52 protein-coding genes are annotated in these 56312 nt (G+C 65.8%); 21 read left to right on the top strand and 31 right to left on the bottom strand.

Annotated features, from left to right (window positions below; all coding sequences use genetic code 11):
• Positions 1–162: 162 nt before the first annotated feature.
• Positions 163–1737 carry a methionine--tRNA ligase gene (gene metG / locus A1351_RS02130; RefSeq protein WP_256388638.1) on the top strand — a complete coding sequence of 525 codons (1575 nt, stop codon included), beginning with the start codon at positions 163–165 and terminating at the stop codon, positions 1735–1737.
• 13 nt (positions 1738–1750) lie between these two features.
• The gene (locus A1351_RS02135; RefSeq protein WP_024879953.1) at positions 1751–2263 is read left to right on the top strand and encodes a hypothetical protein; all 513 of its coding nucleotides are present in this window, start codon (positions 1751–1753) and stop codon (positions 2261–2263) included.
• Between the two features lie 7 nt (positions 2264–2270).
• Here A1351_RS02135 and A1351_RS02140 read toward each other — a convergent pair whose 3' ends face one another.
• Positions 2271–2600 (bottom strand): CU044_2847 family protein, encoded by a 330-nt coding sequence (locus A1351_RS02140; protein WP_024879954.1) that lies wholly within the window; start codon positions 2598–2600, stop codon positions 2271–2273.
• Positions 2601–2616: 16 nt separating this feature from the next.
• Between A1351_RS02140 and A1351_RS02145 the strand changes: the two genes are divergently transcribed.
• From A1351_RS02145 to mazG, 6 genes are all read left to right on the top strand, one after another.
• Positions 2617–3882, top strand: a complete 1266-nt coding sequence (locus A1351_RS02145; protein WP_064032030.1) for a serine protease — start codon at positions 2617–2619, stop codon at positions 3880–3882.
• Between the two features lie 12 nt (positions 3883–3894).
• Positions 3895–4281: a pentapeptide repeat-containing protein gene (locus tag A1351_RS25080; protein ID WP_064032031.1), complete on the top strand. Its 387-nt coding sequence runs from the start codon at positions 3895–3897 to the stop codon at positions 4279–4281.
• Between the two features lie 164 nt (positions 4282–4445).
• Positions 4446–5246, top strand: coding sequence for a TatD family hydrolase (locus tag A1351_RS02155; protein WP_024879957.1), 801 nt, complete (start codon positions 4446–4448; stop codon positions 5244–5246).
• The gene (locus tag A1351_RS02160) at positions 5243–6040 is read left to right on the top strand and encodes an MBL fold metallo-hydrolase (protein ID WP_024879958.1); all 798 of its coding nucleotides are present in this window, start codon (positions 5243–5245) and stop codon (positions 6038–6040) included. Before A1351_RS02155 ends, A1351_RS02160 begins: the two co-directional genes overlap by 4 nt.
• A gap of 590 nt (positions 6041–6630) precedes the next feature.
• Positions 6631–7305 carry a cold-shock protein gene (locus tag A1351_RS02165; protein WP_024879959.1) on the top strand — a complete coding sequence of 225 codons (675 nt, stop codon included), beginning with the start codon at positions 6631–6633 and terminating at the stop codon, positions 7303–7305.
• A gap of 303 nt (positions 7306–7608) precedes the next feature.
• Positions 7609–8427, top strand: coding sequence for a nucleoside triphosphate pyrophosphohydrolase (mazG, locus tag A1351_RS02170; RefSeq protein WP_024879960.1), 819 nt, complete (start codon positions 7609–7611; stop codon positions 8425–8427).
• Positions 8428–8475: 48 nt separating this feature from the next.
• Here mazG and A1351_RS02175 read toward each other — a convergent pair whose 3' ends face one another.
• From A1351_RS02175 to dusB, 11 genes are all read right to left on the bottom strand, one after another.
• The gene (locus A1351_RS02175; RefSeq protein ID WP_024879961.1) at positions 8476–9129 is read right to left on the bottom strand and encodes a glutathione S-transferase family protein; all 654 of its coding nucleotides are present in this window, start codon (positions 9127–9129) and stop codon (positions 8476–8478) included.
• Positions 9130–9139: 10 nt separating this feature from the next.
• A complete protein-coding gene (locus A1351_RS02180) occupies positions 9140–9466 on the bottom strand; it encodes a multidrug efflux SMR transporter (RefSeq protein WP_018265373.1) in 327 nt (108 codons plus the stop codon).
• Between the two features lie 53 nt (positions 9467–9519).
• Positions 9520–10869, bottom strand: a complete 1350-nt coding sequence (gene hflX / locus A1351_RS02185) for a GTPase HflX (RefSeq protein ID WP_051465405.1) — start codon at positions 10867–10869, stop codon at positions 9520–9522.
• Positions 10870–11027: 158 nt separating this feature from the next.
• Positions 11028–11300: an RNA chaperone Hfq gene (gene hfq / locus A1351_RS02190; RefSeq protein WP_024879963.1), complete on the bottom strand. Its 273-nt coding sequence runs from the start codon at positions 11298–11300 to the stop codon at positions 11028–11030.
• Between the two features lie 262 nt (positions 11301–11562).
• A complete protein-coding gene (locus A1351_RS02195; RefSeq protein WP_024879964.1) occupies positions 11563–12927 on the bottom strand; it encodes a sigma-54 dependent transcriptional regulator in 1365 nt (454 codons plus the stop codon).
• Between the two features lie 12 nt (positions 12928–12939).
• Positions 12940–15207 (bottom strand): PAS domain-containing sensor histidine kinase, encoded by a 2268-nt coding sequence (locus A1351_RS02200; RefSeq protein WP_083967026.1) that lies wholly within the window; start codon positions 15205–15207, stop codon positions 12940–12942.
• Between the two features lie 240 nt (positions 15208–15447).
• Positions 15448–15759, bottom strand: coding sequence for a hypothetical protein (locus A1351_RS24320; RefSeq protein ID WP_157096049.1), 312 nt, complete (start codon positions 15757–15759; stop codon positions 15448–15450).
• A 101-nt stretch (positions 15760–15860) separates the two neighbouring features.
• On the bottom strand, positions 15861–16085 hold the full coding sequence (locus A1351_RS02205) for a hypothetical protein (protein ID WP_064032033.1): 225 nt from the start codon (positions 16083–16085) through the stop codon (positions 15861–15863).
• Between the two features lie 24 nt (positions 16086–16109).
• Positions 16110–17588, bottom strand: a complete 1479-nt coding sequence (gene ntrC, locus A1351_RS02210) for a nitrogen regulation protein NR(I) (RefSeq protein WP_064032034.1) — start codon at positions 17586–17588, stop codon at positions 16110–16112.
• Positions 17589–17613: 25 nt separating this feature from the next.
• Entirely contained in the window at positions 17614–18852 is a 1239-nt protein-coding gene (locus tag A1351_RS02215) for a nitrogen regulation protein NR(II) (protein ID WP_198162198.1), read from the bottom strand.
• A gap of 61 nt (positions 18853–18913) precedes the next feature.
• On the bottom strand, positions 18914–19918 hold the full coding sequence (gene dusB / locus A1351_RS02220; RefSeq protein ID WP_083967028.1) for a tRNA dihydrouridine synthase DusB: 1005 nt from the start codon (positions 19916–19918) through the stop codon (positions 18914–18916).
• A gap of 147 nt (positions 19919–20065) precedes the next feature.
• On the opposite strand from dusB, the gene A1351_RS02225 reads away from it, so the two are divergent.
• Both A1351_RS02225 and A1351_RS02230 read left to right on the top strand, forming a co-directional pair.
• Entirely contained in the window at positions 20066–21277 is a 1212-nt protein-coding gene (locus tag A1351_RS02225; protein WP_064032036.1) for a bifunctional 2-C-methyl-D-erythritol 4-phosphate cytidylyltransferase/2-C-methyl-D-erythritol 2,4-cyclodiphosphate synthase, read from the top strand.
• A 130-nt stretch (positions 21278–21407) separates the two neighbouring features.
• Positions 21408–23213 carry a methyl-accepting chemotaxis protein gene (locus tag A1351_RS02230; protein WP_064032037.1) on the top strand — a complete coding sequence of 602 codons (1806 nt, stop codon included), beginning with the start codon at positions 21408–21410 and terminating at the stop codon, positions 23211–23213.
• A gap of 101 nt (positions 23214–23314) precedes the next feature.
• Here A1351_RS02230 and katG read toward each other — a convergent pair whose 3' ends face one another.
• Positions 23315–25492, bottom strand: a complete 2178-nt coding sequence (gene katG / locus A1351_RS02235) for a catalase/peroxidase HPI (RefSeq protein WP_064032038.1) — start codon at positions 25490–25492, stop codon at positions 23315–23317.
• Positions 25493–25682: 190 nt separating this feature from the next.
• On the opposite strand from katG, the gene A1351_RS02240 reads away from it, so the two are divergent.
• Both A1351_RS02240 and A1351_RS02245 read left to right on the top strand, forming a co-directional pair.
• On the top strand, positions 25683–26594 hold the full coding sequence (locus A1351_RS02240) for a hydrogen peroxide-inducible genes activator (RefSeq protein ID WP_064032039.1): 912 nt from the start codon (positions 25683–25685) through the stop codon (positions 26592–26594).
• Positions 26595–26670: 76 nt separating this feature from the next.
• Positions 26671–27171, top strand: a complete 501-nt coding sequence (locus A1351_RS02245; RefSeq protein ID WP_064032040.1) for a CinA family protein — start codon at positions 26671–26673, stop codon at positions 27169–27171.
• Here A1351_RS02245 and A1351_RS02250 read toward each other — a convergent pair.
• Entirely contained in the window at positions 27156–27626 is a 471-nt protein-coding gene (locus A1351_RS02250; RefSeq protein WP_024879976.1) for a type II toxin-antitoxin system RatA family toxin, read from the bottom strand. The genes A1351_RS02245 and A1351_RS02250 overlap by 16 nt on opposite strands.
• 115 nt (positions 27627–27741) lie before the next feature.
• Here A1351_RS02250 and A1351_RS02255 point away from each other — a divergent pair, with 115 nt between their 5' ends.
• On the top strand, positions 27742–28146 hold the full coding sequence (locus A1351_RS02255; RefSeq protein WP_024879977.1) for a DUF488 domain-containing protein: 405 nt from the start codon (positions 27742–27744) through the stop codon (positions 28144–28146).
• Here A1351_RS02255 and lipA read toward each other — a convergent pair.
• The 4 genes from lipA to A1351_RS02275 all read right to left on the bottom strand — a co-directional run bounded on the left by lipA (position 28073) and on the right by A1351_RS02275 (position 33586).
• On the bottom strand, positions 28073–29047 hold the full coding sequence (gene lipA, locus A1351_RS02260) for a lipoyl synthase (RefSeq protein ID WP_064032041.1): 975 nt from the start codon (positions 29045–29047) through the stop codon (positions 28073–28075). The genes A1351_RS02255 and lipA overlap by 74 nt on opposite strands.
• 7 nt (positions 29048–29054) lie before the next feature.
• Entirely contained in the window at positions 29055–29363 is a 309-nt protein-coding gene (locus A1351_RS02265; RefSeq protein WP_157096050.1) for a GlsB/YeaQ/YmgE family stress response membrane protein, read from the bottom strand.
• Between the two features lie 201 nt (positions 29364–29564).
• Positions 29565–33032, bottom strand: a complete 3468-nt coding sequence (gene dnaE / locus A1351_RS02270; RefSeq protein ID WP_064032042.1) for a DNA polymerase III subunit alpha — start codon at positions 33030–33032, stop codon at positions 29565–29567.
• Positions 33033–33244: 212 nt separating this feature from the next.
• On the bottom strand, positions 33245–33586 hold the full coding sequence (locus A1351_RS02275; protein WP_024879981.1) for a phasin family protein: 342 nt from the start codon (positions 33584–33586) through the stop codon (positions 33245–33247).
• Between the two features lie 266 nt (positions 33587–33852).
• On the opposite strand from A1351_RS02275, the gene A1351_RS02280 reads away from it, so the two are divergent.
• Positions 33853–35535, top strand: coding sequence for an SPOR domain-containing protein (locus A1351_RS02280; protein ID WP_064032043.1), 1683 nt, complete (start codon positions 33853–33855; stop codon positions 35533–35535).
• Positions 35536–35591: 56 nt separating this feature from the next.
• Here the strand turns inward: A1351_RS02280 and A1351_RS02285 are convergent, their stop codons facing one another.
• Together A1351_RS02285 and A1351_RS02290 are read right to left on the bottom strand one after the other, a co-directional pair.
• Positions 35592–36317: a DnaJ domain-containing protein gene (locus tag A1351_RS02285; RefSeq protein ID WP_024879983.1), complete on the bottom strand. Its 726-nt coding sequence runs from the start codon at positions 36315–36317 to the stop codon at positions 35592–35594.
• A gap of 12 nt (positions 36318–36329) precedes the next feature.
• Complete coding sequence (locus A1351_RS02290; protein ID WP_036290878.1) at positions 36330–37034, bottom strand: hypothetical protein; 705 nt, start codon at positions 37032–37034, stop codon at positions 36330–36332.
• Positions 37035–37213: 179 nt separating this feature from the next.
• On the opposite strand from A1351_RS02290, the gene A1351_RS02295 reads away from it, so the two are divergent.
• Positions 37214–37768 carry a DUF2478 domain-containing protein gene (locus A1351_RS02295; protein WP_064032044.1) on the top strand — a complete coding sequence of 185 codons (555 nt, stop codon included), beginning with the start codon at positions 37214–37216 and terminating at the stop codon, positions 37766–37768.
• On the opposite strand, the gene A1351_RS02300 is transcribed toward A1351_RS02295, so the two are convergent.
• Together A1351_RS02300 and A1351_RS02305 are read right to left on the bottom strand one after the other, a co-directional pair.
• Positions 37747–38697 (bottom strand): DUF817 domain-containing protein, encoded by a 951-nt coding sequence (locus A1351_RS02300; protein WP_024879986.1) that lies wholly within the window; start codon positions 38695–38697, stop codon positions 37747–37749. The two genes, A1351_RS02295 and A1351_RS02300, sit on opposite strands and share 22 nt — an antisense overlap.
• A gap of 8 nt (positions 38698–38705) precedes the next feature.
• Entirely contained in the window at positions 38706–39764 is a 1059-nt protein-coding gene (locus A1351_RS02305; protein ID WP_245291557.1) for an amino acid ABC transporter substrate-binding protein, read from the bottom strand.
• Positions 39765–39861: 97 nt separating this feature from the next.
• Between A1351_RS02305 and metC the strand changes: the two genes are divergently transcribed.
• Positions 39862–41046, top strand: coding sequence for a cystathionine beta-lyase (metC, locus tag A1351_RS02310; protein WP_024879988.1), 1185 nt, complete (start codon positions 39862–39864; stop codon positions 41044–41046).
• A gap of 109 nt (positions 41047–41155) precedes the next feature.
• On the top strand, positions 41156–41410 hold the full coding sequence (locus A1351_RS02315) for a hypothetical protein (RefSeq protein ID WP_024879989.1): 255 nt from the start codon (positions 41156–41158) through the stop codon (positions 41408–41410).
• A 117-nt stretch (positions 41411–41527) separates the two neighbouring features.
• On the opposite strand, the gene A1351_RS02320 is transcribed toward A1351_RS02315, so the two are convergent.
• The 7 genes from A1351_RS02320 to A1351_RS02350 form a co-directional block, all read right to left on the bottom strand.
• Positions 41528–43624, bottom strand: coding sequence for a hypothetical protein (locus A1351_RS02320; RefSeq protein ID WP_064032045.1), 2097 nt, complete (start codon positions 43622–43624; stop codon positions 41528–41530).
• Positions 43621–46401: a DUF4159 domain-containing protein gene (locus A1351_RS02325; RefSeq protein ID WP_083967030.1), complete on the bottom strand. Its 2781-nt coding sequence runs from the start codon at positions 46399–46401 to the stop codon at positions 43621–43623. Before A1351_RS02325 ends, A1351_RS02320 begins: the two co-directional genes overlap by 4 nt.
• Complete coding sequence (locus A1351_RS02330; protein ID WP_024879992.1) at positions 46401–47330, bottom strand: DUF58 domain-containing protein; 930 nt, start codon at positions 47328–47330, stop codon at positions 46401–46403. The genes A1351_RS02325 and A1351_RS02330 overlap by 1 nt, the downstream gene beginning before the upstream one ends.
• A gap of 1 nt (position 47331) precedes the next feature.
• Positions 47332–48324, bottom strand: coding sequence for a MoxR family ATPase (locus A1351_RS02335; RefSeq protein ID WP_024879993.1), 993 nt, complete (start codon positions 48322–48324; stop codon positions 47332–47334).
• Between the two features lie 168 nt (positions 48325–48492).
• Positions 48493–49011: a TadE/TadG family type IV pilus assembly protein gene (locus A1351_RS02340; protein WP_024879994.1), complete on the bottom strand. Its 519-nt coding sequence runs from the start codon at positions 49009–49011 to the stop codon at positions 48493–48495.
• Positions 49004–49444 carry a TadE/TadG family type IV pilus assembly protein gene (locus A1351_RS02345; protein WP_134188067.1) on the bottom strand — a complete coding sequence of 147 codons (441 nt, stop codon included), beginning with the start codon at positions 49442–49444 and terminating at the stop codon, positions 49004–49006. The genes A1351_RS02340 and A1351_RS02345 overlap by 8 nt, the downstream gene beginning before the upstream one ends.
• A 68-nt stretch (positions 49445–49512) precedes the next feature.
• Complete coding sequence (locus A1351_RS02350; RefSeq protein ID WP_064032046.1) at positions 49513–51225, bottom strand: TadE/TadG family type IV pilus assembly protein; 1713 nt, start codon at positions 51223–51225, stop codon at positions 49513–49515.
• Positions 51226–51610: 385 nt separating this feature from the next.
• Between A1351_RS02350 and A1351_RS02355 the strand changes: the two genes are divergently transcribed.
• Positions 51611–51871, top strand: a complete 261-nt coding sequence (locus tag A1351_RS02355) for a DUF6111 family protein (RefSeq protein ID WP_024879997.1) — start codon at positions 51611–51613, stop codon at positions 51869–51871.
• A gap of 1 nt (position 51872) precedes the next feature.
• Entirely contained in the window at positions 51873–53117 is a 1245-nt protein-coding gene (locus tag A1351_RS02360) for a CCA tRNA nucleotidyltransferase (protein ID WP_024879998.1), read from the top strand.
• Here A1351_RS02360 and A1351_RS02365 read toward each other — a convergent pair.
• On the bottom strand, positions 53112–53402 hold the full coding sequence (locus A1351_RS02365; RefSeq protein ID WP_024879999.1) for a hypothetical protein: 291 nt from the start codon (positions 53400–53402) through the stop codon (positions 53112–53114). The genes A1351_RS02360 and A1351_RS02365 overlap by 6 nt on opposite strands.
• 186 nt (positions 53403–53588) lie before the next feature.
• Between A1351_RS02365 and A1351_RS02370 the strand changes: the two genes are divergently transcribed.
• Together A1351_RS02370 and A1351_RS02375 are read left to right on the top strand one after the other, a co-directional pair.
• On the top strand, positions 53589–53843 hold the full coding sequence (locus A1351_RS02370) for a hypothetical protein (protein WP_024880000.1): 255 nt from the start codon (positions 53589–53591) through the stop codon (positions 53841–53843).
• Positions 53844–53905: 62 nt separating this feature from the next.
• Complete coding sequence (locus A1351_RS02375) at positions 53906–55603, top strand: cation:proton antiporter (protein WP_024880001.1); 1698 nt, start codon at positions 53906–53908, stop codon at positions 55601–55603.
• On the opposite strand, the gene A1351_RS02380 is transcribed toward A1351_RS02375, so the two are convergent.
• Positions 55604–56263, bottom strand: a complete 660-nt coding sequence (locus A1351_RS02380; RefSeq protein ID WP_024880002.1) for a M15 family metallopeptidase — start codon at positions 56261–56263, stop codon at positions 55604–55606. It lies immediately after the preceding gene.
• Between the last annotated feature and the right edge of the window lie 49 nt (positions 56264–56312).

The raw sequence follows: 56312 nt of genomic DNA on the forward strand, positions 1-56312 counted from the left end.
GAAGGTCGGACGTTCAGCCATGGGCCAAGGGTCTAGCGCGCTTTGCCGCGGCGGGGAAGCGGAAGGCGCGCGGCGCTCGCGCGAATGATCTAGCCAGGAATTTTGCTGCGCCGCACGCCTTCCGCTTCCCCGCCGCGGCAAAGCGCGCTAGACCCTTGGCCCATGGCTGAACGTCCGACCTTCATGATCACCACCGCCATTCCCTATGCGAATGGCGCCCCGCATATCGGTCATGCGTATGAACGCATCGCGACCGACGCTTTCGCGCGCTTCAAGCGGCTCGACGGCTTCGACGTGCTATTCGTGACCGGAATGGACGAGCACGGCCAGAAGATGCAACGCACCGCCGAGCGCGAGGGGCTGACCCCGCAGCAGCTCGCCGATCGCACCGCCGGCCAGTTCCAGACCATGGGCGAGACGCTGAACGCGCTCGCCGACGATGTCGTGCGCACGACGCAGCCGCGCCACGCGGAGGCGGCGCTCGAGATTTGGAAGCGCATGGAGGCGGCGGGCGATATCTATCTCGCCAAATATTCCGGCTGGTACTCGGTGCGCGACGAGGCCTATTACGACGAAGGCGAGATCACCGAGATCGAGGGCAGGAAGCTCGCGCCGACGGGCACGCCGGTCGAATGGGTGGAGGAGGAGAGCTGGTTCTTCAAGCTCTCGGCCTATCAGGAGAGACTGCTCGCTCTCTATGAGGCGCATCCGGATTTCATCACGCCGGAGAAATACAGAAACGAGATCGTCTCCTTCGTGAAGCGCGGCCTCACCGATCTCTCGATCAGCCGCACCACTTTCGACTGGGGCATTCCTGTTCCGCCCAAGCCGGAGACCAATTCGCCGCATGTGATGTATGTGTGGGTTGACGCGCTCACCAATTACATCACCGCGACCGGCTTTTTGACCGGGGAGGGGGAGCGCGCCCGCTTCTGGCCGGCGAACGCCCATGTCATCGGCAAGGACATCACACGCTTTCACGCGATCTATTGGCCGGCCTTTCTGATGTCGGCCGGCGTGGCTCTGCCGAAGCAGATCGTCGTGCACGGCTTTTTGTTCAGCCGCGGCGAGAAAATGTCGAAGTCGGTCGGCAATGTCATCGATCCGATCGATCTCGCGCAGCGCTATGGCGTCGATCAGCTGCGCTATTTCTTCCTGCGCGAGGTGCCCTTCGGCCAGGACGGCAATTATTCGCATGAGGCGATCGTCAATCGCATCAACGCCGATCTCGCCAATGACCTCGGCAATCTGGCGCAGCGCTCGCTGTCGATGATCGCCAAGAATTGCGGCGGCGCCGTCCCTACGCCGGGCGAGTTGACCGAGGCTGACCGCGCGCTGCTCGCCGACGCCTTCGCCGCTCTCGGCAAGGCGCGCGAGGCTATGGACGCCTATGCGCCGCATCTGGCGCTGGCGGAGCTGTTCCGCGTCGTCGGGGACGCCAATCGCTATTTCGCCGGCGAGGAGCCCTGGGCCAAAAAGAAGACCGACCCCAAGCGCATGGAGACGATCCTCTATGTGACGGCGGAGGCTCTGCGGCGGCTCGCCATTCCGTTGCAGCCTTTCATTCCGGCCGCGGCCTCAGGCCTGCTCGATCTGCTCGCCGTTCCCGCCGATGCGCGCGATTTCGTCCATGCCGGCGAGGCGCATGCGCTGAGCCCCGGCGCGCCGCTGCCAGCGCCCGCTCCGGTCTTTCCGCGCTATGTGGAGGAGGGCGAGGCGCAAGGCGCCAAGAGCTGACGGGGAGGCGCAAATGGAACGGTCGCGAGCGAGCCTCATTTTGATGACGGCGACCGTCGCGGCCCTGCTCTGCGCTGGCCCTCTGCACGCCGAAGCCTGGCTCGCCTATCGCAACGCCCGCTTCGGCACGACGGCCGATGTCCCCAAGGGCTGGACCATGGGCGAGGCGCCGGAGAATGACGACGGCCGCGTCTTCACCTCGCCGGACAAGCAGGCCGAGATCGCCATCTATGGCGGCTATCGCGCTTTTCAGAAGGACCAGGAATTCGCCGACCGTCTCGCGCCCGGCGAGGGCGAGACCGTGACCTACGCCAAGAAAGGCAAGGATTGGGTCGTCGTCTCGGGTGTGAAAGGCGACCGCATTTTCTATCGTCGCTCGCTGCTCTCCTGCAGAGGCGAGATATGGAACAATGCCTCCATCGAATATCCCGCATCGCAAAAGAAGAAGTTCGATCCGCTGGTGACGCGCGTCTCGCGCTCACTGCGGGCCGGACGCAGCGACGGTCTCGTCACCGGATGCTCGTGAGGCGGCGTCACGCCTCCTTCTTCGGCTTCTCCCAGGCGAGCTTGACCTTGAATTCTGCCTTGCCCTCGCCGGAGACGACCCAGAGATCGCAGTCGCCGGTCAGCGACGCGCCGAACTCGATCTCGACTTTCTGCGGCCTGTCGGGAATCGCCTCGACCGCGCTGCGTAAATGCTCGACCAGCACGGAGAGCGAGCCCATGGCCTTGGCGAATTGATCGGCCGAGGCCTTCGCCGCGCGATCGAGCGCGCCCACGGATTCGAGGCCTTCCGGCCCCTCCGCTCCGCCGAAATATATCTTCCGGCCTTCGCCGGCCTCGATTATGATGTTCGCGCTCATAATATTCCTTTCGCCGATGCCTAAACGTGAAACCGCGCTCATTTATATCTTCACAGCCGACGAGCGAAAAGCATTCGTCGGCTGCGGCGCGTTGATCGAAGGCGATCTCATCGTCACCTGCGCCCATGTCGTCGAGGATGCGCGCGCCCATGCGCCGGGCGAAGAGCGCTTGCACATAGAGTTTCCTTTCCTGCCCGGGGCAAATCGCGACCCGCGTCACGCGACGCTGGCCAGCACCGCCGGCGGCCGCCGCCAAACGCCCGATTTGGCCTTTCTGCGCGCCGACGCCACGCCCGAGGAAGCGCTGCGTCTGCCCTTGGCGCTCGAGAGCTACGAGGCCGGCAGAGCGGAATTGCTGGCCTATCTCCCGACGCGAAACACCGATGATTTGATTGAAGGCGAGATCGAGGATCGGACGAATTCGAAGAGCTGGCGCAAATTCACTGCCGAGCGAGACAATCCCTATTTCGCAGAGAAAGGCTCCAGCGGCTCGCCGCTGTTCACGCCCAATGCGCCCAATCTCATGGGCGTTCTGACTCAGGTCGATTTCGGCGGCAAAGGGCAGGGCGAGGATCTGCGCGTCGGCTATATCGTCCCCGCCTCGCTCATTCGCGCGAATTTGCCGGGGGCCGAGCGCGCTTCCAGCCGGCTCGCGAAACTATCGCCGCTGCAAATGACGAAGACGCCGGAGCCGCCCGTCCCGCAGCGGCCGGCGATCGACAAATTTGCGCCGGCATCGGGCTATGTCGCGCTCGGCCAGGGGCGCGCCGCCGAGAGCGAGGACGCCAAGGACATCTTCTCCGTCATCTGCCGGGTGACGTTCCGCGGCGAGATGCGGGCGACGAGCGAGAAGGGCCATATTACTTTCGGCTACCGCAGCGCGGAGCTTTTCGTGAATTGCGAGAATGGCCGCATGACGCAGCCGGCCTTTGCGACGCCGGCCGCCGATCCGACGCCGCAATTGATCAGCGCCGCCGGCCGCGCCGAGGGCGGCGAGAGCTGGCTTATCGCCGCCGCCGGCGGCGGCTTTCTGAAGGGCGACATTTTCGCCGTCGCCTATGGCGGCGAGGTGGACGGACGCATCGCTTCCGTCGAGGTCGCGAAAGGCGAGCGGCCGCGAATGCGCGGGCGCGTCGATCTCGGCCTGCAAGTGTCGGAGATGGATTTCGGCGCCTGCAGCCTGTTCGCAAAGAGCCAGGAAAAGCAGAAGCAGGCGCTGCTGACGGCGCTGTTGACCAAGCATGGCGACAGGCTGCTGCGAATCGATCTCGACAGCGAATAGGATTTTTCTAAAATGGCTTCCGGCCCATCTGGTTTCTTCGGTCCCCTGCCATTCGGCGCCGTCGTGCAGACCGATCCGCATTCGCTTTCGCATTCGCAATTCACTTTGACCGCCGAGGTCGCGGCGCGCGCCGAAAAGATCATAGCGGCCGGCCCGATGTCCTTCGCCGAAATGGCGCGCCTCGGCGATCTCGACCCACTCGCCGATTTCCGCGGCCTGACGCTGGCGGGGATCGACCTTGCCGGGGAGGATTTGCGCGGCGTCGATTTTTCGGGCGCGGATTTACGCAGTTGCAATATCAGGCGCACGACGATCGACGCGACGACGCGCTTCGACGCGGCGCTGGTGGATGAGGAGGATGCTGCGTTTTTGGCTCAGAATGTCACCGTCGCTCTGTAAACTCGAGCCTGTGTTGGCTGGCGCGCAGAATGACCCTCGGCTGGTCGAAGATTTGCGTCGCCGCCTGCGGGAGGCGAAATCCCCTTCCGAATAGAATCGTTCCAATTCCCGGCCGGGCGCGTTAAGGGTTCGGCGCCGACACGCCGAGAGTTCAGGCCGAGCCCATGCTGATCGACACACATTGCCATCTCGACTTCCCCGATTTCGCTCCCGAGCAGGAGGAGGTCGTGGCGCGCGCGCGTGCGCAGGGGGTGGCGCGTTTCGTCACCATCTCGACCCATGTCGAGAAATTCGCTGCGATCGCCGCCATAGCCGAGCGTTACGAGGATGTGTTCTGCACGGTCGGCACGCATCCCAACCACGCCCATGAGGAGCGCGAGGCGAGCGTCGCCGAGCTCGTCGCGCTGGCGCGCCATGAGAAATGCGTGGGGCTGGGTGAGGCGGGGCTCGACTACCACTATGACAAAGCCCCGCGCGAGCTGGCGCATCGCGTCTTCCGCACCCATATCGAAGCCGCGCGCGAGAGCGGGCTGCCGCTCGTCATTCACTCGCGCGACGCCGACGCCGATTGCGCCGAAATTCTGCGCGAGGAAATGGGGAAGGGGGCTTTCAAGGCCCTGCTCCATTGCTTCACCAGCTCGCGCGCGCTGGCCGAGACGGCTGTGGAACTCGGGCTCTACATCTCCTTTTCCGGCGTGGTGACGTTCAAGAATTCCGGGGAGCTGCGCGAGATCGCGCGCGACGTGCCGCTGGAGCGTCTCCTGGTGGAGACCGACGCGCCTTTCCTGGCGCCCGTGCCGCATCGCGGCAAGCGCAATGAGCCGGCCTATGTCGCCGATACGGCGCGCACGCTCGCGGCGGCCAAAGGCGTCTCCTTCGAGGAGATGGCCGCGCAGACGACAGCCAATGCGCTGGCGCTTTTCTCCAAAATGACGCCAATCGAAACACGGCGAGCCGCCGAATGAGCCTCGCCGTCACCATATTGGGCTGCGGCTCCTCCGGCGGCGTTCCGCGCGTCGGCCAGGGCTGGGGCGCCTGCGATCCCGCCAATCCGCGGAATCGCCGCCGGCGCTGCTCGATATTGGCGACGCGGACCGAGGGCGACGCGCGGACCAATGTGCTGATCGACACCTCGCCCGATCTGCGCGAGCAATTGATCGACGCGAAGGTCGACCATCTCGACGCGATACTCTTCACCCATCCGCACGCCGATCACACACATGGCGTCGATGATGTGCGCGGCCTGGTGCTGGAGAGCGGAAGGCGCATTCCGGCCTATCTGGACGAGCCGACGGCCAGAATGCTGACGGATCGCTTCGACTATATCTTCGAGACGCCGCCCGGCAGCTATTATCCGCCGCTGCTCGACGAGCATCGCATTCATCTCGGCCGCGAGGTGACGGTGGAAGGTCCCGGCGGAACCATCGAGGCCATGCCGTTCCGGCTCGACCATGGCGATATGGACGCGCTCGGCTTTCGCATCGGCGGGCTGGCCTATACGCCGGACCTCAATTCCGTGCCCAAAGAGAGCTTCCGCCATCTCGAGGGGCTCGACGTCTGGATCATCGACGCGCTGCGCCAGAAGCGCCATGGCACGCATCTCTCGGTCGGCGAGGCGCTGGAATGGGTCGCCCATTTCAAGCCGCGTCGCGCGATTCTGACCGATCTGCATGTCGATCTCGACTATGACGCGCTGGCCGCGACTCTGCCGGAGAATGTGACGCCGGCCTTCGACGGAATGCGGATCGATCTGGCCTGAGCCACGCGTCCGAAACAGCCGCATTATCCATGAACCGAGCGACCCAGCGCGCGCTGATATGCGCGTGCTAATCTGCGCGCCGTCCGATCGCCATCGCCGACCGGAGCCATTTCCTGCCCCAAGGCGAATGGATTTTAGGTTCCATAATATCGATTATGCGATTTTCATTTTTCCGATCTTCCGTGATTTCAGTCCATTGCGCGTCGAGCGTCCGGCCCCTCGCCTTCGAGGCCCCGCGCCGCTGTTGTGCGCCGAGTGCGGATGCGCGGCGTTCTTGCCGCGCTCGCGCCACTTTTCCACGCTTCGATCTGCGTGTTCTCACCCTGTGATTCGTCGCATGGTGAGCGGCGGCCTCGGGTTTTTTCGAAAACGCTGGCGAATTCATCTAGCCAGACTGGGCCGCTTCCTGGTAAAAAGGCGATTGCGCGGGACTATATGGCATTCAACTGGCACACTTACGAACGCACCAAAACCGGCTCTCCGCGAGACGCCGGCGGACGCGTGCGTCGTCGGCGCTTTTGCGCCCGGCGAGAGGCCGTGCATGTGGCTATAGCGGTCTTTTGGCGGTTGGCGGAGACGAGTACCAAGACATGAGCAGCAAAGGTCGAGACTTCCGGGGACCCAGAAAACGTGGGTTCGACGACGACCCCCCATACGGCTACGACAGCCCGCGGCCCAGCCGGCCGCCGAGGTCGCCTTTCGGCGGAGGTGGTGGATTTGGCGATGCGCCGCCCCCGTCCTCGAACGAGCCCGCGATCGACGCGGTCGTCAAATGGTTCAAGCCCGAAAAAGGCTTCGGCTTCGTGGAGCTCGGCAATGGCACGGGCGACGCGTTCCTGCATATCGGCGCCGTTCAGGCTGCGGGCTATGACGCCCTGCCGCCCGGAGCGAAGCTGAAGGTGCAGGTGTCGAGCTCGGTCAAGGGCCAGCAGGTCACTCGCGTGCTCGAGGTCGATCTTTCGACTGCGACCGCAGAGCGTCCGCGAAGCAGCAGCGGCGGCGGCAGCGGCGGCTTCGATCGGCCGCCGCGTCGTCAGGCTCCTGATCCGTCGACGGCTGTGCCGGTCTCCGGCAAGGTCAAATGGTTCGACGAGACCAAGGGCTTCGGCTTCGTGCAGTCGAATGATGGCGGGAAGGACGTCTTCGTCCATATCTCGATCCTCGGTCCCTCCGGCGTCACTCATCTCGCCGAAGGCCAGCCTGTGACGATGCAGGTCGTCGACACGGCGAAGGGTCGCGAAGCTCTGTCGATCACGCTCGACTGAGGCGCTGAAAAACAGTGGGCCGCAAGTCGTTCCCGGCTTGCGGCTGCACGCCGAAAGGCGACGACGATCTCACCTCGGATGCGCAAGTCGGGTCCGAGGCGCTGTCGGTTGCAAGGCGTACTATGGCCCCGGACCCTCGGATCGACTGCGGAGGGCGGTAGACCAAGGGCGCAGTCGAGATCCGGCACTCATGTTAGAGCAAAGCGTCTCGGATTCCTCGCTTTTTTTGCCACGCGCCGCTGCGTCAAAACAACGCGCCGCTCGCGCTTTTCAATGCTCGTTCCGCCTCTTAGAGGCCTGTAGATGACGCAGGACGCGATCACGCGCCTCCTCGGCATAATGGCGGCCCTGCGCACCCCCGGAACCGGCTGCCCCTGGGACCTCGAGCAGGACTTCGCCAGCATCGCTCCCTATACACTCGAGGAGGCCTATGAGGTCGTCGACGCGATCGAGCGGGGCGATCTCGGCGATCTTCGCGACGAGCTCGGCGATCTGCTGCTGCAGGTGGTCTTTCACGCCCGTCTGGCCGAGGAGGGCGGCGCTTTCGCCTTCGCCGATGTGGCCGAGGCGATCTCGGACAAGCTCATCCGCCGCCATCCGCATGTGTTCGGTGACAAATCCGCGGCCTCGCCTGAGGATGTCGCCGTCCAATGGGCCGAGATCAAAGCGCAGGAGAAGAAGGCCCGCGCCGAGCGTCGCGGCATAGAAGAGCCCGCCGGCCTGCTCAATGGTGTTCCGCCTGCCCTGCCCGCTCTGACGCGCGCGGTGAAGCTTCAGGAAAAGGCCGGCAGGGTCGGCTTCGACTGGGCCGACGCGCGTCTCGTGCTGGAGAAGATCCGCGAGGAGACGCGGGAGGTGGAAGCGGAGCTGGGCATCGATGGCGCGCCTCACGCGCCCGCCGTCGTGGAGGAGATCGGCGATCTTCTCTTCGCCGTCGCCAATCTCGCTCGCCATGTCGGCGCCGATCCGGAGCAGGCGTTGCGCGGCGCCAACGCAAAATTCGAGCGGCGTTTCGGTTTCATCGAGCGCGCGCTCGCCGAACAGGGCAAGAGCCCGAAACAATCGACGCTCGACGAGATGGAAGCGTTATGGCAGGCCGCCAAAGCTGCGGAGCGCGAGTGATCGCCCGCTCCTGACAGCGGGCGTTCTATCTGCGCTTCCCGCGCGAGATTACTTCTCGAATTTCTCGAGGACCCAGGGCTCGGCGCGGCCGCTCTCCACCCATTCCCGATAGGCCGGCAGCGCCTCGATCGCGCGCATATAATCCTGCGCTTGCGGCGAGACGTCGAGCCTATAGGTCGAGAATCGGCAAACGACCGGCGCGAACATGGCGTCAGCGGCCGAGAATTCGCCGAAGAGAAACGGCCCCTGCCCGCCGAAGCGCGCGCGCGCATCGCGCCAGGCGGCGTCTATGCGGGCGATATCGGCGGCCGCCGCCGCGCTCGGCGCTGCAATGGAGCGCGGCGAGCGACGGAAATTGGTGGGATATTCGCCGCGCAACGCCGTGAAGCCGGAATGCATTTCCGCCGAGAGCGAGCGCGCCAGAGCCCGCGCCGCCGGATCGTGCGGCCATACCGGGAGATCGGGAAAGCGCGCGGCGATGAATTCGACGATGGCGAGTGATTCCCAAACCAGAATATCGTCGGCGCGCAGCGCGGGAACCTTGCCCGCGGGCGAGAAGGCGAGGAGCTTTGCCTTGGATTCTGGCTGATAGAGCGGAACCAATATCTCGTCGAAGTCGATTCCGAGCTGCTTCAGCAGCAGCCAGGCGCGCAGCGACCAGGACGAATAGCCCTTATTGCCGATGAGCAAGGTGAGCGGCATCGAAACATCCTCAATGAGCGGTCTGCGAAAAAAGGCTCAGCACGACGACGCCAGCGATGATGAGGCCCATGCCGGCCATCTCGCCGGCGTTGAGCCTCTGATGGAAAGCGAACCACGCGACGACGGCGATCAGCGCCTGACCGACCCCGGACCATATCGCATAGGCGACGGCGACCGGAATGCTGCGCAGCGCGAGCGACAGCAGAAAAAAGGACACGCCATAGCCGATGACGACGATGACCGACGGCAGCGGCTTGGAAAAAGCCTCGCTCGCCTTGAGCGCGGAGGTGCCGACCACCTCGGAGAGAATAGCGACGATCAGATAAATTCGATCCATGGCTCGATCCGCATGTTCGAGCGCCTCGGGACTCGAGGCGCGCCGAGAGGGAATTAGCGCGCGCGCCGCTTGGATGACGCGCGAGCGCGCACTTCCGCCTGCGGATAGCGGCGCGTCACCCCGTCGAATCGCTCCGGCGCGACGCGCACGATGAGGCGCGCGCGGCCATCGGCCAGCGTCTGGCGATCCAGAACCTCCGTATGGGCGTGCAGCCACGCAATGCCGGCGCCGTCGGCGGGGTCGAGCTCGACCTCGAGCTGAATGCGTCCCTCGGCGAGCCGCGTCTCTATGCGGCCGAGCAGGGCGTCGAGCCCTTCCCCGGTCAGCGCCGAGACGAGAGACGGCCGATCGACGATCTTCTTCCCACGCGCGGCGATCTTCATCGCGGCGACGATGTCGTCGTCCAGCGCGTCGATCTTGTTCCAGACTTCGAGAATGCGCGTTCCCGCCTCACCGGAAAGTCCGAGCTCACCGAGAATGGATTCGACGTCGGCGGCCTGCGCCTCCCAATCGGGATGCGAGACGTCGCGCACATGCAGGATCACATCGGCGAGCGTCACTTCCTCCAGCGTCGCGCGGAAGGCGGAGATCAGCATGGTCGGCAGATCGGAGATGAAGCCGACCGTGTCGGAGAGCAGCACCTTCGCGCCGTGCGGCAGACGAATCTGGCGAAGCGTCGGATCGAGCGTCGCGAACAGCATGTCCTCGGCCAGCACGCCGGCCTTGGTCAGGCGGTTGAACAGTGTCGATTTGCCGGCGTTGGTGTAGCCGACCAGAGCGACGACCGGATAGGGAACCTCGCGCCGCTTCTTGCGATGGAGGCCGCGCGTGCGCTTGACCTGATCGAGATCGCGCTCGATGCGCGCCATGCGCTCCTCGATCAGGCGGCGGTCGGTCTCGATCTGTGTCTCGCCGGGGCCGCCGAGAAAGCCGAAGCCGCCGCGCTGGCGCTCGAGATGGGTCCAGCTGCGCACGAGCCGCGATTTCTGATAGGCGAGATGGGCGAGCTCGACCTGCAGCGAGCCCTCCTTCGTGCGGGCGCGGCGGCCGAAAATCTCGAGGATCAGCCCGGTGCGGTCGATGACCTTGGCGCCCCAAGCTTTCTCGAGATTGCGCTGCTGAACGGGCGAGAGCTGGCAGTCCATCGTCACCAGCTCCGCCTCGGTCGCTTTCACCGTCTCGGCGATCTCCTCGACCTTGCCCTTGCCGAGATAGGTCGCGGGCCGGACGTCGTGCAGGGAAACGGCGATTTCGCCGACAATGTCGAGCTCGATCGCCTCCGCCAGGCCGACAGCCTCCGCGAGCCTCGAGACCGGGTCGCGCTCCGCCCCCTGCCCCGCGCTGCTCTCCGAGGGCCGCGCCCGCGTGGGATAAGGACCCACCACGAGCGCTTTCGTGGACATGTCCGCCGTCCGGTCCTCGGACGCTGATGTTTTTTCGCTCAACCCGACCTCGGCCCGCTGAGCGGAGCGCGTCGGCGGATTGCCGCGCGCCTTGCCAGCGTCTGTTGTATTTGCGGGAACTTCAACGGAAAACCAGGGCCGATCTTCCGAAATCCCGCTCAGCGGTGACGTTGCTCCGGCGCGGGCTCCGCGCCCTCTTCGCCCGGCTCGAACATATGGATCGGATGGCCGGGCATGATCGTCGAGATCGCATGCTTATAAACGAGCTGCGAGTGCCCATCGCGGCGCAGCAAGAGGCAGAAATTGTCGAACCAGGTCACGATGCCCTGCAATTTGACGCCATTGACCAGAAAAATCGTGAGCGGGACTTTGTTCTTCCTCACGTAATTCAAAAACGTATCTTGCAGATTCTGCGCGCGTTCGGAGGACATCGGCTATCCTGTTCTGTTTTTCGTTATCGGGGCGATTTGCGTCGCTCTTATCGGTCCATAGCCATCCGACCGCACATTAGAGCCCGCGTCGGCGCAATGCGCAAGACGCAACTCCTTCATGCGGCGAAAGGCCTCCACTTACGGTTCTGTAACCCGCTGTTTCGACGAGTTTACGACGAGACGAAACGCATCAACTAGAGCCAAACCGTCGCAGAGCCAATAGGAAATTTTCGCAAGATCTTGTATCGGCGAGATTTGTCGCTCACTCGATGGCGAGCGACTTCAGCTTGCGATGGAGCGCCGATCGCTCCATTCCAATGAATTCCGCGGTTCGCGAAATATTGTTGCTGAAGCGATTGAGCTGGGCGATCAGATATTCTCTCTCGAACACTTCGCGCGCCTCGCGCAGCGGCAGGCTCATCAGCTTCTCGCCGCGCACGCCGGCCGGAGTCGCGGGGACGAGCTGGCCGATCTCGGACGGCAGCATTTCGGCGGAAATCTCCGCCGTGGCGTCGCCGGCGGTCAGAATCATCAGCCGCTCCACATTGTTGCGCAGCTGGCGGATATTGCCCGGCCAATCGTGCAATTGCATCACGGCGAGCGCATCCTCGCTGATTTTGCGGCGCGGCATGCCGGAGGTCGCCGAGACCTGCTCCATGAAATATTCGATGAGTTCTGGGATATCCTCGCGCCGCTCGGCGAGCGAGGGGATGCGAATCGGCACCACGGACAGGCGATGGAAGAGATCCTCGCGCAGAGCGCCCTCCTCTATCGCCGAGGCGAGATCGCGCGCCGATGAGGAGATGATCCGCACATCGACCTCGACGCGCGCCGTTCCGCCGACGCGCTGAAAATTCTGCTCGACGAGGACGCGCAGGATTTTCGACTGGGTGTCCTTCGGCATGTCGGCGATCTCGTCGAGGAAGAGCGTGCCGCCATGGGCCTCCTCCAGCGCGCCGATCTTGCGCGCGCCCTCGCCGCCCTCGCTGCCGAACAGCTCTATTTCCATATTCTCCGGCGTGATCGTCGCCGCATTGATGACGACGAAGGGACCGACGGCGCGTTGCGAGGCCGCATGGATGCAGCGCGCCGCGAGCTCCTTCCCCGAGCCGGGCTGGCCGGTGATGAGCACGCGCGAATTGACCGGCGCGACGCGCGCGATCACCTGCTGCAGCTGATGCGCGGGGAAGGAACTGCCAACGATGCGATCCGAGGCGCCGGCGCGCTGGCGCAGCGCGCTGATCTCGCGGCGCAGATGCGAGGCCTCGAGAGCGCGCTCGGCGACGAGCACGAGACGGTCCGCCTTGAAGGGCTTTTCTATGAAGTCATAGGCTCCGAGCTTTATGGCGCTGACCGCAGTCTCGATATTGCCGTGGCCGGAGATCATCACCACCGGCAGGTCCTTGTGCTGCTTCTGGACGATCTCCAGCACCTGCATGCCGTCGAGGCGCGAACCCTGCAGCCAAATATCGAGGAAAACGAGATGTGGGCGGCGCTGCTCGATCGCGGCCAGCGCGCCGTCGGCGTCCTTGGCGGTGCGCACGCCATGGCCCTCGTCGCCGAGAATGCCGGCGACCAGCTCTCTGATGTCTTCTTCATCGTCGACGATGAGAATGTCGCTGACCATGTTCCTCACCATTCACGAAATCCGCGCCTGCGCCTGCGTTTCCTCGGCCGCCGTCTCGGCGAGCGGAATCAGCAGGCGCACGCAGGCGCCCGTCCCGGAGGGGGCGTCGAGCAATTCGAGTCGGCCGCCATGGTCCTCGATGATCTTGGCGACAATAGGCAGGCCGAGCCCCGTGCCCTCGGCGCGCGTCGTCATATAAGGCTCGAGCAGCCGCTGCCGGTTGAAGGCGGGGAAACCCTTGCCATTGTCGATGACGTCGATCTCGGCCATGCGGTCGCGCACGCCGAGGCTGATGTCGATGCGCTTGGCGGCGAGCGGGGCGGCGTCCTCGCGCGCGTCTATGCCCTCGGCGGCGTTTTTCACTATGTTGGTGAGCGCCTGCGACAGCAGCCTTCGATCGAAGACCGCGAAGACCGGCGCCTCCGGCAGATTGAGCGTCATCTCGACGTCGTTATGCGCGACGCGCGTCAGAAAAAAGGCCTGGCGCATGCAGTCGCAGAGATCGTCGCGCACCGGCCGCGCCTTGGGCATGCGGGCGAAGGAGGCGAATTCGTCGACCATGCGCTTGATGTCGTCGACCTGGCGCACGATCGTGTCGGTGCATTGGTCGAAGACGTCGCGCTCGAAGGTGATGTGCTTGCCGTATTTGCGTTTCAGCCGCTCGGCCGAGAGCTGGATCGGCGTCAGCGGATTTTTGATCTCATGGGCGATTCGCCGCGCCACATCGGCCCAGGCGGAGGTGCGCTGAGCGGTGACGAGATCGGTGATGTCGTCCAGCGTGACGACGAAATGCGCGCCGCCCTTTTGCGTGCTCGCCGAGGTGACGCGGACGGCGAGCGTCAGCTCCTTGACGCCGCGCCTTATGTTGATCTGCGTCTGAATGGCGCGCGGAAACGCTTCGACCGCATCGGCTAGAATGGGCGCGATTTCGGGAAGCGCCTCGGCCGCCCGCGCGCCGATCGCCGCCGCCGCGCCGTCTTTACCGGCCACGCCCTGCCCCGCCCCGCCGACGAGAAGCTCCTCGGCCGAGCGGTTCAGCACATTGATCCGCCCTTCCGCATCGACGCCGATGACGGCGGCCGGCACGCCGGAGAGCACCGCCTCGGTGAAGAGACGGCGCTCCTCATTCTGGTGATTGGCGGCGAGCAGGCGGCTCTGCTGCTGCTCGATCTCGCTGGTCATATTGTTGAAGACGGAGCCGAGCCGCGCGAGATCGCCATGCGAGCGTTCGACATCGACGCGCACGTCGAGATTGCCGGCGGAGACCTGATCGGTGGCGGCGATGAGCGCGCGAATCGGCGCGACCAGCCGATCGACGAAATCGAGCCCGACCCATACCGCCGACAGCAGCATTATGGTGGCGAGCAGCGCATACATGACGGTGAAGGCCCTCTTCACCGCGCCGCGATAGGTCTCGAAAGCGTCATAGGTGGCGATGAGGCTCGCCGCCTGCTCGGGGAATTGCACGCCGAAAGGATCGACCGGACGCGTCACATAGAGGAATGTGTCCGGAAAGCTCGACAGCGGCCGCAGCGCGACGAAGGTGAGCCCATCGTCGATGACGAGGCAGAGCGGCTCGCCCTTGCGCGCATCCTCGAAATCCGAGGCCGGCGGTGCGATGACGATGGCCGAGCCGTCGGCCGTCACATCGACGCGCTCCAATATCTGCCCGTCGGTCTTGACGATCGCCGCCACGGAAAAGCCGAGGAAGCGTGCCCGCGAGACGAAGAATTCATGGAACAGGCCGCGATCGGCGTTGAACATGGCGCGGGCGCGATCGAGATCCGAGGCGGAGAGCTGCGCTTCCTGCAGCAGCGAGCGGCATTGCGTCTCGCGGAACACGCGCGCCGCCTCCGCCGTGCTGTGAACAGACGTCTTCACCATGGCGAGGAATTGCGGGTTCAGCGCGCGCTCGAGCGTCACCGAGCCGACGATGGCGAGAGTGATCGCCGGCGTCAGCGCCAAGGCGGAAAAGAAGGCGAGGATGCGAATATGCAGCCCCGCCGCCGCGGCGCCGCGCCGCCAGGAGCCGATGAGCGTGCCCGCCTTGACGAGCACCAGAGCGACCAGAAGAACCAGCGCGACGGCGTCGGCGAAGAAGAGCGGATAGACGACGTCGCTGGTCGGCGCCACCGGCGCTAGCTCGGCCATGACGAAGAAGGTGGCGAGCGCGCAGGCGACGGCGGCGACCACCGCGATCGGCCCGAACCACAGCCGCCAGGATCGCTTCCTGGGCGCGGCTGGCGGCTCGGGCGCCTGAATGTCTCCCGCCATGGACATGCGCCTGTATAGGTCGTGATAAGGGGCGAAGCAATCTGGCCCGGCGCTCACTCCGCCTTGCCTCGTCGTCGTGAATCGGTCTCGTCCCCGATCGTCGACGAGGGGTAGCGTGACGCAGAGGCGTTGCATGTTGTGGCGGAGTTCTCGTGACAGCAATTACTGGGTCACCGCATAGCTCTTCCCATAAGGAAAGGTCCTGGCATCGCTAGGCCGACAACAGATTAAAGGCGCGGTGTAGCATTATTTTTCTTGGACAAGATCGACAGATTCTGCGCAAATAGCGATGCATCCTTCTACAAGATATAAATAAAAAGGAGAATCGCTACTCGCTTGCGCAAAATAATTAATATTTCCAGCCCATGAGTTTTTATTTATGCTATACAGATTTAGCAAACCGGTGATCGAACTTACTCCGCCAAGTGTTATTCTTGCTGGAATCCTGCTATTATTTATAGCATCATGGTAGTATTCAATATAAATAACAACAGTCGACGACATAATGTCGATTTCGATTTTTTTTAAAAGTGCATCATGTAACTCAATCGCCTCCATGGCCTTCTCCGACCCAGATCATTACTCTCTGTGTAGCAGAACTCTTTCAGCGAGCGCAGCGTCGATCTGCTGCGCCGCCCGAGCAGTATAGCGGAGCCGCATCACTCATATTTGGCCCAAATGGCGCGGATCGTCTCGTCGGCGGCGAATTCTCCACGCTCGACCTCCGCCAGCGCCTCCGCCAAATCGCTCTCTTCGTCCGACGTCAGCGCGACGCATTGCGTCTCGCCGTCGGCGATCTCGAGGAGAAGTCGCGCGAGATCATCCTGCACCGGGTCGGGCAGCTTCCGAATGGTTTCGAAAGCCTGTTCCAGCAACCGAGTCATGTGCGAAGCTCCTCAAGCACGATCCTACCGAGGCGAGCGCATCAGGCGGATGTCGAGGTCGTTGACCTTCTTGCGCAGCGTGTTGCGGTTGAGGCCCAGAAGCTCCGCCGCCTTGATCTGATTGCCCCGCGTCGCGGCGAGCGCGGCGGAGATCAGCGGCACCTCTATCTCGCGAATCACGCGGTGATAGAGGCCCGGCGGCGGCAGGCGATCGCCGTGGTCGCGGAACAGCTTGGCGAGATGCTGCTCGACCGAGGTGGAGAGCGTCAAATCCTTATCGGAGGGCATATCCGCCAGAATGGACGTCGCCGGCTGCAGCCGATCGCCGGGCGAGGCCTGACGCATCTCGTGCTCGAGCTCGAGCTCTACCACCGCCTCGGTGATGACCTCCTGCGGATGCAGGGCGGCGAGTCGGCGAATGAGATTCTCCAGCTCGCGGATGTTGCCCGGCCAGCGATAGCGCTTCATGCGGTCGAGCGCCGCCTGCTCGATGTATTTCTGCGGAAGGCCCTCGCTCGCCGCCACCTTGAAGAAGTGATGGACGAGGTCGGCGATATCCTCCGAGCGCTCGCGTAGCGGCGGCAGGCGCAGCGGCACGACGTTGAGGCGGAAATAGAGGTCCTCGCGGAACAGGCCCTGCTGAATCAGCGCGCGCAGATCCTTATTGGTGGCGGCGATGATGCGGACATTGGTCTTGATCGGCGTGCGGCCGCCGACGGTCGTATATTCGCCCTGCTGCAGCACGCGCAAAAGCCGCGTCTGCGCCTCCATCGGCATGTCGCCGATCTCGTCCAGGAACAGCGTTCCCCCTTCGGCCTGCTCGAAACGGCCGATAGAGCGCTGATTGGCGCCGGTGAAGGAGCCCTTCTCATGGCCGAACAGCTCGCTCTCGATGAGGTCGCGCGGGATGGCGGCCATGTTGATGGCGACGAAGGGACCTTTCTTGCGCTTGCCATAGTCGTGCAGCGCGCGGGCGACCAGCTCCTTGCCGGTGCCAGACTCGCCGTTGATCATGACGGTGAGATCGGTCTGCATCAGCCGCGCCAGCGAGCGATAAATCTCCTGCATCGCCTGCGAGCGGCCGACGAGGGGCATGCCCTCCATATCGTCCGGGCCGTCGATCTCGTTCTTCTTGCGCGGCTCGGCCATGGCGCGGCCGACGATGCCGACCAGCTCCTTCAGATCGAAGGGCTTGGGCAGATAATCATAAGCGCCGCGCTCGGAGGCGCGGATCGCGGTCATGAAAGTGTTCTGCGCGCTCATCACGATGATGGGCAGATCGGGGCGCAGCTTCTTTATGCGCGGCAGCAGCTCGAAAGCGTTTTCGTCCGGCATCACCACATCGGTGACGACGAGATCGCCCTCGCCCGATTGCACCCAGCGCCACAAGGTCGCGGCCGTTCCGGTGGTGCGCACCTCATAGCCGGCGCGTGAGAGCGCCTGCGCCACCACAGTTCTGATCGCGGCGTCGTCGTCGGCGACCAGAATCTCGCCGTGGGTCATCGGATTTTTCTCCAGCAGATCGTTCTCACGAGCGGCGCTCTCTCGGCGCAGGCTCTGTTCCCTCGGCGGCAGAATGTTGTCGTCTGGCTCGTCGCTCGTCCGCTCGCTTCTCCTCCTCCTTGTTGCGATACATCGGCATCAAAATACGGAAAGTAGTACGCCTCGGGTGAGATTCGCATTCGACGATGCCGCCGTGGTCATTGACGATCTTAGCCACCAGTGCAAGTCCGAGGCCAGTTCCAGAAGTCTTCGTGGTGATGAAGGGATCGAACAAATGTGCGGCTATGTCCTCGGGCACGCCGCGGCCATTGTCGCGCACGCAGAACTCCAGCGGCAGCCCCACCGGGCGCTTGTCGCCGGCGGTGCGCAGGCTGACCCCCGGGCGGAAGGCGGTGGAAAGCTCGATCTCGCCGTCTATGGAGTCGCCGATCGCCTCCGCCGCATTCTTGACCAGATTGAGAAAGACCTGGACCAGCTGGTCGCGATTGGCGGCGACCGGCGGCAGCGACGGGTCGTAATTCTCGATGAAGCGAATGTGGCGGGCGAAGCCGCTGCGGGCGACGCGCTTCACATGGTCCAGCACCACGTGAATATTGACCTTCTCGCGCTCCGGCGGCCGCGAGTCGGAGAACACCTCCATGCGGTCGACGAGGCGGACGATGCGGTCGGTCTCCTCGCAGATCAGCCGCGTCAGCGCCCGATCGGCGTCTCCCACAGAGCTTTCCAGCAGTTGCGCGGCGCCGCGAATGCCCGACAGCGGGTTCTTGATCTCATGCGCGAGCATCGCCGCGAGCCCAGAAACCGTGCGCGCCGCCCCCCTATGGGTCAGCTGCCTGTCTATTTTATCGGCAATTGTGCGCTCTTGCAGCACCACGAGAACGCCGCCGTCGCTGTCCGGCAGCGGCGCGCAATGCACATCGACGCGTCTTTCGCCCTCCGCTCCGGGCCGGCCGAGGTCGATGCGATATTCATTGATCGCAGAGCCGCGCTCGCGCACCTGCTCGATAAGGGCGATCAAGGGCGAGCCGAAGGGCACGAGACGGCTCAGCTCCTGGCCGATGAGGATCGGCTTGCCGATCTCGAAGAACGACTCCGCCGCGGCGTTGGCGTCGACGATCACCCCATCCGGCCGGATCGCCAGGATCACATTGGGCAAAGCTTCGAGAATGCAGGCGCGATTATTTTCGGCGATCACGCGCAGCCGCGCGCCGACGGGCGTCGTGAGCGCGTTCTTGCGCCGGTGCGGGTTGGATTCGGCGGTCATCTCGACACCTCGGAACTCCTCTGGCGCGGAGCGCGCGCCGATCCTGTACGGGACATACGCGTCAGCAATATGCCGGAGCCGGCTCCCCTCGCGCCGGCTCGAGCGAGAACAAAAGGCGAAGAAGCCCGCGAACCTCCTCGGCCGAGGAAGAGGCGAGCATCGCCCGTCGGAGACCGGCGCGCGCCTCGGCGTCTCCCTCCGCCTGCTCGGCATAGGCGGAGAGATGCTTGCGCGCATGGCGCAGGCCCAAATTCGCGCCCATGGCGGTCAGCAGACCGTCCAAATGCTCGAGCGCGGCCTCCATCCGCGCCGTGGCGGAGGGCTCCGCGCGACGGCGCCCGGTGGCGAGAAAATGAGCGATATCGCCGACGAGCCAGGGCCGCCCCATCGCCGCGCGACCGACCATCACCGCATCGGCGCCGGAGGCCGCGAGCATTGCGGCGGCGTCCTGCGGGGAGGCGCAATCGCCATTGGCCACGACCGGAATTTTTATAGCGGACTTGACCGCGGCGATCGCTCGCCAATCCGCCCTGCCCTCATAGAATTGCGCGCGGGTGCGGCCATGCACCGTCACCATGACGGCGCCCTCGGCCTCGACCAGACGCGCCAGCTCGGCGGCGTTGCGGTTGGCATCGTCCCAGCCGAGCCGCATTTTGACGCTCACCGGAACCGAGACCGCGCCCACAGCGGCGCGGACCAGCTCGGCGGCGAGCGCCGGCTCGCGCATCAGCGCTGCGCCGGCGAGGCCGCCGGTCACGCGCTTGCAGGGACAGCCCATGTTGATGTCGATCAGCCTCGCTCCCGCGGCCTCGGCCTGGCGCGCCGTCTCGGCTATGCCCGCCGGATCGCGCGCCGCGATCTGCACGATATGGGCGTCTATGCCGGAGCCCTCCAGCCGCTGGCGGGCCTCGACGTCGCCGCGCGCCAGCGCGCTCGCGCCGACCATCTCGCCGACCGCCGCGGAGGCGCCGAAACGCAATGCGATCCGCCGCATGGCGAGATCGGTCACGCCGGCCATAGGCGCCAGAAAGGCGCGCCCCGTAAGATGAAGCGAACCGATGCGCAAAGGCGTGGCCCCTATAGTCTCGCCTATAAATTCATCAGTTGTCATCGTGCCTACACTATATGCAGATGGCCATACGTACGCAATGCGTACATCCCCGAGAATAGTGAAAATTGACGCGAAGCCGAAAAAGCGGGAGAGGAACCTCCTATGAGCTCATCCTCGACCATTGCGATCCTCACCGTCGCCGGCGGCCGCGGCGTGCGGGCGGGCGACGGCCTTCCGAAACAATATCGTGCGCTTCTCGGCAAGTCTCTTCTGGCGCGCACGCTCGAAGCGATGCACCGGGCTGCGCCGCAGGCTTCGCTTCTCGTCGCCATCCATGCCGACGACGCGGAGCTCTACGCGCGCGGCGTCGCCGAGCTTTCGGATAGCGCGCGCGCGCAGCTGCTGGAGCCGGCGATCGGCGGCGCGACGCGCCAGCAGAGCGTGCGCAATGGGCTGGAGGCGCTGGCGGCACTCTCTCCCGCCCCGGAGATCGTGCTGATCCAGGACGCAGCGCGTCCCTTCGCCGATCCTGCTCTCGTGGCCAGGGCGACGGAGGCGGCGCGCGCCCATGGCGCGGCCGTGCCGGGCCTGCCGCTCGCCGATACGGTGAAGCAGATCGACGCCGAGGGCGTGGTGATCGCCACTCCCGACCGCGCGAGCCTGCGCTTCGTGCAGACGCCGCAGTCTTTCGCCTTTCCGCTGATTCTCGCGGCGCATCGTAAGGTCGCGAGCGGCGGCGCCGAGCTCACCGACGACGGCATGGTCGCCGAGGCCGCCGGCCATAAGGTCCATGTGTTTCCGGGCGACGCCGCTAATTTCAAGCTCACCACGCCGGAGGATTTCTTGCGCGCGCAAAACGCTCTGCTGGGCGACCTCTCCGACATTCGCACCGGCCAGGGCTATGACGTCCACGCTTTCGGCGAGGGCGACAAGGTCTGGCTCGGCGGCGTTCCTGTGCCGCACAGCCACGGCCTCGCCGGCCATTCCGACGCCGATGTGCTCGCCCACGCGATCACCGACGCGCTGCTCGGCGCGCTGGCCGATGGCGACATCGGCAAGCATTTCCCGCCCTCGGACCAGCAATGGAGAGGCGCGCCCTCCTCCATCTTCCTGGCTTTCGCGGCCAAGCGCGTGCGCGAGCGTGGCGGGATCATCTCCCATGTCGACGCGACCATAGTCTGCGAGGCGCCCAAGATTGGACCGCACCGCGACGCCATTCGCGAGAGCCTCGCCAAGATCATGGAGGTCGACATCGGCCGCGTGGCGGTGAAGGCCACGACCTCGGAGCGCCTCGGCTTCACTGGCCGGCAGGAGGGCATGGCGGCGCTGGCGCTGGCGACGGTGCGGCTGCCTGCGATTGAGTCCGAGCGTTGAGAGCCATTTCTAGAAAACCGTCACAGAACCGTCATATAAAATAACGACGTATCGATCTCGGAGTTAGCTGTTTCGAAACGGGAGCTCGGGCATTGTGCCGCGTCTTTCCTCCACGCGGCTTGTCGAACAGATGAAATCGAGCATCGCACGCAAGCTCGGCGGCGTCATCACGCTGCTCGGCGCTCTCGCTTTATGCCTCTCCCTCTTCGCCTTCTGGCAATCGCGTCTCCACGCGCGACAGGCGAATGCGATCGAGGCGGATTATGCCTATGTCCTCGAGGTGCGTGGGCTCGCGCAATCCGTGCAGCATGTGGCGATCCTCGCCAATGCGGTCTTCTCCTCGGACGACAAGAGCGAGGTGCAGAAGAAGCTGGGGGTTCTGCGTCGGGCGCTCGATGATCTCGGTCAGTCGGCCGACGCTCTCGCCTCCCGCGCCGGCGGCCGGATGTCGGAGCAGCAGAAGACGAAGCTCTCCCTCGCCATACGAGAATTCATCGCCTATCAGAACGACACGATCGAGCTCGGACTGACGATCTCGCCAAAGGCCGCGCTGGTCCAGGCGAATGACGAGGCGACGATCGCCAATCGCGGCCAGATGATCGCAGAAATGGACGCCTTCGTCGGCGACACGCTCGGGCGCCTCTCGGCCAATCGCCGAGCGGAAGAAGAGCGCCGGCCCCGGGACGAAGCGTTGACGCTGGCCGTCCCGGCCACCGCCACCGCGCTCGCCATAATCGTCGCTTTCTGGATCGTCGCGACACAGATTCGCGCGCCGCTGGAAACGATCGCTCTGGCTCTGAAGCGTGCGGCGGAAGACGATTTCGACGAGAACATCCCTTTCGTCGATCAGCGCGACGAGATCGGCGACATGGCGCGGGCGCTCCGCGCTTTCGAGGCGGCCGCGCAAGAGAAGCGGCGTCTCGAGCGCGAGGCCGAGTCCCAGCGCCGCTTGACGGCCGAGCTGCGCGAGACCGGCGACGGCGAACGCCGTCGCGCCGCCGACGAGCAGGCGGCGGTGGTCGCCGCTCTCGCGCATGGGCTCGAGCGGCTCTCCGGCGGCGACTTCACCTCGAGGCTCGACACGCCCTTCGCGCCGCAATACGAGTCGCTTCGCGCCGATTTCAATCAGGCCGTCGAGAAGCTGAGGCGCGCCATGATCGCCGTGGCGAAGAATTCCCAGGCTGTTCTCGAGCGGACGACGGAAGGGGCGCGCGTCGCCGACAGCCTCGCCGAGCGCAGTGAGCAGCAGGCGCTCGAGCTCGCCAAGGCGGCCGTGGATCTCGGCGCCTCGACCTCCGCGATCGAGCGCACTGCGGACACGACAGCCGAGGTTCGCGAATTCGTCAACCGCGCCAGCGAGGCCGCGCGGCGCGGCGGCGAGGTCCTTCGCGACACGATCGCGGCGATGAGCGCGATCGAGGATTCATCCGGCCAGATCGGCCGGATCGTCGATCTCATCGACGAAATCGCCTTTCAGACCAATCTTCTCGCGCTCAACGCCGGCATCGAGGCGGCGCGCAGCGGCGAGGCTGGCCGCGGCTTCGCTGTGGTCGCCTCCGAAGTGCGCGCGCTGGCGCAACGCGCGCTCGAAGCGGCCAAGGAAATCGGGGCGCTCGTCGAAACCGCGCAACGGCAGGTCGAGATCGGCGTCGGTCTCGTGAGCGAGACGAGCCGCACATTGAGCGAGGTCGTCCAGCTCACATCCTCGACCGATGCGCTCGTCGCCAATGTCGCGGCCGCGGCGAAAGAACAATCCGCCAGCCTCGGCGAAATATGCATCACCGTCGGCAAAATCGACAAAGCGACGCGGGAAAACGCGGCGATCGCAGCCCGCTCTTCCGGCGCGAGCGCCGATCTCGCCGAGCGGACGCGCGAATTGATCGATCAGGTCGCGCGGCTGCGCGTCGTCGCGCACGCCGAGGCGCGTGCGGCCTGAGGCGCGCCGCTATTTCGAAAGGAAAACAGGGAATTATGTCAATAGCCGAGCGTCGCATGGGGCTCTCTCCCCACGCCATGCGCGGGGAGAGATACGACGCGTCAAGACTTGTGCAAGTCGAAGCGGTCCAGATTCATCACCTTGACCCATGCGGCGACGAAGTCGCGCACGAACTTCTCTTTCGCATCGTCAGAGGCGTAGACTTCCGCGACGGCGCGCAGCTCTGAATTGGAGCCGAAGATCAGATCGACGGCGCTCGCCGTCCATTTGAGCTCGCCGCTCTTGCGGTCGCGGCCTTCGTAGACGCCTTCCGTCTCGGCCGACTTTTTCCATTGCGTGGACATGTCGAGCAGATTGACGAAAAACTCGTTGCTCAGCACGCCCGGCCGCGAGGTGAAGACGCCGACCCGCGAATTCCCCTCATTTGCGCCGAGGACCCGCATTCCGCCGACGAGAACGGCGGTCTCGGGGACGGTGAGCTCCAGCAGGCTCGCGCGATCGACCAAGGCCTCGGCCGGCGATTTCTCGCCGCCTTTGGCGAAGTAGTTGCGGAAGCCGTCGGCCTTCGGCTCGAGAACCGAGAAGGATTCGACATCCGTCTGCGCCTGCGTCGCGTCCGCGCGCCCTGTCGAGACCGGAACCTCGATCGTGACGCCGGCCTTTTTGGCGGCGTCCTCGATCGCGGCGCCGCCGCCGAGCACGATGAGATCGGCGATCGACACGCGCTTGCCGTCGGCGCGGCCCTTGTCGAAGCCGGCCTTCACCTCCTCCAGCGTCTTCACGACCTTCGCCAGCTCGGCGGGGTCGTTGACGGCCCAATCTTTTTCCGGCGCGAGGCGAATGCGCGCGCCATTGGCGCCGCCGCGCTTATCCGTGCCGCGGAACGAAGCCGCCGAGGCCCAAGCCGTGCGGATCAGCTCGGCGTCGGTGAGGCCCGAAGCGAGGATTTTCGACTTCAATCCGGCGATATCCGCGGCCTCGATCGGCTTGTAGTCGATCGCGGGAACGGGATCCTGCCAGATCAGCTCGTCCTTCGGAACCAACGCGCCGAGATAGCGCGCGCGCGGCCCCATATCCCTGTGCGTCAGCTTGAACCAAGCCTTGGCGAAAGCCAGCTTGAACGCATTCGGATCGTCATGGAAGCGCTTGGCGATCTTGGCGTATTCGGGGTCGAATTTCAGCGCCAGATCGGTTGTGAACATCATCAGAGGATGCGCCTTGCCGGGCTCGTGCGCATCGGGGACGATGTCGTCGGCATCCTTGGGCTTCCACTGCGTCGCGCCGGCCGGGCTCTTGGTCTTGACCCACTCATGGCCGAAGAGATTGTCCAAATATTGCGTGGTGAAGGAGACCGGATCGACCGACCAGGCGCCTTCCAGCCCGCTGGTGATCGTATCCGCGCCCTTGCCGGAGCCGCAACGATTGGCCCAGCCGAGGCCTTGCGCCTCGATCTTCTCTCCCGCCGGCGCCGGGCCGACGCATTTGGCCGGCGATTTGGCGCCATGCGCCTTGCCAAAAGTGTGGCCGCCGGCGATCAGCGCGACAGTCTCCTCGTCGTTCATCGCCATGCGGCCGAAGGCTTCTCTTATGTCCTTGGCCGCGGCGAGCGGGTCCGGCACGCCATTCGGCCCCTCGGGATTGACATAGATCAGGCCCATTTGGACGGCGCCCAAGGGCTTTGCGAGCGCGCCGCTCTTGTCGCGATTATTGCCCATGAATTTGGGCGCCCCCCAATAGACGAGATCGGGCTCCCAATCATCGCTGCGGCCGCCGCCGAAGCCGAAGGTCGCAAAGCCCATCTTCTCCATGGCGACATTGCCGGTCAGCACCATGAGATCGCCCCAGGAGAGCTTCTGGCCGTATTTCTTCTTCACCGGCCACAGCAGCCGACGCGCCTTGTCGAGATTGGCGTTGTCCGGCCAGCTGTTGAGCGGCTCGAAGCGCTGCTGCGCCCCGCTCGCGCCGCCGCGGCCGTCGTGGATGCGATAGGTTCCCGCGCCGTGCCAGGCCATGCGGATGAAGAATGGGCCGTAATTGCCATAGTCGGCCGGCCACCAGTCCTGCGACGTCGTCAAGACCGCCTCAATGTCCTTCTTCACCGCGGCGAGATCGAGCGTCTGAAACGACTTCGCATAGTCGAAATCCTTGCCCAGCGGGTTCGATTCCGCGGCGTTGCGGCGCAAGGGCGAGAGATCGAGCTGGTCCGGCCACCAGAATTGATTGGAATGTGGCGCGCCCTCGGCCGAGGCGGCCAGCGTCGCGCCGACGACGATCGCCATCGCCGCGGCGGTCGTCCGCAGAAATCGCCGTAAGTCAGCGTGAGAACGTGACTTTCCAGCGCTCGTCACCATCTTTTCCGTTGCATTCGGCATTGCTTTCCTCCTCGTCGACGCCCCCGCTGAGCTTGCTATAAGACGCGAAATCGATTAGGTAAAATTCGAAATTCTTCGTCATCGATCAGGAAAACTGATGATCACGACCAAGCAGCTCCGCTATTTCGAGGCCCTCGCCCGCACCGAGCATTTCGGCAAAGCGGCCGATCTCTGCGCCGTGACGCAGCCGGCGCTCTCCATGCAGATCAAGGAGCTGGAGGTCGAGCTCGGCACGCAATTGGTCGAGCGGCGCGGCAAGCTGGTCATATTGACCGCTGCGGGCGGGGAGATCGCCAAGGTCGCCCGCCGAATCCTCGCCGATATTTCGGAGCTGGAGACGATGGCGGATCAGAATTTCTGTCCGCTTCGCCTCGGCGTCATCCCGACCGTCGCGCCCTATATTCTGCCGACCTTGTTCGACGCGCTCGGCGGCGGCGCGACGGATCTGCGACCTCTGCATATTCGCGAGGCGCAGACCGCCACATTGCTGGCCGAGTTGGACGACGGCCTTCTGGACCTCGTCATGCTGGCGACGCCCGTCGATCCAGAACTCGACTCCATGCCGCTCTTCGAGGATCGTTTCTTTCTCGTCGCTCCTTTGAACGGATTGCCGGAGGAAGCCGGCTCCGTCAGCGCGGAAACGCTGAAAGCGCAAAGGCTTTTGCTGCTCGAGGACGGCCATTGCCTGCGCGATCAGGCGCTCAGCTATTGCGAGAGCCGCAATGTGCTGAACATCGACACTTTCGGCATGACCAATCTGACGACGCTGGTTCAGATGGTCTCGGCGGGCATGGGCTGCACGCTGCTCCCGGAGATGAGCCTGCCGATCGAAACGGCGAGAGGAAGCGTCCGCGTGCTGCGGATCGAGCAGCCGGAGCCGCGCCGGATCATCGGGCTCGTCTGGCGCAGATCCTCGCGCCGCGGCGACGAGTTTCGCGCCCTCGGCCGCATGATCGTGGCCTCGCGAAACGCGGCGCTCGAGGGCGCAGCGGCTCTGTCGGAGACCTAGCCTGTCGGCTCGACGGCGGAGTCCGATCCGGCCTATCTATGGGCTGGACGCCTCATCACACCGAGCGAGCCTGCTCATGGCCGCCCCCGATCTCTCTCGCCTCGCCGAGCGCCTCCTCGATCTCTGCCGCGCGCAGTCTCTGCGCCTCGCGACCGCCGAATCCTGCACCGGCGGGCTCGTCGCCGGGGCGATCACCGATATCGCCGGCTCCTCGGACGCCTTCGATCGCGGCTTCGTCACCTATTCCAACGCGGCCAAGGAGGAGATGCTCGGCGTCCCGCACGAGATTCTCGAGCGCTATGGCGCCGTCAGCGCCGAGACGGCGCGGGCCATGGCGAGCGGCGCGGTGGAGCGCTCCTTCGCCGATATCGCCGTCTCGATCACCGGCATAGCCGGCCCGGGCGGCGGCAGCGCGGAGAAGCCCGTGGGCCTCGTCCATTTCGCCTGCCTGCGCAAGGGCTTTGGGGTGGAGCATATCGAGCGCCGCTTCGGCCCCGAGACGCGCGAGGCGATAAGGGAAGCCTCGGTCGCCCAAGCGCTGGAGCTGATGATCGCTGCCGCTCAGCGGCGGCCGTAGACCTCGCCGGCGCGCTTGACGAAAGCGTCCGAATATTTGTGGAAGGCGGAGTCGAACATCGCCCCCATCACCAGCCCCAGCGTGCGGCTGCGGAACTCGTAATTAATGTAGAAATCGACGACCGAGCGCGCGCCGCCCTCCGGCCCGCCCGGCTCGTCGGTGAAGGTCCAGCGGTTCTCGAGCTTCTTGAACGGGCCGTCGACATATTCGACGAGGATCTCGCGCTTGTTCGGGTCACAGGTCACGCGACTGGTGAAGCGCTCGCACACCGCCTTGAAGCCCACCTGCATCTCCGCGAGGATGACCTCCACCCCCTCCTCCGTCGTGCTGCGGCGGCGCACGCGCAGCGCCTCGCAGAGCGGCACGAATTTCGGATAGGATTCGACATCCCTGACCAGGGCGAACATGTCGTCGGCGCGGAAATTCACGCGGCGGCGGTTGCGGAAGCTCTTCATGGGCGAAGCTATTACCACTATTGCAGAAGGCGCGAAAACGGCCTTTTCGTCCGCGCGACGCGAGCGCCTCGCGCCCTATGTCGCTCCCCAGGGGGCTTCGACCCTGAGGAAAAGCATGTTCAAGATCAAGCGCGCCTATGAGCCGGCGAGCGCTGCGGACGGCAAGCGCATCCTCGTCGACCGCCTGTGGCCGCGCGGACTCTCGAAAGCGAAGGCCGCGCTCGACGAATGGGATCGACTCGTCGCGCCGAGCGACGCTCTGCGCCGCTGGTACGCCCATGCGCCGCAGCGCTGGCGGGAGTTCAAGACCCGCTACGCCAGCGAGCTGCGCGAGACCTGCCCGCAGGAGCTGAAACGTCTGCGTGCGCTCGGACGGGGCCACGTCGTGACGCTTCTCTTCGCCTCCCGCGCGCCGGAGATGAACAACGCCGCCGCGCTGAAGGAGATCATCGAGACGCGGCGAGCCTCTTCTCTCGCAGCCGCTCGAAATCCGCGCCCGCATGGTGCGAGGAGCGGGTGAGCGGCGAAGCCGAAACCATCGAGAAGCCTTTGGCGTAGGCGATCGTCGTGAAAGCCTCGAATTCCTGCGGCGTCACGAAGCGAACGACCTCGTGATGCTTGCGGGTCGGCTGCAGATATTGGCCGATGGTGAGGAAGTCCACATCGGCCACGCGCAGATCGTCCATCACCTGGAGGATCTCGTTGCGTCCTTCGCCGAGCCCGACCATCAGTCCGGATTTGGTGAAGATCGTGGGATCGAGCTCCTTGACCCGCTGCAGCAGCCGAAGCGAATGGAAATAACGAGCGCCCGGCCGCACCGTCACATAGAGCGACGGCACAGTCTCGAGATTATGGTTGAACACATCCGGCCGCGCCGCGACGATTTTTTCGAGCGCGCCCTCCTTGCGGAGAAAGTCCGGCGTCAGCACCTCGATCGTCGTTGTCGGACAGGCGGCGCGTATCGCGAGGATCGTCTGCGCGATATGCCCCGCCCCGCCGTCCTCGAGATCGTCGCGGTCGACCGACGTGACCACCACATGGGAGAGGCCGAGCTTGGCGGTCGCCTCCGCCACCCGCTCCGGCTCGGTGGGATCGAGCGCGGACGGCAGGCCGGTCGCGACATTGCAGAAGGCGCAGGCGCGCGTGCAGACCGACCCCATGACGAGGAAGGTCGCGTGCTTTTTCTCCCAGCACTCGCCGATATTCGGGCAGGAGGCCTCCTGGCAGACGGTGGAGAGTCCGCCGCCGCGCAGGATCGCCCCGGTCTCGCGCCAGGCCGCCGAGCCCGGCGCCTTGACCCTGATCCACTCCGGCTTGCGCGCGAGCGGCGTATCCGGCCGATGCGCTTTTTCCGGATGGCGGACGGCGGCCGCTTCACGCTTGCGCGGGTCGTCGTTGAGAAGATCGAGAAGGACGGTCATGGCTTGCCTAATGTCTCGGCCTTTGGTCCGGCCGGAGGGGAGTTCCGCCGTCGACTCGCGCCCAGAGCGAGACGCTGATTATGGACCCGAGCAGGCCGGCGAGGAAATGGCCGAGCGAGGCATCGAGAGCGAGCCCGCAGAACTCGGCGAATTGCGCTCCGAGCCACGCGCCGACGACGCCGATCGCCATATCGGCGAAGAGCTGATCGGAGCTGCGCAGCAGGGCGCCGACGAGCCAGCCGCCGAGCGCGCCGATGACGACGAGGGGCAGAAAGCCCGCGTCGAGCCTTCCGAGAAAAGCGATCGCAGCGTCCATTTCCGCCATCCCGATCGACCGGGCGCCGCATCACGCGGTCCCTGTTCCAAGATAGGAGCCTCGCGCCCCGACAAGAAGAGGCGCGGCGTCGCAGGCTGCGGCCAGATCGCCCAGGCGAAGCTTCATATCAGATATATTACTTAGTTATCTCAATAAATAAGCACTAATACCTAATGCCTTAGATGAGCTATATCCCACGCCTCACACATGCTCCACGGCGAGCACGCCGGGGATTGTCTTCAGCGCCCCGGCGACATCGGCCGAGACCGAATATCCGCCCGGCAGCTTGATCTCCACCTCGCTCGCCATGCGCTCCAGCGCCACGACGATCGACACCTCGCCCTCGCCGCGCGTCGTCAGCCGCGACTTCAGCGCATCGAGCGGCGCGGCGTCCTGAAGGAAGATGCGCAGCCCTTTTTGCGCCTTGGCGGCTGCCGCCGCGAGCGGCTGCACCTCGGTGATGCGCGCCCGCACATCCTCGCCCTCGAGCGCGGCGGAGAGCGTCACCAGCACGGTCGCGCCCTTCTCCAAAAGGTCACGATACTGGTTGAGCCCTTCCTGAAACAGGATCGCCTCATATTGCCCGCTGTCGTCCGAGAGCTGGACCACGCCCATTTTCGAGCCCGATTTGGTGCGCCGCTCGGCGCGGTCGAGCACCACCGCGGCGAGCCGCCCGGCGCTCGCGCCGCGCTTCACCGCGATGATGAACTCCGCCCAGCGCGTCAGCCGCAGCCGGCCGAGCACGCTCGCATAGGCGTCGAGCGGATGGCCGGAGAGGAAGAAGCCGGCGGCGTCGAATTCGCGCTTCAGCTTTTCCGACGCGGTCCAGGGCTGGCTCTTGGGCAGGACCAGATCCTCCTCCGCCTCCGCGCCGCCGAACAGCGCGTTCTGCCCGGCCTGCCTATCCTCGGCGCAGCGATTGGCGCAGGCGAGCACAGTCTCGATCGCGCCGACGACGCGGGCGCGGTCGGCGTCCAGCTCGTCGAAGGCGCCGCAGCAGGCGAGATTCTCCAGCACCTTCTTATTGACCTCGCGCGGATTGATCCGTCGCGCGAACTCCGAGAGATTGCGGAAAGGCGCGGCGCCGCGCGTGCGCACGATCGACTCGGCCTGCCCCTCGCCGACGCCCTTCACGGCGGAGAGCGCATAGCGAATGGCGAGATTGCCGTCGGCGCCGGGCGCGACGTCGAAATCGACGCCCGAGCGGCGGATGGAAGGCGGCTCCACCGCAATGCCGAGCCGCCGCGCCTCATTGCGGAATTCGGCCAGCTTGTCGGTGTTGCCCTTGTCCAGCGTCATGGAGGCGGCCAAAAACTCCACCGGATAATGCGCCTTGAACCAGGCCGTCTGATAGGCGATCAGCGCATAGGCCGCCGCATGGCTCTTGTTGAAGCCGTAATCGGCGAATTTCGCCAGCAGGTCGAAGATATCGCTGGCCTTTTGCGCCGTGAGCCCGCGCTCCACCGCGCCGGTGACGAAGCGCTCGCGCTGGGCGTCCATCTCGGCCTTGATCTTCTTGCCCATGGCGCGGCGGAGCAGATCGGCCTCGCCCAGCGAATAGCCGGAGAGCACCTGAGCGATCTGCATCACCTGCTCCTGGTAGATGATGACACCGAATGTCTCCTTTAAGATGTGCTCGATCTTGGGATGGATGTAATCGGGCTCCTCATCGCCGAGCTTCACCGCGCAATAGGTCGGGATATTGGCCATAGGACCCGGCCGGTAGAGGGCGACGAGAGCGATGATGTCCTCGAAATGATCGGCGTGCATCTCGACCAGCGCCTTGCGCATGCCCGCGCTTTCCAGCTGGAACACGCCCACCGTCTCGCCGCGCCCGAGCATTTCGTAGGTCTCTTTGTCGTCGAGCGGGATGCCGGCGAGATCGAAATCCGGCGCGCGCCGGCGCACCAGATCGACGGCGGTGGCCAGCACGGTCAGCGTCTTGAGGCCGAGGAAGTCGAATTTGATGAGGCCGGCCGGCTCCACCCATTTCATATTGAACTGGGTGGCCGGCATATCGGATTTGGGATCGCGATAGAGCGGCACCAGCGCGTCGAGCGGCCGGTCGCCGATGACGACGCCAGCGGCATGGGTCGAGGCGTTGGAATAGAGCCCTTCGAGCGCCGCCGCGATTTTGAACAGGCGGGCGACCTTTCCGTCCTCGTCGATCGCCTCGCGCAATTTCTGCTCGCCGGCGACGGCCTCGGCCAAAGTCACCGGCTTGGCGGGGTTCTGCGGCACCAGCTTGGCGAGCTTATCGACCTGCCCCAGCGGCATTTCCAGCACGCGGCCGACGCTGCGCAGCACGCCGCGCGCGAGGAACGAGCCGAAGGTGATGATCTGCGCCACCTTCTCGGCGCCATAGCGCTCGCGGACATAATCGATGACCTCGCCGCGTCGCGTTTGGCAGAAGTCGATGTCGAAATCCGGCATCGACATGCGTTCGGGATTGAGGAAGCGCTCGAAGAAGAGGCCGAAGCGCAGAGGATCGAGATCGGTGATGGTCAGCGCATAGGCGACCAGCGATCCGGCGCCCGAGCCGCGCCCCGGCCCGACCGGAATCCCTTGTGATTTCGCATATTTGATGAAGTCCGAGACGATCAGGAAGTAGCCGGGAAAGCGCATCTTCTCGATCGTGTCGAGCTCGAATTCGAGGCGCGCGTCATAGGTCTCGCGCGTCTGCCCCGGCGCGGGCGGCTGCACGAGGAGGCGCGCCTCGAGGCCTTCCTTCGCCTGCCGGCGCAATTCGCGCGCCTCTATATCCTCGAGGGATTCCCCGCCCCCTTCCCCGTCCAGCATGAAGCGCGGCATGATGGGCTTACGCGTCAGCGGGCGGAAGGCCGCACGGCGCGCGATCTCGACCGTCGAATCCGTCGCCTCGCGGAGATCGGCGAAGAGCTCGCGCATCTCCTTGCGCGTCTTGAAATAGTGCTGTGGCGAGAGCCGCCGGCGCTCGGCGACGCTGGTCACTGTGCCCTCGGCGATGCAGAGCAGCGCGTCATGCGCCTCGAAATCCGCCGCCGTGGCGAAAAAGGGCTCGTTGGTGGCGACCAGAGGCAGGCCGCGCCGATAGGCGAGATCGAGCAATTGCGGCTCGACGCGCCGCTGCTGATCGAGGCCGTGGCGCTGAATCTCGACATAGAGCCGGCCGTCGAAGAGCGGCAGCAGCACCTCGAGACGGGCGAGCGCCTGCTCCGCCCTGCCCTTGGCGAAGAGCGTGTCGATCCCGCCCTCCGAGCCGCCGGTGAGGGCGATCAGTCCCTCGCTGCTCGCAGCGAGGCTCGCCAGCGAGACATGGGAGGCCTCGCCCTGCTCCGGCTCGAGATAGGCGCGCGAGGCGAGCCGCATCAGATTGGAATAGCCCTGCTCCGACTGCGCGATCAGCACGATATGGCCGCGCCCGTCGGAGCCGCCCGCCACGTTCTGAGTTCCGTCGCCGAAATCGACATTGAGCTGCACGCCGGGGATCGGCTGCACGCCGGCTTTGGCGGCCTTTTCCGAAAACTCCAGCGCGCCGAAGAGATTATCGGTGTCGGTGACGGCCAGCGCCGGCATCTGGTCCTTCTGGGCCAGATCGATGACGCGCGAGAGGGTCAGCGCGCCCTCGCGCAGCGAGAAAGCGGTGTGAAGATGTAGATGAACGAAGCCGACTGCGTCGATCGCGCTCATTTCGACCGCCTCCTGCGACGCCTCTCGCGTCCCCGGCGATCATATCGCGCCGCAGCGCCGGGATTCGCAACTCGCGCGTCGCGCCCCCTGGATTTTACGCACAGGCTTGGTGATTCTACTGCGGCGCCGCAGAGCCGATAAATGAAAAGCCGGGCGGAGGAGGTCCACCCGGCTTTTCCGAGACTCTTGTCGAGGACGCGTCTGGCCGGCGATTACTCGCCCGCGGAATAGACTTTCGTCGCCGCCGCTTCGACCGGCTTGAACGCTTCCTTCGCGAGGCTGGAATAGAGCTCGCCGAGCTTGGTCGCCTCGGCCACGAAATCCTCGTACGCGCCCTTGGCGTAATCCGACTGCAACTGGAGGGCTTCGTCGATCTTCTTGACGCCAATCAGCTTTTCAGCGAGGAGGCGGCTCTTTTCGAAGGACTTCTTCGAATAGTCGGTCGTCTCCGCCGCAATGGTCTGCCAGCCCTTGGTGAGGGCCGCCGTCGCCGCGGACACGGCTTCGAATTGCTCCTTGCCCAGCTGCTGAACGCTTTCGAAAGTGGCAACCATCGGTCTCGTCCTCGTATCGAGCGCCTTTCGGCCTTCGCCCCGTGGCGGACTCCATGCGCTCAGTTGACAGGATAAACTTATATGCATTGCACAATCGAAGTCAACGACAATGTTGCGATGCAAAACCACAATCCCGAACGCCTTTCGCCTTAACCAGGGGGTAACCTCGCATCGGTAAGATTGTAATCATGTGACTTTTCGGCAACGCCCACGCTGACCGGGCCGCCGCGAGCGCATGATGGGGCAAGTGAGCGGGATCAGGATAGATGACGAAGCGTGGCGTCGCCGGCGGGCTCGAGCGTTGGAAGTGGGTAGCGGCTCTGACGGCTCTGGCCGCCCTATCGGCGCTTTTCGCATTTCCGGCGGAGGCCAGACGTCATCATCATTCCGGCCGCGCCTATCACGCGCGTCACTCCTTCATCCATCACGCGGCGCACCATCGCCGCGGCGGCGCGCATCTCGCCCATGCGGCGCGGCGCGGCCATTCTGAGGCCGGCGGCGGTCCCGCCTTCGCCGCGATCGTGGTCGACGCCAATAGCGGTCGCACGCTCTATGCGCGCAATGAGCACGAGCTGCGCCATCCCGCCTCCGTCACCAAAGTGATGACGCTCTATCTTCTGTTCGAGCAGCTCGAGAAGGGAAGGCTGCGGCTCGACTCGCCGCTCGTCATTTCCGCCCATGCTGCGTCGCAGGCGCCGACCAAGCTCGGCCTCGCGCCCGGCCAGACGATCGACGTCGAGAGCGCCATCAAGGCCGTCGTCACCAAATCGGCGAACGACATCGCAGCGGCCATCGCCGAGAATATCGCCGGGGACGAGGAGAGCTTCGCCGAGATGATGACGCATAAGGCGCATCAGCTCGGCATGGGCCGCACGCATTACGCCAACGCCTCCGGCCTGCCCAATGACGAGCAGATCACCACGGCGCATGATCTCTCCGTGCTCGGCCGCGCGATCCAGGACCGCTTCCCGCGCTATTATCACTATTTCTCCACCCACGCCTTCGTCTGGCGCGGCCAGTCGCACCGCAATCACAATCATCTGCTCGGGCAGATTCGCGGCGTCGACGGCATCAAGACCGGCTACACTCACGCCTCGGGCTTCAATCTGCTGACCTCGGTGCGGCGCGACGGACATCATATCGTCGCCGTCGTCATGGGCGGCCGCACCGCCGCCTCCCGCGACCGCGTGATGGCCGGCCTCATCTCCGAGCATATCGACGACGGCGCCCCTGTCCGCACGGCGCGCGCCATCACCGAGGGCGAGCCCGCTCCGGCTCCGATCGCTCGCGTCGAGGCCGCCGAGGAGGAGAAGGACGAGGCGCCTGTCGTCGCGGCCGCCGTCACCGCTCCTGCTGCGCCCGCCCCGCGCGTTGCGCCGGCGATGGCGCTCGCCTCGGCGCCGCCGCTTCTCGCCGTTCCGACGCCCGTGCGCGGCGATAAGATTCGTCCGGCTTTCGTCGCCGGCGGCCAAAAGGCTGCGGAGCCGGCGCAAGAACGCGGCGCTCGCCATCAGCCCGAGCCGTCCCGGCGTGACGGCGTTCATGCGACGGCCGATGGATCGACCGCCGCCAAGGCCGGTCATGGAACGAAGGTCGCCTCGGCGACGACGCCGACCGCTCTGCCGGCGCGCATGTCCGACGCCGATCGCACGCTGGTCGCCCGCAGCGATCGCGCGGAATTGTCCAAGACCGATCAGGCGCGTCCGATTCACTCGGGCTGGATGATTCAGATCGGCGCCACCGACGACGCCGAAAAGGCGCAGCAGCTGCTCTCGCGCGCCCGCGCCAAGGGCGTGCCGGCCACCGCCAAGGCCTTCACCGAGAAGGTGCAGAAAGGGAGAGGGACGCTCTATCGCGCCCGTTTTGCCGGGCTCGAGGAGAAAAGCGCGGAGACCGCCTGTCGCGCTCTGAAGCGCTCGGGCTTCTCCTGTTTCGCGACGAAGAATTGATCGACGGACCTTATTTTTCCAAAAAGCGACGCGCATTGAGCGAACAAGGCCGAGCTTCAATGATGATGACGACGCATGAGGACATCTTTGGCTTCGTTCACCCGAGCCGCGAGATCAGTCGTCCCGCCATGGTCCGGATGAAGCTTCTTCATCAGATCGCGATGCGCCCGCGCGATGTCCTCGCGCGCCGCTCCCTTTTTGAGGCCCAGAATTTCATAGGCCTCATCTTCCGAAATCGTGCCGCCGCGGCGGCCTGGTCCGACGCCGCCCGTATCCGCTCCCCGCGAGTCGCGTCCACCGTCTCGTGTCTGACGCCAGCCGGCAAACCGGCGGTCGAGATACACCTCTAGAAGACGCGCGCCCTCAGGATCGACGCTGCGGCAGTGGCGGTAGAGCTCCATCACCGCCGTCCGCGTCAGCGCGTCGAGCCTTTTGCCTTCGTCCTTGCCGGCGAGAATGGCGCCGCGAATGGCGCCGCTCGCATGATCGAGCTCCATCTCGATCATGGCCGAGCGCACGCGCGAGACGCCGGCCCCGGCAGTGCCGTGACCAAAACGCTTCACCCCGCGCGAGAATGCGCCATAGAGCCACATGCCGGCCGAGGCCAGCAGCAGGCCTATGTCGATGCGCCCGCGCAGAATGAAGAACAGGCCGAGCGCGATCGTCGCCGCGCCGCCCCCCTTGCGAATGATGCGGGCCATGGCCGCCGGCGAAGCGCGCGTGAACATGCGCAATCCGTAGAGCGCGAGCACCAATGCGAGAAATCCGATCAGAACCGGCATGAAGCGGGCTCCTCACCCCATTTGTGACAAAAGAAGACGTGCAGCGTCTTCGCCTTTTGTAGCGCGCCGTTCGAGCTCGGCCAGCCCGCCCGCCGCATAAGCCGCCGCAGCGGACAAAAGCTCGGCGAGACGGCGCGGCGCCGAGGCGTCGAAAGCGGCGTAGGCTCCGCCGGTCAGCCGCGCGATCTCGCGAAAGGCGGCGCCGGCCTGCGCATCGGCGCCCTCGTGGAACATGAAGGCCTTCACGCCGAGAAGGCCAAGCCTGCCAGCGAGCTCACAGAGCTCGTCGGCATTTTCCTCCATCGCGTCGCCGACGAAGACGAGAGCGCCGATGCGACGCGCGCTCGTCTCCTCGAGCGCATGGCGAAACACTTTGCCGATCTGCGTGCGGCCGCCGCGGCAAGAGATTTTCGCCATCAGCGCCGCGAGCCCCTGCCCGCCGCCGACGAAGCCCGATGCGCGGCACTCGCCGAAGCCGCGAAAGAACACGAGCTGGACATCGAGCCCGCCGAGCGCCGCCGTCTCCTCGAACATGCGGCCCTGCAGCGATTGCGCGAGATCCCATGTCGGCTGGCGGCTCATGGTGGCGTCGAGCGCGAAGATCAGCCGGCCCCGCTCGGCCGCAGCGCCGACGCGCCGCGCCTCCCGAATGAACGCTTCCACCGCCTGCGCCCGCGCAGAGGGAGAAAGCGGCGCATTGCCTCGTTCATCGCTCACGGCTGTTCACGTCGCGTCCCTGACCGTTTATATCAGATCGGTCGCCGCCCCGGAATGACAAGAGGCGCGAGCCTCGCCGAGCAAGGCCGGCCCGCTCCGCCGATCACGCGAGGATAGGCGAGTCCGCCGCGTCTTTCGACAGAAATCGCGACGTGAGGCCCTTACCCGGAAAACCCGAAATGACCCTTTATGCTTCCTTGCCTGCAACGGCGCCGATCGCCGCCCTTCCCGGCGAGCCGAGCGCTCAGGCGCAGGCGCTGATCGCCGATTTCGCGCAGCGTCTCGCCGAGAGCGGAGCGCGCGTCGCCGGCGTCACTCAGGCGCGCATCCTCGACGAAGCGACCGGCCGCAGCCGCATCGTGCTGCGTGACGTCGCCGATGGCGCGCTCTATGCGATCTCGCAGGATTTGGGGGCCGGCTCGGTCGCCTGCAATCTCGACTCGAGCGAATTGGCGCTCGCTTGCGCCTCGATAGAGCGGCGCGTCGCCGAGGGCGTCGATCTCGTCGTCATCAGCAAGTTCAGCAAGCAGGAGGCCTCGCGCGGCGGCCTCGCCGACGCATTCCGCGCTTCCATGCTGGCCAAGGTTCCCGTGGTGACGGCGGTGTCGCCGCATTACGTCGAGGAGTGGCGCCAATTCGCCGGCCCTCTGGCGGAGTTCCTCGCGCATGATCTCGATGCGCTCCTCGCCTGGTGGGAGCGCGCGCAAAAGGCTCAGCTCACAGGCGCGGAATGATCCGCCAAGCGGCGGCGATGACGCTCGCGTGAAAGCTCCAGCGGCTCGGCGTCCGGCTCGCGCGGCTGCTTGACTGCGATGACCAGCGCATAGCTCACGATCTGCAACAAGAACCATGAGCCGAGCTTGGCCGCGCCGACCGGCGACCAGACCGCGAGCTGGCTCGGATAGAGCCATGTGCGCGTGAAGGTTCCGATATTCTCGGCGAGAAAGATGAAGCTCGCGGCGAGCAGCGCCGCCAGCAGCAGCGGCATCGACCGCCAGCTATGATGCACGCGGTAGAAAATCCAGGTGCGCGCAAACAGCGCCGCTGTCCCCGCGTACAGCGCGATCCGCAAATCCCACAGGTAATGGTGCAGGAAGAAATTGGCGTAGATCGCCACGGCGAGCGTGGCGACCATCCAAATCGGAGGATGGCGGATGAAGCGGAAATCGAACACCATCCAGGCGCGCATCATATAGCTGCCGATCGCCGCATACATAAAGCCGGTGAAGAGCGGAACGCCGCCGATGCGGAAAAAGGCCGGATCGGGGTAGATCCAGGAGCCGACCGCAGTCTTGAACACCTCCATCGCCGTGCCGACGAGATGAAACAGCAGGATCACCTTGGCTTCCTGCAGGCTCTCGAACCGCGTCGCGAGCAGCAGCGCCTGAATAGCGAGCGCGGCGAGGAAGAGAAAATCATAGCGCGCGAGGACAAATTCGCGCGGATAGAAGAAATGCGTCGCGATCAGCAGCCCAACCATCAGAAAACCGAACAGGCACGACCACGCCTGCTTCACGCCGAAGCGTAGAAACTCGTACGTCAGGCGCCGCAATGGCCGCTGCGACGCCCAGCGCGCGAGGCGCGCCTCGGCGATGGCGAAACGCGCCAATGGCGCCCATTGCGCCGCCGCGCTGGCGCGAGGATCGAGAAAGTCCGGCTCCATATTCCCGCTTACCGCACCGGCGGCGCATATATCAGCCCGCCCTTGGTCCACAGCGCGTTGAGCCGGCGCTCCAGGCCGATGGGCGAGCCGGCGCCGAGATTGCGCTCGAAGACCTCGCCGTAATTGCCGACATGCTTGACGATGCGATAGGCCCAATCGGCCTCGAGCCCCAGCCCGTCGACGCGGCCGCCGTCGACGCCGAGCAGGCGCCGCACGCGCGGATCGGCCGATTTCAGCTGCTCATCTGCATTGGCGGAGGTCACGCCCAGCTCTTCCGCATCGACCATGGCGAAATGCGTCCAGCGCACGATGTCGAACCATTGGTCGTCGCCTTGCCGCACGATGGGGCCGAGCGGCTCCTTGTCGATGAGCTCGGGCAGAATCGCATGTTCGGCGGGCGCGGCCAACTCTTGCCGCTTGGCGGCGAGCGTCGAGAGATCGGCGGTCAGCGCCTCGCATTTGGCCTCGGAATAGGCCTTGGCCGCCTCCTCGAATGTCGGGAACAGCTTGGGCTCGATCGGCTTCACGCCCTCGCGATGAAAATCGACGAGATCGAGCTCGAAGGGCGTACCCTGCTGCACGCAGACGGAGAGGCCGCCGAGATCGCGCAGCGCGGCGACGGATTTTTTGCGCGCGAGAAATCCCTGTCCGTCGAAAAAGCTGATCGCCGCATAGGAGAGTCCCTGCCCGGCGTCGCGCGCCAGAGTCCAGGCGGCGCCGCGCGCCAGGAGATCCATGACTCCCGATTGTAGCGCCTTCACGCGATCCTTGGCGGAGAGCGTCACGAAGCGCATTTTTTCTGGATCGTCGAAAATGGCGGCGGCGAGCGCGCGGCAGAAATCGACGTCGAAGCCGCTCCAGCGGCCGGCCTCGTCCTGATGCGCGAAGCCCGGCAGGCCATTGCTCGCGCCGCAGATCAGAAAGCCGCGCTTTTGCGCTTGCTCGAGCGTCGAGGCGTCGGCGCCGGCGGCGAGCAGCAGAGCGCCCGCGATGAGAATGTTGCGGAACAGGCGAGAGATCATGTCCGACTCTGGATTGGGCTCGGGCGACCGGCGATCATTGGACAATTGCTCCTCTTTCGCCCATGTCCTGCGCGAACAGTCTATACTGCGGCGCGGACGAAGCCGCCGCAATTGCGTTCGCAGAAAGGCCGATGAGCGAGACATGAGCGAGACTAGAGGACAATCTGGGCGAAAAAAGAAAAGCCGCACCCGCCTGGTCCACGCCGGGCGCGAGCCCTCCGAGCAATTCGGCTTCGTCAACACGCCGATCTATCGCGGCTCCACCGTGCTGTTTCCCGACACGGCGTCCCTGCTCGCCAATCGCGGCGCCTATACTTACGCCACCAAGGGCACGCCGACGACGCGCGCGCTCGAGGAGGCTTGGATCGACGTCGCCGGCGCGGCGGATGCGGTCGCCGTCCCCTCCGGCCTCGCTGCGATCACCCTCGCTCTGCTGACGGCGCTGAAGGCCGGCGACCATCTGCTCGTCACCGATTCCTGCTATCTGCCGGCGCGCATGTTCTGCGACAGCGTGCTGAAGCGCCTCGGCGTCGAAACGACCTATTACGATCCGCGCATCGGCGCCGACATCGCCGCGCTGATGCGGCCGAACACGACGGCCATTTTGACCGAGTCGCCCGGCTCGCAAACGCTCGAGGTGCAGGACATTCCCGCCATCGCCGAGGTCGCCCATGCGCGCGGCGCCTGCGTCGTCCTCGACAACACTTGGGCGACGCCGCTCTTCTTTCCGCCGCATGAGCGCGGGGTCGATCTCGCCATAGAGGCCGGCACCAAATATCTCGCCGGCCATTCCGATCTTCTTCTCGGCCTCGTCTCGGCGAATGAGAAATGGGCCAAGCGTCTGCGCGCCACCTACAACGCCTTCGCCATCTGCCCCGGTCCCGAGGATGTCTTTCTCGCGCTGCGCGGCATGCGCACAATGGAATTGCGTCTGCGCGAGGCGGAGCGCGCCGGCCTCGAGATGGCGCGCTGGCTCGCCGAGCGCGAGGAGGTCGCCGAGGTGATCCATCCCGCTCTCGAGAACCACGCCGACCACGCTTTGTGGAAGCGCGACTTTCTCGGCTCGACCGGATTGTTCTCCTTCATCTTGAAGCCGGTTCCGTCGGAGGCCGTCGCCGCCATGCTGGATGGGCTCGAGCTGTTCGGCCTCGGCTATTCCTGGGGCGGCTTCGAGAGCCTCGCTCTGCCCTTCGATTGCGGCTCCTATCGCACCGCGACTGAATGGGCGCCCGGCGGTCCGGCGATAAGGCTCTCGATCGGGCTCGAGGATCTGGACGATCTGAAGGAGGATCTCGACGCCGGCTTGGCGCGGCTGCGGAGAGCGTAAGCATCGCATTGAATAGGTAGTTCCCCTTGATTTCGCATATGCGCGAAAACGCATACCTAAGCAGCAAGCGCGACGGAGTGTCGCGGGCGGACTCGAGGGGAGCAGTTCGATGCGTGACGGAGCTTTCGATCTGACGCCCACCTCTAATGAGGCCATGTTCGGCGTGCGGCCTTCGGCGCAGCATGAGGCGCTGCTGGCGTCCTATCTTCTCGGGCTCGGCCATGGGCCGGCCGTGGTGCGCGACCTCATTGTCGCCGATCTCGACGGCTTTCTGGATCTCGGGCTGAAGCGCCGCGCGGCGGATCAGCTCGTCGTGCTGCGCGCCTTTCTCGCGCGATTTCCAGAAATGACGCGCTCGAGCTGATCGCCCCTCTTGCGCAGAAAAAATCAGCTCCTATTCTCTTCATAGATCGAGCGCCGCGAGCGCGGCCGCTCGCATGAGACGCCCCGACCTCGGATGAACAGGCGGGGCGTTTTCGCGTCAGCGCCGTCCTTCCCAGCCCCGTCCTTCCCAGCCCCAAGCCAGCACGATCATGCCGAGCAGCGCCGCGAGGCCCCAGAGGCCGATCGCGAGCGGCGCCGTCTCGACGCCCTTGAGCTCGCTCGCGCCAGTGCGCTTCACGCCGATGTAATCGGCGCCGCCGAAGACCGAAGCTTCGCGCATCTCCACCACGCGCGGCAGCGTGACGGCGCCGCTCGCGTCTTTCGACAGACGTCGCACCGTGCCGCCGCTTGCCTCGGCGAGAGGCTTCAGCTTCTCGGTGGTGGAGACCACCTCGCGAAACTCGCGCGGATTCTCCGGGCCGACATTGACCAGCGCCGTCAGCTCGCCGCTCTGAAAGCGATAGAGCCCCATCTCCTTCGCCGCATGATGCGCGCGCGCGAGGCCGGGCTCGGCGGGCGCGAGCGCGATCTGCGACGTCGCGCCGGAGGGCGTCGTCATCGTCACCGTGTCGATCTTCTCCTCGAGGCTCTGGCGCTCGATGGCGATGTCATGGCCGTGGGCGCTGGCGCGCAGAGCCTCCTCCTCGAGATCGGGCTCCTTCATCAGCCAATGAGCGAGGCGGCGCATCAGATCGACATGCGGGCCGCCGCCCTCATAGCCGCGCGCCCACAGCCACATCTGATCCGTGAGCAGAGCGGCGACGCGACCCTTGCCCTCACGTGAGAGCACGAGCAGCGGCTTGTCATTGGCGCCGGTGAGGATGGAATTGCCCTTCACCACTTCCGCATCGACCTGGCGGAACCAATCGCCCCAGGCGGGAGGATTGCTCCGCGCGCCCTCTAGCCCGCGCGTGACCGGGTGCTTCTCGCCATCCTTGCTCACATGGGCGCGAAAGGCGCGCTCATAGAGCGAGCCGTCCGGCCGCGCCGGAATGATGCTCTCCAGCGGCGAATAATAGAGCCCCTGCACCGTCGCGAAATCCGGCCCCGTCGCGACAAGAAAGGCGCCGCCATTGTCGACATAGTGGAGGATGTTGTCGAAATAGACGGAGGGCAGGATCGTCTGGTTCGAATAGCGATCGAAGATGATGAGATCGAACTCGTTGATCTTGCGCCCGAAGAGATCGGCCGTCGGAAAAGCGATCAATGAGAGCTCGTGCGGCGGCGTGCCGTCGAGCTTCTCCGGCGGCCGCAAAATCGTGAAATGCACGAGATCGACATTGGCGTCGGAGCGCAGAAGATTGCGCCAGCTGCGCTCGCCGGGATGCGGCTCGCCGGAGACGAGCAGAACCTTCAGCTTGTCGCGCACGCCCTCTATGGTGACGACGGCCTTATTGTTGACGGCGGTCAGCTCGCCGGGCAGCGCCTCCACCTTGAGCTCGACGACATTGGCGCCGCCATGCTCGACGCGCAGCGGAATGTCGACGATTTCGCCGGCCCGCGCGACGATGGGCTCGAGCGCCTGCCCGTCGCGGCGCGTCGTGATGACGACCGGCTCCGTCCCGCCGAGATTGCTGTCGACGACGCGGGCGCGGATCGTCTGATCCTTGCCGACAATGCCGAAGCGCGGCGCCTCGACCAGCTCGAGCCTGCGGTCGCGCTCGCCCTCATGGCCGGTGACGAGCACATGCAGCGGCGCCTTGAAGCCGAGCGCGGCGGCGTTCGCCGGAATGTCGTGAACGATTCCGTCCGTCACCATGATCGCGGCGCCGATGCGCTCGCGCGGAACGTCCTTCAGCCCCTCTTCCAGAGCCTGGAACAATCTCGTCCCGTCGGCCTCGGCGCCGGGACGTGCGGCGTCGATGAAGCGCGGCTCTATATCGCCGAGCTTTTGCAGCGCCGGCTCGAGCGCCGCCTTCGCCGCCTCGGTCTGCGCCATGCGCTCGCCGAAGCTCTGGCTCTCGCTGCGATCGAGCACGATGGGAACGATTGTCCTCAGAGGCTCGCGCTGCTCGCGCACCAATGAAGGATCGGTGAGCGCCAGCAGCACGAGCGCCAATGTCGCAAGGCGCAGCGGCGCGCCGCGCCCGCCGGCGCGCAGAGACAAAAGCGCGATGATAATCGCAGCCACGCTCAGCGCGGCGAGCGCGGGCCAGGGTAGCAACGGCGTGAAGGAGAGGGACAGCTCGCTCATTGGCCGAGCCGCTCCAATAGGTCGCGGACATGGACCTGATCGGATTTGTAATTGCCGGTCAGCGTGTACATCACCAGATTGACGCCGCCGCGTATGGCGAGCTCGCGCTGACGCGCGCCGCCGGGCGTCAACGTGTAGAGCGGCTGGCCATTGCGATCCGCCGCCCAGGCGCCGGCGAGATCATTGGAGGTTATCACCACAGAGGACACGCTATCGGTCGCGCGCACGGGGCGCGCGGGATCGTCCTTGCTCTCTGGCGGCAGCGCCTCGACCCAGGTCTTGCCGTTGATCGTGCGGCCGAAGAAGCCGTCGAGCAAATAGAAGGTCTTGGTGATGACATGATCGCGCGGCGTGACTTCGAGCGGCGGAATGTCGAGATTGCGCGTGAGATCGCGCAGCCATTGCGTCTCCGGCGTCGGCGGCCCGCCCTCATGCGCGGTGAGCGCGTCGCGCGTGTCGAAGACAATGGTGCCGCCCTGCTTCAGATAGACGCCGATCTTGGCGACGGTCTGCGCCGAAGGCAGCGGCGCGGAAGCGACGATCGGCCAATAGAGCATGGGATAGAAGGCCAATTCGTCGCGCGCGGGATCGACGCCGACGGGCGCTCCAGGCGCGAAGGATGTGCGCTGATTGAGCGCGCGCGATAGAGCCTCGAGGCCGAGCTTGCTGGTCTCGTCGACGCGCGCGTCGCCGGAGACGACATAGGCGAGCCTTGTGGTCAGCGCCGCCTCGCGGTCGCGAGGCGAAGCGGCGGTGGGCGCGTCCTTGGCGCGAGCGCTCTGCGGCGCGGCGCTCAGAACAGCGAGCGCGCAAAAAGCGCCCAGGGCGATCGGCGCGGCGCGGCGCAATGCGCCAGACATTGACAGCAGGATCAGCCAATCGGCGAGCAGCGCGATAAAGACCAGCGCGAGCAGAAAGGGGCGCAGATCGATCGGCGCGCCGGCGCGCAGCGCTGAGACCGAGAGCCCCTGCCCGGCGAAATCGAAGGCGCGCAATTCGTCGCTCGCGCGCAGCGGCTGCACGGCGATGGGCGCATCGGCGGCGCCATAGAAGCCGGGCGGATGCTCGCGGCCGGAGCCGCCGTCATAGTCGCCGGCGATCGGCCGGGCGGTCGGCGGCGGCGCGCCGAGACGGCCGCGTCCGTCCAGAGTGACGAGCGGCGCCAGAGCCGGCGCATCGCTGCGCGGGCCGTCCTCGGCCCGGCGTGCGGCGGCCTCGCCGCTCTCGGCGGCGATCCTGTGCAGCATGTCGATGAAGAGGCCGGAGATCGGCAGATTGGACCAAGCGGCGTCGGCGCTCACATGAAACAGCACGATGAGCCCTTTGCCGCGCCGCTCGGCGGTGACGAGCGGCGTGCCGTCGGTGAGCGCGGCCCAGGTCTTGGCCGGCAGGCCCTGCTCCGGCTCGGCGAGAACCTGCCGCGTCACTGTCACCTCCTCGGGAACCGCGAGCCCGTAGAAAGGACTCGCCGGATCGAAGGGCGCGAGCTTCTTCGGCGTGTCCCAGGACATGGCGCCGCCGAGCACGCGTCCGTTGCGCCGCAGGCGCACGGGGGTGAGATCGTCGCCGGCGTTGGCGAGGCGCGCGCCGGCGAAGCGCAAGAGCACGCCGCCCTCCTCGACGAAACGGACCAGCGCCTCATGCGCGTCCGGCGGCAGAGCGCCGACATCGGCGAGGGCGACGATATTGGGCTGCTCGGCGATGAGGCCGGGCAAAGGATCGGCGGCGCCCGGCCGCGGCTCGCGCACCTCGGCGAAAGGCGCAAAGGCTTTTTGCAGATAATATTGCGGCTCCAGCAAAGGCTGCGCGAGATCGGCGCTCACGCCGCTCAGCACGGCGACGCGGCGAATCTTGGAGCGACCGTCGAGCAGCGCCACGGCGCCGGCCGAAGCCTCGCCGTCGAGGCGCAGCAGCGAGGCCTCATTGCGCAGCTCGATCGGCAGATCGAAACGCGCTTTCGCTTTTTCTCCCGCGCCGAAATCGAAATGCGCCTGCGCCAGCACGCGTCCCTGCTGGTCGAAGGCGGAAACGGAACCCGACGCCGGGGCGGCGGCGGAGGCGCGCGCGACCTCCACCTCGAGGCCGGCGGCGGCGTTCTGCGGCGCGAGAAGCGCGCGCGGAACATGATCGCTGGTCAGCGTCTCGACATTCGCGCCAGCGGCGGCGGCCGAGGTCAGCGCTTTGGCGAATTGGCTCGCCCCGCCCTGCGCCAATCCATCGGCGATCCAGACGATGCGCCCATGCGGATGGGCGGCGGCGAATTCGGCGAGCCGGGCGGCGGCGGCGGCGCGGTCCGGCGCATAGGGCTGCGGCGTGAGCGCGCGCAGGCGCTCGTCGATCTTGCCGCCGTCCTCTGGCGTCGGCGCGGCGTCGGCCTGCGACATGGGCAGCAGAGCGATCGTCGCGCCGGAACGCGCGGCGTCGGCGGCGAGAGCGCGCGCCGCCTCGAGGCGGGCGTCGAAATCCGGCGCCGCCGCCCAACCGTCGTCGATCGCGATCAGCAGCGGCGCGCCGGAGAAGGAGGCGGTCGCCGTCGGCGTGATCGCCGGGCCGGCCATGGCCAGAACGGCGAGGCCCGCGAGCGCGAGGCGCAGCGCCAATAGCCACCAGGGCGTGCGCGCGGGCGTCTCCTCGCGGCGCAGCAGATCGAAGAGCAGGCGGATCGGCGGGAAGACGATCTCGCGCGGGCGCGGCGGCGTCACCCGCAGCAGAAAATAGATGGCGGGCAGAGCGAGCAGCCCGATAAGCGCGAGCGGCGCGGCGAAGGTGAGGCCCATCAGACGCGCTCCAATCCAGAGGCGAGCGCGAAGCTCAAAGAAAGCGCCGCCTCCGCCGCAGGCCGGTCGGTTCGGTGGATATGAAGCGAGAAGCCGACATCGGCGGCGGCTTTGGCGATCTCGTCCCTATGCCGCGCGAGACGCTCGACATAGGCCTCCCGCCAGGATTGGGCGCGGCCGGCGCGCAGCTGCGCGCGACTGTCCGTGTCGAGAAAGATCGTCTCGCCTTCGAAGGGGAATGTCTCCTCCACCGGATCGGCGATCATCAGCAGCGCGCCCGCAGCGCCATTTCCCGCGAGCGTCGTCAGACGTTCGGAAAGCGCCTGCGGATCGCAGAGGAAGTCGGAAATGAGCAGAGCCTTGGCGCCGCCGGGCAGAGCCGCCGCCTCCGGCAATTCGCCGCGCGCCGCGCCGCCTGCTGCGACGAGCGCCTGCGCGAGTCGCTCGATGATATCGCGCGTCGACATGGGGTGGGTGAGGCCGAGCAGCCCGATCCTTTCGCCGCCGCGCATGAGCACGTCGGCGAGCGCGAGGCCGAGCGTCAATGCGCGATCGAGCTTTGGCTCCATCGCCAGAGAGGAGACGAAGCCCATGGAGGGCGAGCAGTCCATCCACAGATAATAGGAATGGGCGGCCTCCCATTCCCGCTCGCGCACGAAGAGACGGTCGTCGCGAGCGGAACGGCGCCAGTCGATGCGATGCGCCGCCTCGCCGGCGCCGAAGGGCCGGAACTGCCAAAAATTCTCGCCCGTCCCGGCGCGGCGGCGGCCATGCGCGCCGTGGACGACGGTCGCCGCCACTTCCCGCGCGCGGATGACGATATCCGGCAGCCGGCTGGCCAGCTCGGTGGCGTCTATGCCGCGGGCGCTCGGCGCGAGCCGCTCGGCAATGTCGAAAGCCTCGGTGGAAACCGCCGGTCCCGCCGCCACCTCAGCCGATCCTCGAGACGAGCTTCTCGACGAGGCCGGCGATGGTCTTGCCCTGCGCGCGCGCGGCGAAGGTCAGCGCCATGCGATGGCGTAGCGCCGGCGCGGCGAGCGCGGCCACATCGTCCAGCGACGGCGACAGCCGCCCGGCGAGCAGCGCGCGGGCGCGCGTTGCGAGCATGAGGGACTGCGCCGCACGCGGGCCGGGACCCCAGGCGACATGGGGCGCGATCTCTGGATCGCCCTCCCCCGGCCGCGCGGCGCGCACGAGATCGAGTATCGCATCGACGACCTTGTCGCCGACCGGCAATTGCCGCACCAGCCTCTGCGCCGCGATCAGCTCCTGCGCAGAGAGAGTCTTGCGCGCCTCGATCACACGATCGCCCGTCGTCTCCAGCAATATGCGCCGCTCGCTGGCGCGGTCGGGATAATCGACGTCGATCTGGAGAAGAAAACGATCGAGCTGCGCCTCCGGCAGAGGATAAGTTCCCTCCTGCTCCAGCGGATTTTGCGTCGCCAGCACATGGAAGGGCCGCGGCAGATCGTGGCGCTCGCCGGCGACGCTCACATGATATTCCTGCATCGCCTGCAGCAGCGCCGATTGCGTGCGCGGAGAGGCGCGGTTGATCTCGTCCGCCATCAGCAATTGCGCGAAGATCGGGCCTTTGACGAAGCGGAAGACGCGCTTTTTATCGGCGGTCTCCTCGAGCACCTCGGAGCCCAGAATATCGGCCGGCAGAAGATCAGGTGTGAATTGCACGCGCCGCTCATCGAGACCGAGCACGCGGCCCAATGTCTCGACGAGCTTGGTCTTGGCGAGGCCCGGCACGCCGACGAGCAGGCCGTGTCCGCCGGCGAGCAGAGTGACGAGCGCCTGCTCGACCGCCTCCTCCTGACCGAAGATCACGGTGGAGACGGCGGCGCGGGCGCGGCCGATCTCTTCCAAGACACGCTCGGCTGCGGCGGCGGGAGCGCTCGCCAAATCTTGCTCGGTCATTGACTGTCCTTCGATCGGCGACGACGGCCGCGTCGCAGTTTCCCCCTAGGATAAGCCGGAAAGGACGCTTGTCGACGTTAAAGAATGTTTAATTTCGGCCGGAGGCGCGGCGCGCCCGGACAGACGGGTTCGCCGGCAAAAATGGCTTTTTGACGCTCGCAACCGCGCTCAGAGGGAATAGCGCGAGGATAAGGAGACGCTGATCCCGATCAGGAGATTATAGACATAGACGCTCTGCGCGACGATGCGCGTGTCGCCACTCATCATATTGGTGGTGATGCCCGAATTATTGGCGGTCGGCGCCGTCGCCGTCATGTAGAGCACGGTTTCCGAGATCGAGCCGCTGGTCATGGATTTTGCCAAATATCGCACCGACACATTGAGGTTGGCGGGCGCCGTGGCGCCCTGCATCACAAAAATAATGTTTCCGAGAATGGTTTTCGCGCTGGTTGGAAGCGAGGCGTTGGCGGTCGACGTCGCCGGCGTGACGAGCGTCTGCGCCGTCCAGGCGAGGGATTCGGTCATTTGCGCGACATTGCGATAGGCGAGCAAGGCCCGGCAGCTCTCGACGACGCCGAGCATCAGCATGACGAGAACCGGCGCGAGCAATCCGAACTCGACCGCGACGATGCCGCTCCGCGCGCGATGTCCACGAAAACCGAAGCGTGCAAAAGCGCGCTCACGCATTGGGCGTCACCGTGACGACGGAATAATCGATCTTCTTGTTCACTATGCTCGACCAGACATTGTTGGCGAGCAGATTGAACGGCACGAGGCTCGTGCGCTTGGCGACGACGCGAACCAGCACGGCCGAGGACGCCCCCGGCAGCGAGAAGCTGTCCGCCGTCGGTTGCGTCGGCATGGAGGCCATGGCCGTCGTCGAGAGCGGCGAGACGGAGACGATCACATCCTGCGCCTTCTGCGTCGCCATATTGGCGCCGAGCACGATGGTCTTCGCGGATGCCGCGTCGGTCGGCGGCGAGGAGGAGGAGCTGATCGCGCGGGCGAGCAGGAAGGCGCCGGTCTGAATCGCGCTCGTCTCCATGTAATTGATGCCGAGCTGGATCACCGAGATCACGGTGAAGATCAGCACGGGCGACAAGAAGGCGAATTCGACCACGCTCGCGCCGGAGCAATTGCGCGCGAACGTTCTCGCGCGCGTCTTCCCTAGCTGTTTCCCTCGCTGCTTCACTTGCCCGCCTCCGTCGCGGCGGCGATTTGCGCGTCTCTCGCGGTCGCGAGCCATATGTCCTCGATCATGATCGGCGCGCCATTGCGAATGGCGTGAGACTGCATCTTCATATGGCCGTCGGCGTCGATCGTCTTTTTCCAATTGGCGTCGATCGCGGTGACGCCGAGCGCGGCGAGAGTCTCGATCTCGCCGCGCTGCACGATTCCGTCGCCGTCGTCGATCCACACAGCGAGACCTTCGAGGTCGCGGCCCGTCAGGACGCCGGAGCCGCTATGATCGAGCTTGGCGAGCGTCTCGAACCCATCCGACGTCGTGTCGGTCGGGCCGAAGAGACGCGCAGAGGACATGTCCGTCTCGGCGCGGCCGTCGCGATTGTCGACGAGGAAACCTTGCCCATTGCCGGTGAGCCATTCGATGCGCGTCGGACCGTCCGGCGTGCGCAGCGAGACCGTGCGTCCGACCGCCCGGCGAATGGCGTCGATCGCCGTCGAGACTCCGGTCGTTTCTATGCGTCCGAGGCCGATGAGATCGAGCGCGATCGGCGAGCTGATGTCGTTGCAGGCGCCGTTGAGATCCTCCCAGACCGCGTCCGTATGGCTTTTCACATAGACGAGCTTCCATCCGGCGCCGACGACGTCGGTCATCATGGTGCCGAATTTACCGGCTGCGACATTGAAGAGATAGGCCTGCTCGTCGGTGGTCGTGTAGACCGCGCCGCCAGCGCCCGTCACCTGCGTCACCGAGGCTGAAGCGGCGAAGCCCTTCGACACGTTGAATGTCACCGTATAGGGGCCGGATTTCGCGCCATTCAGCACGGTCGTCGTGAGCGTGAGGGTCGAGAGCCCGGCGGACGGCGACGGCGAGAGGGAGACGGTTCCCGAATAGCTGGAATTGCTCATCGTCTCCGTGCGCGCGGAGCGCACATAGGCGCTGGCGGAGCAATAGGCCGATGACGACCCGCCGGAGCTCGACGAGCCGCCGCTCGAGCTGGACGAGGACGTGTATGGCAGAGCGTCCTCGCAGAATTGTGGCATGCTTCCGTCCTTGTTGACGTCATGGACGAAGACGCTGGTGGCGGCGGCCGTGGCGGCGGGAATGACGTAATCGGCGCTGATCACATTGCGCGAGAGCAGCTGAGTGGCGTTCGACGAATCGAGACTGGCGTAGCTCACGACATATTGCGTGGGGCTCGACGTCTGCGAGAGCGCCGCGAGCTTGCTCATGGCGAGCGTCTGGCCGGCGACATTATTGGCGGCGTAGATATAGGAGCCGCCCGTGCATTGATATTGCGTCGTCGAGGTCTTGGCGCATTGCGCGCGCACGGCGAGATCGGAGCCGCGATAGCCGAGCGCCGCGCCTAAGGTCGAGCGCACCGTCTGCGTCAAGGCCAGCGAATAGGTCGAGCCCGCATCGGTGAGGGAGACGGAAGCGCCGGAGGTCGAAGAATTGGAGCCGAGCTCGCCCGTGGCGTAGCGCCGCGCCATGGCGACGACGTCGCCCGAGGTCGGGTAATTCACCGTCGAGGCGCTGGAGATCTGCCGGCAAGTCGCGTCGGCGACCCGCTTCAGCCCCGCTTGCGTGTTCTGCACGCGATAAGTGTCGATCCCGAGCCCCACCGCGCCCACCAGAGCAAGCGCGGAAATGCCGAAAATGACGGCGACGGAGCCGAAGGAATCGTCGGCGAATGAGCGAGGCGCCGGTCTGCGCATGCGGGACTCCATGGTGCGACGAAACGCGCGCGAACGAGCGCTCCTTCCGAATGGCGGGGAGGACAGGCCGGAGTCCAACCGGCTCGACGGTGATGGCGTCATGCCGCGGATTTGGATCCGCACCGTCGTCTATGAGCGAACGAGAGACATTCGCGGGAGCCCGGGACACAAGGGGCTCGGGAAAAATTGGAAGCGAGAATGACCCCAAATCCTTTTCAAAAAATTGAGACGATTCCCGGCAGAGAGTTTGTGAGCAAGGCTAATTATTTGTAACTGCGCTAAAGTTAGCCGCGCTCGGCGCGCCTTCGCCGCGTGCTATGATCGCGCGAGGTTCAGCGCGGCGATTCCCACCCCGAGAAAATCGCCCTTCGTGCGAGGCGTCCCAATGTGGCGGGTCATCGTTCAACCGGCGTTGCTCTTCGTCACGCCTTTCGTCGCCTATGCGGTCTATCTTCTGGCGCGTCGGCGCTGGCCTTTCGTGGCCGCGCTATGGACGCGCGGCGTCGTCTCGTCGCTGACCATCGCCGGCCTCGCCATCGGCGTCGCCGGCTTTATTTTTCTCGCGCTGTTGTCGCCGCGCAACGAAGGGACCTATGTCCCGGCGCATATAGAGGACGGCCGGCTCGCGCCCGGCCGCTTTCAGTGATTTGCCGAACCGCCTGCTCGACAATCCCAAGATCATCCGCCTGCTCGAGGCCCTGCGCGCCACCGGCGGCGAGACGCGCATCGTCGGCGGCGCCGTGCGCGACTCGCTGCTCGGCCGTCCGCCGCATGAGATCGACCTCGCCACCGCCGCTCTGCCCGAGGCCGTGACCAAGGCGGCCGAGGCGGCGGGGCTCAAGAGCGTGCCGACCGGCATAGATCACGGCACGGTGACGATCGTCGTCGAGGGAACGCCCTTCGAGGTGACGACGCTGCGCGAGGATGTCGAGACCTTCGGCCGCCACGCCAAGGTGCGCTTCGGCGATGATTTCGAGAAGGACGCGCTGCGCCGCGACTTCACCATCAATGCGCTGTCTCTCTCGCCGGACGGGCGGCTGCATGATTACACTGGCGGACGCGAGGATATAGAGGCGCGCCGCGTGCGCTTTATCGGCGATCCTTCGACGCGCATCGCCGAGGATCATTTGCGCGTGCTGCGCTTCTTCCGCTTTCACGCCGCTTTCGGCGAGGGACCGCTGGACGCAGCCGGATTGCATGCGGCGATCATCGCCCGCGCGAGCCTCGCCAAGCTCTCCGGCGAGCGCATCCGCGCCGAGACGCTGAAGCTGCTCGCCGCGCCGCGGGCGGTCGAGGTGGCGCGCGAAATCTCGCAGGCGGGCGTGCTCGAGGTCGTCGTCGGCGCGAGCTTTCCGGCGCGGCTCGAGCGTCTGGTCGCGGTCGAGGCGGCGCTCTCCCACGCCGCCGATCCGCTGCTGCGCCTCGGCGCGCTCTGCGTTCTCATTCCCGAGGACGCCGATCGGCTGCGCGATCGGCTGCGGCTCTCCAACGCCGAGCATCGCCGCCTCGCCCATGCGGCGCGTCTGCTGGAAGGGCTCCATGGCGCGGCCTCGCCGCCGCGGGAGCTGGAGCTGCTGCGGCTCCTCTTCGAGCAAGGCCGCGGAGCCGCCCGCGATGCGCTGGCGCTGGTCCATGCGGAGAGCCCCGCCGCCGCCGATGCGGAATTCTGGCTGCGGGGCGCGCGTTTCCTCGCCGAGACCCCGGCGCCGGATTTTCCCGTGAAGGCCGCCGATCTCATGGCGCGCGGGCTCACGCCCGGCCGCGCATTGGGCGCCGTGCTGAAGGAATTGCAGGCGAAATGGATCCGCGCCGGCTTCCCGCGCGATCCGGCGACGGTGACGCGGCTCGTCGAGGAGGCGGCGCGCGACGCGCTGCGCCCGTCGAGGCTATAGCAGGCTGCGTCCGAACATCAGCACCGCCGCGAACAGGCAGAGCATGGCGACGACGAATAGAAGATCGGCGATCAGCTCATAATTGAGCGGCGTCCGCAGCTGCAGCAGCGAGACGAAGGAGAAGAGGCAGGCTCCGACGAAGCCGACCGCGGAGACCATGGCCACCTCGTCGAGCAGCGTGCTGTCGCTCACCTTGCTGATCTTGAGGCCGGTGATCAGCACGAAGCAGATGCCCAGCAGATTGGAGGCCGCGGTCAAAATATGCGGCTGACGATTTTGAGACATATTTCCTGTCCGGCTCCGCTGGGGCGCTCGGCGAAAATCCTAGGGCGCCGCCGCGCCGCGGCCAGAGGCGCCGGCAGGCCCCACGCTCGCGCGCGAGGCGGAAAATCCGCTGCATGTCCGTGCGTACGGCTTTTCTTTTCACCGCTCGGCGCGCTATCATTCCCCGGTCGGCCGCGGGAGTTGCGTATGAGCGTCGAGACCAGACAGCCGAGAGACGTGGCGCGTCGGCTCGCCGATCGCGCCCGCAGCATCAAAAGCGCGCGCAGCGATAGCTGGCGCCGGGAGACCTTCACGCTCGAGCGCGGCGAGGCCCGCGCCAAGGCGCGCGAATGGTTCGACCTCTATCCCAAAGCCGCCTATATGACCGAGATCGAGTTCTGGCGAGAGCTCGAGGATGGCCGCATCGAATTCACCATCCGCCGCCTGCCCAGCGCCGACTGACCCCCTCCTTTCCTCTGGCGCTCGAATTGCTCTATTCGAGGGTCTTGTTTCCAGGAGGGAAGATGCAACACGGCGTCGATCTCGTCACGACCCTCGCCGCCGCGCTCGGCCTCGCGCTTTTCATGGGGCTCATCGCCGCCAAGCTGCGGCTCTCCCCGCTCGTCGGCTATCTCTTCGCCGGAATATTGATCGGCCCGGCGACGCCCGGCTTCGTGGCCGATGTCGGCCTCGCCGATCAGCTCGCCGAGATCGGCATTATTCTGCTGATGTTCGGCGTCGGCCTGCATCTTTCGATCGACGATCTCCTTTCCGTCCGTCGCATCGCCGCGCCGGGGGCGGTGGTGCAGATGGCTATCGCCACGGCGCTGGGCGTCGGCGTCGCCAGCTATTGGGGCTGGCATTTCGGCGCTGCTCTGATATTCGGCCTCTCGCTCTCCTGCGCCAGCACCGTGGTGCTGCTGCGCGCGTTGGAGGAGCGCGGCGAGATGGACACGATCAACGGCCGCATCGCCATCGGCTGGCTCGTCGTCGAGGATTTGGCGACCGTGCTGCTGCTGGTGCTGCTGCCGCCGGCCGCCGGCCTGCTCGGCGGCGGCGATCCGGACGCCCTGGCCGGCGAGACGAATCTATGGCCGATCGTCGGCCTGACGCTCGCCAAAGTGGCGGCCTTCGTCATTTTGATGCTGGTGGTCGGGCGCTGGCTGTTCCCGCGCCTCTTGTTCTGGGTGGCGGGCGTCGGCTCGCGCGAACTGTTCACGCTCTGCGTCGTCGCCACGGCGATCGGCGTCGCCTATGGCTCGGCCAAGCTCTTCGACGTCTCCTTCGCGCTGGGCGCCTTTTTCGCCGGCATGATGATGCGCGAATCCGAGTTCAGCCATCGCGCCGCCGACGAATCTCTGCCGCTGCGCGACGCTTTCTCCGTCCTGTTCTTCGTCTCGGTCGGCATGGCCTTCGATCCGCGCGCTTTCGTCGAGGAGCCCTGGCGCGTGCTCGCCGTCGTCGGCATTGTGATGGTGGGCAAGACGCTGGCCGCCGTCGGCCTCACCCTCGCGCTGCGCTATCCGCTGGACACGGCGCTGACCGTCGGCGCCAGCCTCGCGCAGATCGGCGAATTCTCTTTCATTCTGGCCGGGCTCGGCGTCTCGCTCGGCCTCATCTCGCCGGACGGCCGCAATCTCATTCTCGCCGGCGCGCTGGTCTCCATTGCGCTCAATTCACTGATTTTCGTCGCGATCGAGCCGATTCGCGTACGGCTGGGACAAAAAGCGCGCTCCTTGGATCCGCTCGCGGAATTGCCGGCGAGCGTCGACGATGCGCGACTGACCGGTCAGATCGTTCTGGTCGGCTATGGGCGCGTCGGCCGTCGGATCGGCGAGAAGCTGCTCGAATGGCGCACGCCTTTCGTGGTGATCGAGCAGAATCGCGAGCTGGTGGAGTCGCTACGCGCGCAAGATATCGCCGCCGTCTGTGGCGACGCCTCAGAGCCCGCCTCGCTGGTCCAGGCGCATATCGCGCGGGCGAGCGAGCTGATCGTCGCGACGACCGCCGACAGCTGCGATCTCCAGCGGATGATCTCCGCGGCGAGAAGGGTCAATCCCAACGTGGGCGTCGCGCTGCGCGCCCGCGACGAGGCGGAGGCGAAGCTGCTCGAGCTCGAGAACATCGGCCGCGTCTTCTCGCCGGAGACCGAGCTCTCGCTCGGCATGCTCGGCTATTTGTTCGAGCGGCTCGGCAAGGAGGGCTCACGATCGGACGGCTGATTATTCGATCTCCACGTCGAAGCTCGGCGCCGCGCCCGCGCCGGTGAAGGCGAAGTGCCACCATTCGGTCGGCAGATTGTGGAAGCCGTGGCTGCGCATCAGCGTCTCGAGGCGGCGGCGATGCTCCTGCGCCTCGCTGCTCACATCCTTGTTGGCGGTCCAGGACCGTTCGTCGAAAAAGTCGAAAGGCGTGCCGAAATCCCAGCCCAGCACGCCGAGATCGACGGCGAGCCCGGTCGAATGCGAGGATTTCTCGGCGATATAGCCGCGCGCGAAGAGGTCGCGCTTGTTCTCATGCGGATAATATTGCGCCTTCATGCTCTCGTCCGGGCCTTTCGCCCAATCGATGAAGGCGGCGACGGCGCGACGCGGGCGGTAGCAATCATAAAGGATGAGCTCGAAGCCTTGGCGCTTCGCCTCGCCCTGCACGGCGATGAGCGCCTTCGCCGCATCCTCGCGCAGCCAGCATTGCGCGGCCTTATAGCCGGGCACCGGGCGGCCCGTGAAATTATCGGCGCCGGCGTAGCGCATATCCTGCACGATCTGCGGCGCGAGATCGGCGAGCCGCACGAAGCCCAGCGGAAGCGCTGCGGCAGCGGCGGTGCAAGCGACGCAGGCGCCGGCGGCGGCGACGATATCGCGGGTGGTTTTGGAGGTCATGGGGCGGCTCGGCGTTGACGGTAGCGCGGCATGCCGACAGTATTAGCCC

The organism is Methylosinus sp. R-45379 (assembly GCF_001644125.1).
Lineage (GTDB): Bacteria > Pseudomonadota > Alphaproteobacteria > Rhizobiales > Beijerinckiaceae > Methylosinus.

Coding starts and splice junctions, on each gene's coding strand:
- metG (WP_256388638.1), top strand. CDS start 163: ATGGCTGAACGTCCGACCTTCATGATCACCACCGCCATTCCCTATGCG.
- A1351_RS02135 (WP_024879953.1), top strand. CDS start 1,751: ATGGAACGGTCGCGAGCGAGCCTCATTTTGATGACGGCGACCGTCGCG.
- A1351_RS02140 (WP_024879954.1), bottom strand. CDS start 2,600: ATGAGCGCGAACATCATAATCGAGGCCGGCGAAGGCCGGAAGATATAT.
- A1351_RS02145 (WP_064032030.1), top strand. CDS start 2,617: ATGCCTAAACGTGAAACCGCGCTCATTTATATCTTCACAGCCGACGAG.
- A1351_RS25080 (WP_064032031.1), top strand. CDS start 3,895: ATGGCTTCCGGCCCATCTGGTTTCTTCGGTCCCCTGCCATTCGGCGCC.
- A1351_RS02155 (WP_024879957.1), top strand. CDS start 4,446: ATGCTGATCGACACACATTGCCATCTCGACTTCCCCGATTTCGCTCCC.
- A1351_RS02160 (WP_024879958.1), top strand. CDS start 5,243: ATGAGCCTCGCCGTCACCATATTGGGCTGCGGCTCCTCCGGCGGCGTT.
- A1351_RS02165 (WP_024879959.1), top strand. CDS start 6,631: ATGAGCAGCAAAGGTCGAGACTTCCGGGGACCCAGAAAACGTGGGTTC.
- mazG (WP_024879960.1), top strand. CDS start 7,609: ATGACGCAGGACGCGATCACGCGCCTCCTCGGCATAATGGCGGCCCTG.
- A1351_RS02175 (WP_024879961.1), bottom strand. CDS start 9,129: ATGCCGCTCACCTTGCTCATCGGCAATAAGGGCTATTCGTCCTGGTCG.
- A1351_RS02180 (WP_018265373.1), bottom strand. CDS start 9,466: ATGGATCGAATTTATCTGATCGTCGCTATTCTCTCCGAGGTGGTCGGC.
- hflX (WP_051465405.1), bottom strand. CDS start 10,869: ATGTCCACGAAAGCGCTCGTGGTGGGTCCTTATCCCACGCGGGCGCGG.
- hfq (WP_024879963.1), bottom strand. CDS start 11,300: ATGTCCTCCGAACGCGCGCAGAATCTGCAAGATACGTTTTTGAATTAC.
- A1351_RS02195 (WP_024879964.1), bottom strand. CDS start 12,927: ATGGTCAGCGACATTCTCATCGTCGACGATGAAGAAGACATCAGAGAG.
- A1351_RS02200 (WP_083967026.1), bottom strand. CDS start 15,207: ATGTCCATGGCGGGAGACATTCAGGCGCCCGAGCCGCCAGCCGCGCCC.
- A1351_RS24320 (WP_157096049.1), bottom strand. CDS start 15,759: ATGGAGGCGATTGAGTTACATGATGCACTTTTAAAAAAAATCGAAATC.
- A1351_RS02205 (WP_064032033.1), bottom strand. CDS start 16,085: ATGACTCGGTTGCTGGAACAGGCTTTCGAAACCATTCGGAAGCTGCCC.
- ntrC (WP_064032034.1), bottom strand. CDS start 17,588: ATGACCCACGGCGAGATTCTGGTCGCCGACGACGACGCCGCGATCAGA.
- A1351_RS02215 (WP_198162198.1), bottom strand. CDS start 18,852: ATGACCGCCGAATCCAACCCGCACCGGCGCAAGAACGCGCTCACGACG.
- A1351_RS02225 (WP_064032036.1), top strand. CDS start 20,066: ATGAGCTCATCCTCGACCATTGCGATCCTCACCGTCGCCGGCGGCCGC.
- A1351_RS02230 (WP_064032037.1), top strand. CDS start 21,408: ATGAAATCGAGCATCGCACGCAAGCTCGGCGGCGTCATCACGCTGCTC.
- katG (WP_064032038.1), bottom strand. CDS start 25,492: ATGGCGATCGTCGTCGGCGCGACGCTGGCCGCCTCGGCCGAGGGCGCG.
- A1351_RS02240 (WP_064032039.1), top strand. CDS start 25,683: ATGATCACGACCAAGCAGCTCCGCTATTTCGAGGCCCTCGCCCGCACC.
- A1351_RS02245 (WP_064032040.1), top strand. CDS start 26,671: ATGGCCGCCCCCGATCTCTCTCGCCTCGCCGAGCGCCTCCTCGATCTC.
- A1351_RS02250 (WP_024879976.1), bottom strand. CDS start 27,626: ATGAAGAGCTTCCGCAACCGCCGCCGCGTGAATTTCCGCGCCGACGAC.
- A1351_RS02255 (WP_024879977.1), top strand. CDS start 27,742: ATGTTCAAGATCAAGCGCGCCTATGAGCCGGCGAGCGCTGCGGACGGC.
- lipA (WP_064032041.1), bottom strand. CDS start 29,047: ATGACCGTCCTTCTCGATCTTCTCAACGACGACCCGCGCAAGCGTGAA.
- A1351_RS02265 (WP_157096050.1), bottom strand. CDS start 29,363: ATGGACGCTGCGATCGCTTTTCTCGGAAGGCTCGACGCGGGCTTTCTG.
- dnaE (WP_064032042.1), bottom strand. CDS start 33,032: ATGAGCGCGATCGACGCAGTCGGCTTCGTTCATCTACATCTTCACACC.
- A1351_RS02275 (WP_024879981.1), bottom strand. CDS start 33,586: ATGGTTGCCACTTTCGAAAGCGTTCAGCAGCTGGGCAAGGAGCAATTC.
- A1351_RS02280 (WP_064032043.1), top strand. CDS start 33,853: ATGACGAAGCGTGGCGTCGCCGGCGGGCTCGAGCGTTGGAAGTGGGTA.
- A1351_RS02285 (WP_024879983.1), bottom strand. CDS start 36,317: ATGCCGGTTCTGATCGGATTTCTCGCATTGGTGCTCGCGCTCTACGGA.
- A1351_RS02295 (WP_064032044.1), top strand. CDS start 37,214: ATGACCCTTTATGCTTCCTTGCCTGCAACGGCGCCGATCGCCGCCCTT.
- A1351_RS02300 (WP_024879986.1), bottom strand. CDS start 38,697: ATGGAGCCGGACTTTCTCGATCCTCGCGCCAGCGCGGCGGCGCAATGG.
- metC (WP_024879988.1), top strand. CDS start 39,862: ATGAGCGAGACTAGAGGACAATCTGGGCGAAAAAAGAAAAGCCGCACC.
- A1351_RS02315 (WP_024879989.1), top strand. CDS start 41,156: ATGCGTGACGGAGCTTTCGATCTGACGCCCACCTCTAATGAGGCCATG.
- A1351_RS02320 (WP_064032045.1), bottom strand. CDS start 43,624: ATGAGCGAGCTGTCCCTCTCCTTCACGCCGTTGCTACCCTGGCCCGCG.
- A1351_RS02325 (WP_083967030.1), bottom strand. CDS start 46,401: ATGGGCCTCACCTTCGCCGCGCCGCTCGCGCTTATCGGGCTGCTCGCT.
- A1351_RS02335 (WP_024879993.1), bottom strand. CDS start 48,324: ATGACCGAGCAAGATTTGGCGAGCGCTCCCGCCGCCGCAGCCGAGCGT.
- A1351_RS02340 (WP_024879994.1), bottom strand. CDS start 49,011: ATGCGTGAGCGCGCTTTTGCACGCTTCGGTTTTCGTGGACATCGCGCG.
- A1351_RS02350 (WP_064032046.1), bottom strand. CDS start 51,225: ATGCGCAGACCGGCGCCTCGCTCATTCGCCGACGATTCCTTCGGCTCC.
- A1351_RS02355 (WP_024879997.1), top strand. CDS start 51,611: ATGTGGCGGGTCATCGTTCAACCGGCGTTGCTCTTCGTCACGCCTTTC.
- A1351_RS02365 (WP_024879999.1), bottom strand. CDS start 53,402: ATGTCTCAAAATCGTCAGCCGCATATTTTGACCGCGGCCTCCAATCTG.
- A1351_RS02370 (WP_024880000.1), top strand. CDS start 53,589: ATGAGCGTCGAGACCAGACAGCCGAGAGACGTGGCGCGTCGGCTCGCC.
- A1351_RS02375 (WP_024880001.1), top strand. CDS start 53,906: ATGCAACACGGCGTCGATCTCGTCACGACCCTCGCCGCCGCGCTCGGC.
- A1351_RS02380 (WP_024880002.1), bottom strand. CDS start 56,263: ATGACCTCCAAAACCACCCGCGATATCGTCGCCGCCGCCGGCGCCTGC.